This is a genomic window from Citrobacter sp. wls711, assembly GCF_005281055.1.
Lineage (GTDB): Bacteria > Pseudomonadota > Gammaproteobacteria > Enterobacterales > Enterobacteriaceae > Citrobacter > Citrobacter gillenii.
In genome coordinates this window covers 1-56,975 of sequence record NZ_SZXC01000022.1, presented here as the reverse complement: position 1 = coordinate 56,975, position 56,975 = coordinate 1, and the positions used below count along the sequence as shown (strand labels likewise).

Annotated in this window: 60 protein-coding genes and 1 pseudogene (1 of these 61 running past the window's edge); 13 read left to right on the top strand and 48 right to left on the bottom strand. The window is 51.3% G+C overall.

Annotation, left to right across the window (positions count from 1 at the left end; genetic code table 11):
• From FDW98_RS07845 to dapA, 5 genes are all read right to left on the bottom strand, one after another.
• A protein-coding gene (locus FDW98_RS07845) for a tRNA(Met) cytidine acetyltransferase TmcA (protein ID WP_096756204.1) crosses the window boundary here: on the bottom strand, positions 1–693 show its start. The gene continues 1,323 nt to the left of window position 1, outside the view; 693 of the gene's 2,016 nt are visible here — the first part of the coding sequence; its start codon is at positions 691–693; its stop codon lies beyond the left edge, outside the window.
• 15 nt (positions 694–708) lie between these two features.
• Positions 709–1,575 (bottom strand): neutral zinc metallopeptidase, encoded by an 867-nt coding sequence (locus FDW98_RS07840; RefSeq protein ID WP_096756203.1) that lies wholly within the window; start codon positions 1,573–1,575, stop codon positions 709–711.
• A gap of 129 nt (positions 1,576–1,704) precedes the next feature.
• Positions 1,705–2,418 (bottom strand): phosphoribosylaminoimidazolesuccinocarboxamide synthase, encoded by a 714-nt coding sequence (gene purC / locus FDW98_RS07835; protein ID WP_096756202.1) that lies wholly within the window; start codon positions 2,416–2,418, stop codon positions 1,705–1,707.
• 110 nt (positions 2,419–2,528) lie between these two features.
• Complete coding sequence (gene bamC, locus FDW98_RS07830) at positions 2,529–3,563, bottom strand: outer membrane protein assembly factor BamC (protein ID WP_096756201.1); 1,035 nt, start codon at positions 3,561–3,563, stop codon at positions 2,529–2,531.
• Positions 3,564–3,579: 16 nt separating this feature from the next.
• Positions 3,580–4,458, bottom strand: coding sequence for a 4-hydroxy-tetrahydrodipicolinate synthase (gene dapA, locus FDW98_RS07825; RefSeq protein ID WP_096756200.1), 879 nt, complete (start codon positions 4,456–4,458; stop codon positions 3,580–3,582).
• 145 nt (positions 4,459–4,603) lie between these two features.
• On the opposite strand from dapA, the gene FDW98_RS07820 reads away from it, so the two are divergent.
• Both FDW98_RS07820 and bcp read left to right on the top strand, forming a co-directional pair.
• The gene (locus tag FDW98_RS07820; protein ID WP_019077363.1) at positions 4,604–5,176 is read left to right on the top strand and encodes a glycine cleavage system transcriptional repressor; all 573 of its coding nucleotides are present in this window, start codon (positions 4,604–4,606) and stop codon (positions 5,174–5,176) included.
• A complete protein-coding gene (bcp, locus tag FDW98_RS07815; protein WP_096756198.1) occupies positions 5,176–5,646 on the top strand; it encodes a thioredoxin-dependent thiol peroxidase in 471 nt (156 codons plus the stop codon). The genes FDW98_RS07820 and bcp overlap by 1 nt, the downstream gene beginning before the upstream one ends.
• A 115-nt stretch (positions 5,647–5,761) precedes the next feature.
• Here bcp and iadA read toward each other — a convergent pair whose 3' ends face one another.
• From iadA to FDW98_RS07795, 4 genes are all read right to left on the bottom strand, one after another.
• Complete coding sequence (iadA, locus tag FDW98_RS07810; protein WP_096756197.1) at positions 5,762–6,925, bottom strand: beta-aspartyl-peptidase; 1,164 nt, start codon at positions 6,923–6,925, stop codon at positions 5,762–5,764.
• Positions 6,926–6,936: 11 nt separating this feature from the next.
• Positions 6,937–7,398 carry a YjiG family protein gene (locus FDW98_RS07805; RefSeq protein WP_096756196.1) on the bottom strand — a complete coding sequence of 154 codons (462 nt, stop codon included), beginning with the start codon at positions 7,396–7,398 and terminating at the stop codon, positions 6,937–6,939.
• Between the two features lies 1 nt (position 7,399).
• Positions 7,400–8,059: a nucleoside recognition domain-containing protein gene (locus FDW98_RS07800; RefSeq protein WP_096756195.1), complete on the bottom strand. Its 660-nt coding sequence runs from the start codon at positions 8,057–8,059 to the stop codon at positions 7,400–7,402.
• 166 nt (positions 8,060–8,225) lie between these two features.
• A complete protein-coding gene (locus tag FDW98_RS07795) occupies positions 8,226–9,290 on the bottom strand; it encodes an AI-2E family transporter (RefSeq protein WP_096756194.1) in 1,065 nt (354 codons plus the stop codon).
• Positions 9,291–9,517: 227 nt separating this feature from the next.
• On the opposite strand from FDW98_RS07795, the gene bepA reads away from it, so the two are divergent.
• A complete protein-coding gene (bepA, locus tag FDW98_RS07790; RefSeq protein WP_096756193.1) occupies positions 9,518–10,981 on the top strand; it encodes a beta-barrel assembly-enhancing protease in 1,464 nt (487 codons plus the stop codon).
• 77 nt (positions 10,982–11,058) lie between these two features.
• Positions 11,059–11,418, top strand: a complete 360-nt coding sequence (gene arsC, locus FDW98_RS07785) for an arsenate reductase (glutaredoxin) (protein ID WP_096756192.1) — start codon at positions 11,059–11,061, stop codon at positions 11,416–11,418.
• Between the two features lie 33 nt (positions 11,419–11,451).
• Here arsC and FDW98_RS07780 read toward each other — a convergent pair whose 3' ends face one another.
• The 5 genes from FDW98_RS07780 to bglK all read right to left on the bottom strand — a co-directional run bounded on the left by FDW98_RS07780 (position 11,452) and on the right by bglK (position 16,761).
• The gene (locus FDW98_RS07780; protein WP_212726261.1) at positions 11,452–12,153 is read right to left on the bottom strand and encodes a DnaA inactivator Hda; all 702 of its coding nucleotides are present in this window, start codon (positions 12,151–12,153) and stop codon (positions 11,452–11,454) included.
• A 95-nt stretch (positions 12,154–12,248) separates the two neighbouring features.
• On the bottom strand, positions 12,249–13,538 hold the full coding sequence (uraA, locus tag FDW98_RS07775) for a uracil permease (RefSeq protein WP_096756190.1): 1,290 nt from the start codon (positions 13,536–13,538) through the stop codon (positions 12,249–12,251).
• 95 nt (positions 13,539–13,633) lie between these two features.
• Positions 13,634–14,260 (bottom strand): uracil phosphoribosyltransferase, encoded by a 627-nt coding sequence (gene upp, locus FDW98_RS07770; protein WP_096756189.1) that lies wholly within the window; start codon positions 14,258–14,260, stop codon positions 13,634–13,636.
• A gap of 183 nt (positions 14,261–14,443) precedes the next feature.
• Positions 14,444–15,874 carry a 6-phospho-beta-glucosidase gene (locus FDW98_RS07765; RefSeq protein ID WP_096756188.1) on the bottom strand — a complete coding sequence of 477 codons (1,431 nt, stop codon included), beginning with the start codon at positions 15,872–15,874 and terminating at the stop codon, positions 14,444–14,446.
• 8 nt (positions 15,875–15,882) lie between these two features.
• On the bottom strand, positions 15,883–16,761 hold the full coding sequence (gene bglK, locus FDW98_RS07760; protein WP_096756187.1) for a beta-glucoside kinase BglK: 879 nt from the start codon (positions 16,759–16,761) through the stop codon (positions 15,883–15,885).
• A gap of 291 nt (positions 16,762–17,052) precedes the next feature.
• On the opposite strand from bglK, the gene purM reads away from it, so the two are divergent.
• From purM to ppx, 4 genes and pseudogenes are all read left to right on the top strand, one after another.
• Positions 17,053–18,090 carry a phosphoribosylformylglycinamidine cyclo-ligase gene (gene purM, locus FDW98_RS07755; RefSeq protein WP_096759359.1) on the top strand — a complete coding sequence of 346 codons (1,038 nt, stop codon included), beginning with the start codon at positions 17,053–17,055 and terminating at the stop codon, positions 18,088–18,090.
• A complete protein-coding gene (gene purN, locus FDW98_RS07750; RefSeq protein WP_096756186.1) occupies positions 18,087–18,731 on the top strand; it encodes a phosphoribosylglycinamide formyltransferase in 645 nt (214 codons plus the stop codon). The genes purM and purN overlap by 4 nt, the downstream gene beginning before the upstream one ends.
• A 203-nt stretch (positions 18,732–18,934) precedes the next feature.
• Positions 18,935–20,998, top strand: a pseudogene (gene ppk1 / locus FDW98_RS07745) (polyphosphate kinase 1); the annotation flags it as partial.
• Between the two features lie 131 nt (positions 20,999–21,129).
• Positions 21,130–22,671 carry an exopolyphosphatase gene (ppx, locus tag FDW98_RS07740; RefSeq protein WP_096756185.1) on the top strand — a complete coding sequence of 514 codons (1,542 nt, stop codon included), beginning with the start codon at positions 21,130–21,132 and terminating at the stop codon, positions 22,669–22,671.
• Here the strand turns inward: ppx and FDW98_RS07735 are convergent.
• Positions 22,651–24,921: a sensor domain-containing phosphodiesterase gene (locus tag FDW98_RS07735; RefSeq protein WP_096756184.1), complete on the bottom strand. Its 2,271-nt coding sequence runs from the start codon at positions 24,919–24,921 to the stop codon at positions 22,651–22,653. The genes ppx and FDW98_RS07735 overlap by 21 nt on opposite strands.
• A gap of 349 nt (positions 24,922–25,270) precedes the next feature.
• Here FDW98_RS07735 and FDW98_RS07730 point away from each other — a divergent pair, with 349 nt between their 5' ends.
• Positions 25,271–25,474, top strand: a complete 204-nt coding sequence (locus FDW98_RS07730; RefSeq protein WP_096756183.1) for a YfgG family protein — start codon at positions 25,271–25,273, stop codon at positions 25,472–25,474.
• A gap of 367 nt (positions 25,475–25,841) precedes the next feature.
• Entirely contained in the window at positions 25,842–26,720 is an 879-nt protein-coding gene (gene mscS, locus FDW98_RS07725) for a small-conductance mechanosensitive channel MscS (protein ID WP_096756182.1), read from the top strand.
• Positions 26,721–26,927: 207 nt separating this feature from the next.
• Here the strand turns inward: mscS and FDW98_RS07720 are convergent, their stop codons facing one another.
• The 4 genes from FDW98_RS07720 to FDW98_RS07705 are packed head-to-tail and all read right to left on the bottom strand — an operon-like array spanning position 26,928 to position 28,722.
• A complete protein-coding gene (locus FDW98_RS07720) occupies positions 26,928–27,410 on the bottom strand; it encodes a DUF2514 domain-containing protein (protein WP_137398829.1) in 483 nt (160 codons plus the stop codon).
• Positions 27,407–28,033 (bottom strand): glycoside hydrolase family 19 protein, encoded by a 627-nt coding sequence (locus FDW98_RS07715; protein ID WP_137398828.1) that lies wholly within the window; start codon positions 28,031–28,033, stop codon positions 27,407–27,409. The genes FDW98_RS07720 and FDW98_RS07715 overlap by 4 nt, the downstream gene beginning before the upstream one ends.
• Positions 28,023–28,331 (bottom strand): phage holin family protein, encoded by a 309-nt coding sequence (locus FDW98_RS07710; RefSeq protein WP_106486913.1) that lies wholly within the window; start codon positions 28,329–28,331, stop codon positions 28,023–28,025. The genes FDW98_RS07715 and FDW98_RS07710 overlap by 11 nt, the downstream gene beginning before the upstream one ends.
• Positions 28,318–28,722, bottom strand: a complete 405-nt coding sequence (locus FDW98_RS07705; RefSeq protein ID WP_001275998.1) for a putative holin — start codon at positions 28,720–28,722, stop codon at positions 28,318–28,320. The genes FDW98_RS07710 and FDW98_RS07705 overlap by 14 nt, the downstream gene beginning before the upstream one ends.
• Positions 28,723–28,881: 159 nt before the next feature.
• On the opposite strand from FDW98_RS07705, the gene FDW98_RS07700 reads away from it, so the two are divergent.
• Positions 28,882–29,931, top strand: coding sequence for an acyltransferase (locus FDW98_RS07700; RefSeq protein ID WP_137398827.1), 1,050 nt, complete (start codon positions 28,882–28,884; stop codon positions 29,929–29,931).
• Positions 29,932–29,969: 38 nt separating this feature from the next.
• Here the strand turns inward: FDW98_RS07700 and FDW98_RS07695 are convergent, their stop codons facing one another.
• Entirely contained in the window at positions 29,970–32,738 is a 2,769-nt protein-coding gene (locus FDW98_RS07695; RefSeq protein WP_137398826.1) for a right-handed parallel beta-helix repeat-containing protein, read from the bottom strand.
• Between the two features lie 197 nt (positions 32,739–32,935).
• Here FDW98_RS07695 and FDW98_RS07690 point away from each other — a divergent pair, with 197 nt between their 5' ends.
• Positions 32,936–33,196: a hypothetical protein gene (locus FDW98_RS07690; RefSeq protein WP_003847193.1), complete on the top strand. Its 261-nt coding sequence runs from the start codon at positions 32,936–32,938 to the stop codon at positions 33,194–33,196.
• Positions 33,197–33,245: 49 nt separating this feature from the next.
• Here the strand turns inward: FDW98_RS07690 and FDW98_RS23380 are convergent, their stop codons facing one another.
• From FDW98_RS23380 to FDW98_RS07615, 16 genes are read right to left on the bottom strand one after another with little or no spacing between them, the layout of a single operon-like run.
• A complete protein-coding gene (locus FDW98_RS23380) occupies positions 33,246–33,386 on the bottom strand; it encodes a hypothetical protein (protein WP_170975199.1) in 141 nt (46 codons plus the stop codon).
• A gap of 10 nt (positions 33,387–33,396) precedes the next feature.
• On the bottom strand, positions 33,397–35,871 hold the full coding sequence (locus FDW98_RS07685; protein ID WP_137398825.1) for a hypothetical protein: 2,475 nt from the start codon (positions 35,869–35,871) through the stop codon (positions 33,397–33,399).
• Between the two features lie 4 nt (positions 35,872–35,875).
• Positions 35,876–37,678 (bottom strand): hypothetical protein, encoded by a 1,803-nt coding sequence (locus FDW98_RS07680; RefSeq protein WP_137398824.1) that lies wholly within the window; start codon positions 37,676–37,678, stop codon positions 35,876–35,878.
• Positions 37,675–40,185 (bottom strand): hypothetical protein, encoded by a 2,511-nt coding sequence (locus FDW98_RS07675; protein ID WP_137398823.1) that lies wholly within the window; start codon positions 40,183–40,185, stop codon positions 37,675–37,677. The genes FDW98_RS07680 and FDW98_RS07675 overlap by 4 nt, the downstream gene beginning before the upstream one ends.
• A 12-nt stretch (positions 40,186–40,197) precedes the next feature.
• Complete coding sequence (locus FDW98_RS07670) at positions 40,198–40,740, bottom strand: hypothetical protein (RefSeq protein ID WP_137398822.1); 543 nt, start codon at positions 40,738–40,740, stop codon at positions 40,198–40,200.
• A complete protein-coding gene (locus FDW98_RS07665) occupies positions 40,740–41,204 on the bottom strand; it encodes a hypothetical protein (RefSeq protein ID WP_137398821.1) in 465 nt (154 codons plus the stop codon). The genes FDW98_RS07670 and FDW98_RS07665 overlap by 1 nt, the downstream gene beginning before the upstream one ends.
• Positions 41,204–43,681, bottom strand: a complete 2,478-nt coding sequence (locus FDW98_RS07660) for a hypothetical protein (protein WP_137398820.1) — start codon at positions 43,679–43,681, stop codon at positions 41,204–41,206. Before FDW98_RS07660 ends, FDW98_RS07665 begins: the two co-directional genes overlap by 1 nt.
• Positions 43,681–44,286, bottom strand: coding sequence for a hypothetical protein (locus tag FDW98_RS07655; RefSeq protein ID WP_000179045.1), 606 nt, complete (start codon positions 44,284–44,286; stop codon positions 43,681–43,683). The genes FDW98_RS07660 and FDW98_RS07655 overlap by 1 nt, the downstream gene beginning before the upstream one ends.
• Positions 44,286–44,609, bottom strand: coding sequence for a capsid staple protein (gene gp10, locus FDW98_RS07650; protein ID WP_003037867.1), 324 nt, complete (start codon positions 44,607–44,609; stop codon positions 44,286–44,288). The genes FDW98_RS07655 and gp10 overlap by 1 nt, the downstream gene beginning before the upstream one ends.
• Before the next feature lie 51 nt (positions 44,610–44,660).
• Positions 44,661–45,041 carry a hypothetical protein gene (locus tag FDW98_RS07645; RefSeq protein ID WP_137398819.1) on the bottom strand — a complete coding sequence of 127 codons (381 nt, stop codon included), beginning with the start codon at positions 45,039–45,041 and terminating at the stop codon, positions 44,661–44,663.
• 10 nt (positions 45,042–45,051) lie between these two features.
• A complete protein-coding gene (locus FDW98_RS07640) occupies positions 45,052–45,492 on the bottom strand; it encodes a Bbp16 family capsid cement protein (RefSeq protein WP_137398818.1) in 441 nt (146 codons plus the stop codon).
• A gap of 51 nt (positions 45,493–45,543) precedes the next feature.
• Positions 45,544–46,530 carry a major capsid protein gene (locus FDW98_RS07635; protein ID WP_137398817.1) on the bottom strand — a complete coding sequence of 329 codons (987 nt, stop codon included), beginning with the start codon at positions 46,528–46,530 and terminating at the stop codon, positions 45,544–45,546.
• Between the two features lie 17 nt (positions 46,531–46,547).
• Positions 46,548–47,267: a peptidase gene (locus FDW98_RS07630; protein WP_137398816.1), complete on the bottom strand. Its 720-nt coding sequence runs from the start codon at positions 47,265–47,267 to the stop codon at positions 46,548–46,550.
• 2 nt (positions 47,268–47,269) lie between these two features.
• Positions 47,270–47,566, bottom strand: a complete 297-nt coding sequence (locus FDW98_RS07625) for a hypothetical protein (protein WP_137398815.1) — start codon at positions 47,564–47,566, stop codon at positions 47,270–47,272.
• Complete coding sequence (locus FDW98_RS07620; protein WP_137398814.1) at positions 47,563–49,233, bottom strand: portal protein; 1,671 nt, start codon at positions 49,231–49,233, stop codon at positions 47,563–47,565. The genes FDW98_RS07625 and FDW98_RS07620 overlap by 4 nt, the downstream gene beginning before the upstream one ends.
• A 14-nt stretch (positions 49,234–49,247) precedes the next feature.
• Positions 49,248–49,454, bottom strand: coding sequence for a hypothetical protein (locus tag FDW98_RS07615; RefSeq protein WP_000334867.1), 207 nt, complete (start codon positions 49,452–49,454; stop codon positions 49,248–49,250).
• 534 nt (positions 49,455–49,988) lie between these two features.
• On the opposite strand from FDW98_RS07615, the gene FDW98_RS07610 reads away from it, so the two are divergent.
• The gene (locus FDW98_RS07610) at positions 49,989–50,396 is read left to right on the top strand and encodes a hypothetical protein (RefSeq protein WP_137398813.1); all 408 of its coding nucleotides are present in this window, start codon (positions 49,989–49,991) and stop codon (positions 50,394–50,396) included.
• A 35-nt stretch (positions 50,397–50,431) separates the two neighbouring features.
• On the opposite strand, the gene FDW98_RS07605 is transcribed toward FDW98_RS07610, so the two are convergent.
• The 12 genes from FDW98_RS07605 to FDW98_RS07555 all read right to left on the bottom strand — a co-directional run.
• Complete coding sequence (locus FDW98_RS07605; protein ID WP_137398812.1) at positions 50,432–51,913, bottom strand: terminase; 1,482 nt, start codon at positions 51,911–51,913, stop codon at positions 50,432–50,434.
• Entirely contained in the window at positions 51,910–52,590 is a 681-nt protein-coding gene (locus tag FDW98_RS07600; protein WP_170975201.1) for a terminase small subunit, read from the bottom strand. The genes FDW98_RS07605 and FDW98_RS07600 overlap by 4 nt, the downstream gene beginning before the upstream one ends.
• A gap of 22 nt (positions 52,591–52,612) precedes the next feature.
• Positions 52,613–52,951, bottom strand: a complete 339-nt coding sequence (locus FDW98_RS07595; protein WP_137398810.1) for a hypothetical protein — start codon at positions 52,949–52,951, stop codon at positions 52,613–52,615.
• Complete coding sequence (locus FDW98_RS23375) at positions 52,951–53,091, bottom strand: hypothetical protein (protein ID WP_170975198.1); 141 nt, start codon at positions 53,089–53,091, stop codon at positions 52,951–52,953. The genes FDW98_RS07595 and FDW98_RS23375 overlap by 1 nt, the downstream gene beginning before the upstream one ends.
• Entirely contained in the window at positions 53,084–53,779 is a 696-nt protein-coding gene (locus FDW98_RS07590; RefSeq protein ID WP_137398809.1) for a hypothetical protein, read from the bottom strand. The genes FDW98_RS23375 and FDW98_RS07590 overlap by 8 nt, the downstream gene beginning before the upstream one ends.
• 3 nt (positions 53,780–53,782) lie before the next feature.
• Entirely contained in the window at positions 53,783–54,046 is a 264-nt protein-coding gene (locus FDW98_RS07585) for a hypothetical protein (protein ID WP_137398808.1), read from the bottom strand.
• Between the two features lies 1 nt (position 54,047).
• A complete protein-coding gene (locus FDW98_RS07580; protein ID WP_249935698.1) occupies positions 54,048–54,476 on the bottom strand; it encodes a hypothetical protein in 429 nt (142 codons plus the stop codon).
• Positions 54,473–55,120: a hypothetical protein gene (locus FDW98_RS07575; protein WP_137398807.1), complete on the bottom strand. Its 648-nt coding sequence runs from the start codon at positions 55,118–55,120 to the stop codon at positions 54,473–54,475. Before FDW98_RS07575 ends, FDW98_RS07580 begins: the two co-directional genes overlap by 4 nt.
• Positions 55,117–55,482 carry a hypothetical protein gene (locus tag FDW98_RS07570; protein WP_249935700.1) on the bottom strand — a complete coding sequence of 122 codons (366 nt, stop codon included), beginning with the start codon at positions 55,480–55,482 and terminating at the stop codon, positions 55,117–55,119. Before FDW98_RS07570 ends, FDW98_RS07575 begins: the two co-directional genes overlap by 4 nt.
• 31 nt (positions 55,483–55,513) lie before the next feature.
• Complete coding sequence (locus FDW98_RS07565; protein WP_137398806.1) at positions 55,514–56,008, bottom strand: hypothetical protein; 495 nt, start codon at positions 56,006–56,008, stop codon at positions 55,514–55,516.
• A gap of 61 nt (positions 56,009–56,069) precedes the next feature.
• Positions 56,070–56,414: a DUF1064 domain-containing protein gene (locus FDW98_RS07560; protein ID WP_137398805.1), complete on the bottom strand. Its 345-nt coding sequence runs from the start codon at positions 56,412–56,414 to the stop codon at positions 56,070–56,072.
• 120 nt (positions 56,415–56,534) lie between these two features.
• A partial coding sequence (locus FDW98_RS07555) for a DnaT-like ssDNA-binding domain-containing protein (protein WP_249935697.1) occupies positions 56,535–56,975 on the bottom strand: 441 nt, incomplete at its 5' end.

The following is a 56,975-nucleotide window of genomic DNA, read 5'->3' as shown; positions in this document are numbered from 1 at the left end:
ATCCGTCGCCGCTTTTGCCGGGGCGGTAACAATGGCGCTTGCATTCATGCGTGATATCAACTGCCCGGCCAGCGCGGATTTACCCCGACCTCGCGCGGCGGTTACCGCTGCCACGCCGGGCGGCATATCCAGCAGTTGCTGTAAAATGACCGCCTGCTCTGGCTGAGGCTCGCCGTTAGCTGGCTGCCAGCGAGCGCGTGCGGGAAAATGTCCAGGCGCAAACGGCTGATGCTGTTGCCAGTGCAGGGTTTGTCCGTCACGGGTCATCACCCGTTGAAAGTGTTCGACAAAGTGCGGCGTAGGGATAGGTTCGGCGCAATCGCTCCAGCGCAATGAATCCACATCAGGATGCGTTTGCCAGGTCAGCCAGGGGGGCGTCAGCAGCACCAGCCAGCTTCCGGCACGCAGCGTGCCGCTTAGGGCGGCAAACGCCGCAGCGTCAAATCCCTGACGGGCATCAAAAACCGCATGGCGAAACTCACGCCCCAGTAACGTTTGTAGCGCTTGCGGCGTGCAGTACGGTTCAGTGGGAGCCGTTGCCCCCACCCAAAGCCAGTCGCCGGGTAATGTGTTGCGTAGCGCGAGCGCCCGCTCCTGAGGCCACAGACCCTCGCCGCTAATAATCAGCAGGCGACGGATGCCTTCCCGGGCCATGTGTTCAGTTAACGCATTCAGTGCGGTGTTATCGGACATCCCTGCCTCAGGATCTTAAATGCCTTTGCCAAAAGTATTGCATTGCGCCGGGTCGCCGCTATCAAAACCGCGTTTGAACCAGCTATAGCGCTGTTCAGAGGTACCATGCGTAAAGCTGTCCGGTACCACGCGTCCCTGCCCCTGCTGCTGCAGGCGATCGTCACCAATTGCCTGGGCGGCGTTCAGCGCTTCTTCCAGATCGCCCGTTTCCAGCACGCCCTGCTGCTGCATACTGTTGCCCCAGACGCCAGCAAAGCAGTCAGCCTGCAGCTCCATACGCACGGAAAGACGATTCACTTCCGCCTGCGAGGCATTCTGCTGCGTCTGGCGAACTTTCGGTTCTATGCCTAGAAGTTTCTGCACGTGGTGGCCAACCTCATGCGCAATGACATAGCCCTGAGCAAAATCACCGTCAGCGCCGAGCTTACTTTTCATGTCGTCATAGAAGGAGAGATCGATATAGACCGTACCGTCAGCCGGGCAATAAAATGGCCCCATCACCGACTGGCCCTCCCCGCATCCGGTTCGCGTCGCGCCACGGTACATCACCAGCTTAGGCTGCTGATAGGTGCGGCCCATTTTTTCAAACTGCTGGCCCCAGGTGTCTTCGGTCGTGGCGAGGATCACCGAGGTAAATTTGGCCGCTTCATCATCATTCGGACTGATGGAACGCGTGGATTGCTGCTGCGAAACAGGTTGGCCGGTCATTAACCCGGTGAGATCGACGCCATAATAGCCGGCCACAAGGACCACAATCAGCAGGATGATGCCGCCTTTACCACGTGGCAAACGAAAACCCGGCCCGCCCATAGACGGTCCGCCGCCCGAACGGTTACGTCTGTCTTCTACATTGTCGCTTTCGCGACGCCCTTGCCAGCGCATAATCACCTCAACTTTTTATTCATTATGATGATGATCGTAGGCGGTTCGGAACAGGATTACCATAAGAAAGAGTAATCAAACCAGGGGGGAATTGATGAGCCGGAGAGCGATCGCCGGCTCAGGAAGGGATCAGTCTAACTTCACACCCAGGCGATGTGCGACAGCTTCATAGGCTTCGATCAGGCCGCCCAGACTCTGGCGGAAACGGTCTTTGTCCATTTTATCCAGCGTTTCTTTGTCCCACAGACGGCTACCGTCCGGAGAGAATTCGTCGCCCAGAACCACTTCACCTTTATACAAACCAAACTCGAGTTTGAAGTCGACCAGGATCAGACCCGCGTCATCAAACATTTTCTTCAGCACGTCGTTGGCTTTGTAGGTCAGCTCTTTCATTCGTGCCAGATTCTCTTTGCTCACCCAACCAAACGTTTCGCAATAGGACTCGTTAATCATTGGATCGTGCATAGCATCGTTTTTCAGGAACAGATCAAACAGCGGCGGATTCAGTTCAATACCTTCCTCAACGCCTAAACGCTTCACCAGGGAACCTGCCGCGCGGTTACGCACCACGCACTCGACCGGGACCATCTCCAGTTTTTTCACCAGACATTCGGTATCGGATAGCAGTCGCTCCATTTGGGTCGGAATGCCCGCTTCTTGCAGCTTGGTCATAATGAAATGGTTGAACTTATTGTTCACCATGCCTTTACGATCGAACTGTTCGATGCGCGCGCCATCCCCTGCTGACGTATCATTGCGGAATTCGAGCACCAACAGGTCCGGGTTTTCCGTGCTGTATACGGTCTTCGCTTTACCACGATACAGCTCAGCTTGCTTTTGCATCTTTATTACTCCTGGGTGTGAAATAACGATAAATATTGCGTTTTTCTGCTGACGCACACGTTTGCGTATCATACCAGAAAAAAGGGCTGGAGTTATCCAGCCCTTGATTTTTACTTACTGAATGCTGCCTGGAAGACGGCGACCAGCGCGTCGTTCTGGCTTTGCGTCAGGGTATGTCCCTTCGGATCGATAAACTGCAAGCTGCTGCGGTTGTCTAAATCACCGACCTGCAGTTTGTAGTCGCCGGATACGAGACCCGGATCGCTCGCGCCCAGTTCCTGCCAGTTGCTATCGGACAGCGGTTTGTAGGTTACGGCGATGCTGCCCTGAGAACGAGTACTGTCGGTCACTTTCATGCCCACTTTCTCAAGTGCTGCTGGCAGACGCTGCCACACCACGTTGAACGGTCCGCGTACCACCAGCATCGGCAAGCCGGTGTCATCGGCGGCGCTCTGAACATCCATAGTGGCGGCAGAGCGGCTCTGCGCGGCATTCGCGGCGTCGGTGGCGGTCTTATCCAGACCCGCAGAGATAACGTTCATCATCTCAGCGCTGTAGCGCTGCATTGATGCAGCATCTGCCACCGGCTTACCGGCCTGCTCGAGGTTAACCAGTTTCACCGTTACCGCCTGCTGATAGCCCTGCGGTTTAACCGAGATTTGATAACGTCCGCGATACTGCTCGTCTTCATCAAGACGGTTCCAGTCAACCCAATCGGTCGTCAGCGTCTGACTGGTATCATCACGTTTGGTAATGGTGTAGTTTTTCGCCTGAATCACGCTAACGACCTGCGGCCACAGCGTGTTACTACGACCTTTCTCCACCAGCAACGTTGCCGTATCACCTGCGATCTGGGTACGTGCACCGCTAACCAATGCCAGCGGTTGAGCCGGTGGACGAATATCCAGCGCTTTACCAACAGCACCGCTGCCGTTGGTTACCGGGATGGTATAATCACCGGTTGTTACCGGCAGAATCATCCCAGCTGGCGCATGAAGCTCAGCAAGCGGTGCGGCCTCCAGATAGGATTCATCACCGCTCACCTGGCGCTTATAGCGCGAGTCAGAACTACAGGCCGCGAGCAACATAACTAGCGAAACACCCGCAACCTTGGCCAGGCGCGATTTTTGTACTGAGTAAGCCATCAAATCTCCCTAAACTTTACAGCAAACCGGCATGCTTAAGCGCCGCTTTGACGATATCACGAGCATTGTCCGTGATTGGCGTCATCGGCAGACGCAGCGTATCGGTTGCCACAAGACCCAATTCCTTACATGCCCATTTCACCGGGATAGGATTGGGTTCGACAAATAGTTTGTTGTGTAACGGCATCAAACGCTGGTTAATCACCCGCGCCTCGGCAAAACGCCCTTCTGCCGCCAGTTTGCACATTTCAGCCATTTCACGTGCCGCTACGTTAGTGGTAACGGAAATCACGCCATGACCACCGAGCTGCATAAAGTCCAGCCCGGTCGCGTCATCACCGCTGAGCAGAATAAAATCGTCTGAAACCAGCTCTTTGATCTGGTGAACACGACTTAAGTTCCCTGTGGCCTCTTTGATAGCGACAATATTTTTTACTTTCGCCAGACGACCCACGGTCTCCGGCAGCATATCGCAGCCAGTACGGGACGGCACATTATACAGAATTTGTGGCAAGTCAGTATGTTCAGCGATGGCTTTGAAATGCTGGAACAAACCTTCCTGCGTCGGGCGGTTGTAGTAAGGCGTCACCGTCAGGCAGCCGACAATACCGCTGTCGTTGAAACGCTGCGTCAGACTAATGGCTTCTGCGGTCGCATTGGCGCCGGTTCCGGCAATCACCGGAATACGCCCGTCGGCCAGTTCCAGCGTCATCATCACCACATCGCCATGTTCATCATGACTCAGCGTGGCGGACTCACCGGTAGTGCCAACCGAAACGATCGCCGAGGTGCCGCTGGCGACATGATAATCAATCAGTTTTTTCAGGCTCGACCGGCAGACTTTACCTTTCTCATCCATCGGCGTAATAAGCGCGACAATACTTCCCGTGAACATGGGCCATCCTCTGTGCAAACAAGTGTCTCAATGGTACGTTTGGTACGACAATAAAAGCAAGCGACCAGAGCCCTTCTGATTGTTGTATGCATGTTTTTTTTATGCTTTCCTTATAATTACCTCACCGCTCAAAGGAAGAACAGGTTTGACATCGTCATCGCAACACTATCTGGTCATTACTGCGCTGGGTGCCGACCGCCCAGGAATTGTGAACACCATCACTCGTCATGTCAGCAGTTGTGGCTGTAATATTGAAGACAGCCGACTGGCCATGCTGGGTGACGAGTTTACATTTATCATGCTGTTGTCTGGTACCTGGAATGCCATCACCCTGATTGAATCAACCTTGCCGTTGAAAGGCGCAGAGCTGGATTTATTGATTGTGATGAAGCGTACAACCGCACGCCCCCGCCCGGCGATGCCCGCCACGGTATGGGTTCAGGTTGATGTCCCTGACTCTCCCCATTTGATTGAGCGCTTTACCGCCCTTTTCGACAGTCATCAAATGAATATTGCCGAACTGGTTTCGCGCACCCAACCGGCGGAGAACGAAAAGGCTGCCCAGTTGTTTATTCAGATTACCGCACATAGCCCTGCGTCACACGATTCGGCAAATATTGAGGATGCGTTTAAAGCACTCTGTACAGAACTCAATGCGCAAGGCAGTATTAACGTCGTCAATTACTCACAGCATGATGAACAGGATGGAGTTAAGTAATGAACCCACTGAAAGCCGGTGATATCGCACCGAAATTTAGCTTGCCGGATCAAGACGGAGAACAAGTAAATTTAACCGACTTCCAGGGACAGCGTGTTCTGGTTTATTTCTACCCGAAAGCCATGACGCCCGGCTGTACCGTACAGGCCTGTGGCTTACGCGATAACATGGATCAGTTAAAAAAAGCCGGCGTGGAAGTGCTGGGTATCAGCACCGATAAACCGGAGAAGCTTTCCCGCTTCGTGGAGAAGGAAGTGCTTAACTTCACGCTCCTGTCCGATGAAGATCACCAGGTTTGCGAGCAGTTTGGCGTCTGGGGAGAAAAGTCATTTATGGGTAAAACCTATGATGGCATTCATCGCATCAGCTTCCTGGTGGATGCTGACGGCAAGATTGAACATGTGTTTGATGATTTCAAAACCAGTAATCACCACGACATCGTGCTGAAATGGGTGCAGGAAAACGCCTGATTTATTTTTGCCGGATTAAGCCTGATGGCGACGCTACGCGTCTTATCAGGCCTGGATCCGCGCAAGTCCGTAGGCCGGATAAGGCATTTACGCCGCTATCCGGCATCAACGTCGTTTACTCAAACGTCGCTTTAACACACGCTTTTTTCTCTTTCACCACCGCGTTGCCCTTCGCCCACAGGTGGTAAACCTCCAGCGCGTCGTTGAGCACCAGAATGTCCGCATCGCATCCAACCGCCAGACGTCCTTTATGCCCAAGTCCCAGAAACTCCGCCACCGTGCGCGTGAGCGGACATAATGCCTGCTCCAGAGGAATGGCATGAACCGTCACCAGTTGGCGCAGCGTGTGTGCCAGTGATTCAAATCCGGCCACACCAATCCCCGTCAGATTGCCCTGTTCATCAAACTCCGGCTGGCTGCCGTTACCGTCTGAACTCAAGGTAATCCGCGACAGTGGTACGTCGCTGCGCAGCGCGGTCGCGATGGCCGTTGCCGGATCCACGGGCTCATCGATACTGCTGGTAATGTCGATATACCCCCCTTTGCGGGCATAGGCTAAGGCGGCCTCAAACAGCGGTTCCGCGCGGTTAACATGCGTTGGCAGCAGTTTGGTGATCGGCACATCTGAATGCGCGAGGACGTCATACAGCGGCTCCAGCATGCGCGGGCTGTCACCCATATGGAAGACGCTAATCCCCGGCTTCTGCCCTAATAATCCGCCAACGCGCGACTGCGCCGCCATGTTCGCCAGCACCGCGGTATTCGGGGCTGATGAGCGATGGTCTGAAATCGCACATTTCACCCCTATCACCTTGTCGATCAGCGCTACATCGCGCTCAATACTGCCGGTAATGGTCGGGGAAGGTAACGAATACGCGCCGGTGAGCATCCAGGCACTGATGCCTTCATATTCCAGTGCTCGGGTTTTCGCCAACAGCGACTCCGGATGACGGGTAATTCCGTCGGTACCCAGCAATCCCACCACTGAGGTGATACCCGCTTCAACCAGACGTGACAGACGCACTTCCGGTGTGCGGGTGTGGGGGCCGGCCTCCCCGCCACCGCCAATCAAATGAACGTGCTGATCGATAAACCCCGGACAAACAATGGCACCCTCGAGATTGATACACTGACAGCCGGGAAAATCGTCTGCCAGGATAGACGGCGCGATGGCGACAATTTTTCCGCCCACGACCAGAATATCTTGTTGCCCCAAATCGTCAGGCGCGTAAACGTGTCCGCGCTGGAACAGCGTCAGACCAAGAATTGAACAGTTCATAACCTTCCTTGTCAGGTAATTACCTGCATAACCCAAATAGAGAGCAGCGCATTAATCACGCATACCGCAATAATAAGCGGATAATAGCGAGGATGAACCCCCGCAGTCCCCAGACAGCGTCCGACATTTTGCACTGGATTCCCCATCAGGTAGATGGCCGGTAGCAATACCGTCGCATCATGTCCCGAAAGGGTTCCGGCGACAACCAGACTGGCGCAAACGCCAACGCCGCCGCCCATACTCATCACCGCCGCCAACAGCACGGTGGCAGATTCCCCCGGCAATCCCCACAGCGCCATAACCGGTTCGCACACCCGGCCGACGACGTCGAGCAACCCCGTTACCTTTAGCGCCTGAATAATCACAAACGCCATCACCACGTTCGGTAACAGGCTGGTGGTGGCAATGGTAAACCCGCGCCTTGCGCCATCGATGAACATATCCATGACATTTTTACGTACGTGTGTTGCCATCTCAGGCCTCCTGCTGCGTACGGCGATTTTCAAGCTGCGCGATCCACAGCCGTAGCAGGTTCGCGCCGACAAATTTGAAGACCAGGATCACCGCCAGTGGCGTTATCACCGGAACGGTAACCATCGTAAACAGCGCCGCGCCTGAGGAAAAATAGTTGGTGATACACGCGCTACCGCTGGTTTGCCAGCAGGCAAAAATAGCGCGTTCCTGCTCGGTGATAATCCCCTCTTCCGCCAGCTCTTTGGTCATTCCGGCTGCGGCATCGGTATTTTGCACATTCGCAATCAGCGCCAACGAGCAAATACCCGGAACGCCGAGTAAGGGGCGCAGGACCGGCGTCATTAGCTGCTGCGCCGCGCGCAACCCTCCCAAGCCTTCGGTAATGGAGATGATGCCAAGTGACAGAATGACGGAGGGCGCCAGTTCCAGCGCAAATAAAAAGCCATCTTTTGCGCCCATCCCGCCGGCACCGCGAAACGAGACCGCCGTCTCGCCTGCCACGTTTATCTGCCCAAATGCGCCGTTGAGAACGGTGAAATCGAACACCCGCCACCAGTCGGTACTTTTCGAAAACATGCCGGAAAAAAGGATAATAGTGACGAAAAAGGCGAGATAGCCAACCCATCCCGCTTTTTGTTGCGTGTGCGTGTTGTGACCCATTTTTTTCTCCTGTTGGTCTTATTCCTTGTGTGACAAAAAGACATCACATTGGTCAAGTTAAAGGCTAATACGGAGAAAAACGACACCCAGGAAGATTATTCAGAAAGTGTGTATAGAGGTCAGACAAGTTCTGGCCCGGCGGCATTGCACCGCCGGGCGCCAGGGTCTATGACTCGTCAATCGTCTGACCATCCGGCCAGGCATGGACGACTGCTTTGATTAACGTCGCCAGCGGAATAGCAAAGAATACGCCCCAGAATCCCCACAGCCCGCCAAAAATCACCACCGACAGAATAATCACCAGTGGATGCAGGTTTACGGCTTCGGAGAACAGTACTGGGACCAACAGATTGCCATCCAGCGCCTGAATGATCAGGTACACGGCAAAGCAGCTCCAGAACTCGGTCCCGAGACCAAACTGGAACAGCGCCACGCCCACCACCGGGATGGTCACCACGAAGGCACCGATATACGGGATCAGGACTGAAAAACCGACCAGTACAGCCAGCAGCAAGGAGTAGTTGAGGCCAAACAGCAGGAAGCCCAGCCAGGTGGCGACGCCTACCACCACCATTTCCAGCACTTTGCCGCGAATATAGTTGGTGATTTGCTGGTTCATCTCTTTCCAGACCTGCCCGGCCAGTCCACGATTACGCGGAAGTACCCGACGTACGGCATTCAGCATCTGGCTTTTGTCTTTCACCAGGAAGAACACCATTAGCGGAACGAGAACCAGATATACCGCCAGCGTCAGCAATCCGACCAGCGAAGCCAGCGAATATTTCACCACGGAATCGCCCATATTGAGCATTCGCGCGCGCATATTCTCTGCCATCGCATCAATGATGCCGGCATCCATCAGCGCCGGATACCGTCGCGGCAAGGTGGCGGCAAAATCAGACAGCTTGTTAAGCATGCCGGGCATATCACGAATCAGGTAGATCCCCTGCTGCCACGCGACCGGCATTACCACAAACGCCATCAGCAGCAGAATACCGACGAACACCACCAGTACAATGGATGTCGCCCAACGCCTTGAACAGCCGATATTTTCCAGCCGCACGGTGGGCCATTCCAGCAGATAAGCCAGCACAATGGCAACCAGCAGCGGTGCTAACAGCCCACTAAAGAAGAAAAGGATGCCAAAACCGGCAACCAGAATAATCAGCAAGGCAATAGCCTCAGGGTCGCTAAAGCGGCGGCGATACCATTGCATCAACATTTCGAGCATAAAACCCTTCCATGAACCTCAATAGCGGGATTGCGATCCCGAATTGTATCGAAATGTCACAAAAAAGACTTCGCTTTTTATAGCGGTTTACGCAAAGTGAAAAGACATTTTTCCTGGGTGTTCATCGTCGAATTTCGCAGTTACACTCCCAAAGCTGTCTGAGGGTGAACGATACTTCACAGCATGGGTCAAATGGCTATCTCAAAAAAGAATACAGGACAGAGGTTATGTTCAGGCAGTTGAAAAAAAACCTGGTTGCTACCCTCATTGCTGCACTGACCATCGGTCAGGTCGCGCCCGCATTTGCTGACACTGCGGACACCCTACCGGATATGGGAACCTCAGCAGGGAGCACGCTTTCCATCGGGCAGGAAATGCAGATGGGCGACTATTACGTACGTCAGCTGCGCGGCAGTGCGCCGTTAATTAACGACCCTTTGCTGACCCAATACATTAATTCTCTGGGGATGCGTCTGGTCTCACACGCGGACTCCGTCAAAACCCCCTTCCATTTCTTTTTGATTAATAACGATGAAATAAACGCCTTTGCCTTCTTTGGCGGCAACGTTGTGCTGCACTCTGCGCTTTTCCGCTATTCCGATAACGAAAGCCAGCTGGCGTCGGTCATGGCGCACGAAATTTCTCACGTCACGCAGCGCCACCTGGCACGCGCCATGGAAGACCAAAAGCGCTCGGCCCCGCTGACCTGGGTGGGGGCTCTGGGTTCTATTCTGTTGGCGATGGCCAGTCCGCAGGCGGGGATGGCAGCACTGACCGGTACGCTGGCCGGCACCCGTCAGGGGATGATCAGCTTTACGCAGCAAAATGAACAGGAAGCGGACCGTATCGGTATTCAGGTCCTGCAACGCTCAGGATTTGATCCGCAGGCTATGCCGACGTTTCTGGAAAAACTGCTCGACCAGGCGCGCTATTCCACGCGCCCGCCTGAAATTCTGCTGACACACCCCCTGCCAGAAAGCCGTCTGGCGGATGCGCGTAACCGTGCTAACCAGATGCGACCGACGGTGGTGCAATCCTCGGAAGATTTTTACCTGGCAAAAGCGCGAACCCTCGGCATGTATAATTCGGGTCGCAACCAGTTGAGCAGCGACCTGCTGGATAACTGGGCAAAAGGCAACGTCCGCGAGCAACGGGCGGCGCAATATGGCCGCGCGTTACAAGCAATGGAAGACAGTAAATACGACGAGGCGCGTAAAGCGCTACAGCCGCTGCTGTCTGCCGATCCGAACAATGCCTGGTATCTCGACCTGGCGACCGATATCGATCTCGGTCAGAAGAAAACCGGCGATGCAATTAATCGCCTGAAAAACGCCCGCGACCTGCGCGTTAATCCGGTATTGCAGCTTAACCTGGCGAATGCCTATTTACAGGCCGGTCAGGCCAAAGAGGCCGCTACCATCCTGAATCGTTATACGTTTAATCATAAGGATGACGGCAACGGCTGGGATCTGTTAGCACAAACGGAAGCAACGCTGAATAACCGCGATCAGGAACTGGCGGCGCGCGCAGAAGGCTATGCGCTGGCGGGACGTCTTGACCAGGCCATTTCTATGCTCAGCAGCGCAAGTTCACAGGTGAAGCTGGGAAGCCAGCAGCAGGCAAGGTACGATGCCCGTATTGACCAGCTACGCCAGCTGCAAGAGCGCTTTAAACCGTACACGAAGATGTAACTATTGAATACTTGCCGGATGGTGACGCTGTTGCGTCTTATCCGCCATCCGGCAGTTTTGCTATGCAAGGAGAAGTCATGTCAGACGCGATTAAAATCTACCATAACCCACGTTGCTCAAAGAGCCGTGAGACACTGGAACTACTGAAGTCCAACGGCGTGGAGCCGGAAGTAGTGCTGTATCTCGACACTCCCGCAGACGCAGCCACTTTGCGTAATCTGCTGCAGATGCTGGGCATGTCCAGCGCGCGTGAGCTGATGCGCCAGAAAGAAGATCTCTATAAATCGCTCAACCTGGCGGACGAGACTCTGAGTGAAGAGGCGCTGATTCAGGCGATGGTGGAAAACCCGAAACTGATGGAACGTCCGATTGTGGTGGCCAACGGTCAAGCGCGAATTGGGCGTCCGCCGGAGCAGGTGCTGGATATCGTCGGCTAATGTGATGCACCGCAGTCTTTCCGGCTGCGGTGCTTACAGCTTCAGAATCTCTTTGACGAACGGAATGGTCAGCTTGCGCTGAGCGGTGATCGACGCATGATCCAGCTCATCCAGGGTCATAAACAACGTGCGCATTTCGCGATCCAGACGCTTTAGCAGGAAGCGGCCCACATCCTCCGGCAGTTCGAATCCGCGCAATCTGGCGCGTAATTGCAATGCCTGAAGCTTATCTTCATCCGAGAGCGGCTGAAGTTTGTAGATTTGCCCCCAGTCCAGACGAGAAGCCAGATCCGGCAGTCCGAGATTAAGCTGTCTTGGTGGACGATCGCCAGTGATCAGCAGGCGCGTTTTCCCTGATTCCAGAATGCGGTTGTAGAGATCGAAGATCGCCATTTCCCACAGGGAATCCCCGGCCACGCATTCGATGTTATCAATGCACACCAGCGAGAGATGTTCCATGCCATCAAGCACTTCCGGTACGAACCACGTACGCTTATCCAGCGGGACATAGCCGACGGCATCCCCGCGCTGAGAAAGCTCGGCACAGGCTGCGTGCAGCAAATGACTACGGCCCGCGCCTTCACGCGACCAGAGATAGATATACCCGCTATGTTCCTGACGCAGCACGTTTTGCAGCGCGGCCAGTAAAGAGGAGTTATCCCCCGGCCAGAAACTTGCGAAGGTTTCATCGTCAGGAAGATAAAGTGGCAAAGAGAGCTGTGCCGGTGTGTTCAGAGATACCTCAACCCAGGATTTCATAAAATCGCGTTGAGTTTACCACAGAAATACGTCGCGATAGAACCGGGCAGCGATGCCGCCCGGTCAGAGACTTAGTGTTGCGGTCTGTCAGCATCTTCAGCGTCAAGGACAACTTCTTCCGGACGCAGCAAGCTAATCACTTTGAAGATCAGGCTCAGGGCAACGCCGACAATGGTCGCCAGCGCCATGCCTTTCAGCTCAGCCGCACCAATGTGAACCTTCGCACCGCTCACGCCGATGATCAGAATCACCGAGGTCAGGATCAGGTTTTGTGCTTTGTTGTAATCAACTTTTGATTCGATCAACACGCGGATACCGGACGCACCAATCACCCCGTACAACAGCAGTGAGACACCGCCCATAACCGGCAGCGGGATTATCTGAATCGCGGCGGCCAGTTTGCCCACACATGAAAGCAGAATAGCAAAAATTGCCGCCCCGCCAATGACCCAGGTACTGTACACGCGGGTAATAGCCATGACGCCGATGTTCTCACCATAAGTGGTGTTAGGCGTGGAACCAAAGAAGCCGGAGATCACCGTCGACAGGCCGTTGGCGAACATCGAGCGGTGCAAGCCGGGATCGCGAATTAAATCTTTCTTCACGATATTGGCGGTCACCACCAGGTGTCCTACGTGTTCGGCAATCACCACCAGCGCCGCAGGCAGGATGGTCAGAATAGCCACCCATTCAAAACGCGGCGTGTAGAAGGTCGGCAGAGCAAACCAGTGGGCTTCGGCAATGGGTGTGGTATCCACAACGCCCATCACGAACGAGAGCGCATAACCCGCCAGCACACCAATCAGAATCGGGATAATCGCCATAAAGCCGCGGAACAGTACCGAACCAAATACCGTTACGCCCAGCGTCACCATCGAAATGATAATGGTTTTAGAATCCGGCATTTGTCCTTCAGCTGGCAGCAAGCCTGCCATCCCCGCCGCAACACCGGCCAGCTCAAGGCCGATGACGGCAACGATTGCGCCCATAGCCGCAGGCGGGAACATCACATCCAGCCAACCGGTACCTGCTTTCTTCACGATGAAAGAAACCAGACAGAACAGCACGCCACACATGATAAAACCGCCGAGCGCCACTTCATACCCTAACGGCAGTAGCAGCAGTACCGGAGAGATAAAGGCAAAGCTGGACCCCAGATACGCTGGGATTTTCCCCTTACAGATAAAGAGATACAGCAGCGTACCAATGCCGTTAAACAGCAGGACGGTGGCTGGGTTGATATGAAACAGGACTGGCACCAGTACCGTGGCGCCAAACATGGCGAACAGGTGCTGCAAACTAAGCGGGATTGTCTGTAAAAGCGGCGGTCTTTCACTCACCCCGATAGCACGGCGCGTCATAGTGTTTTCCTCTGAGTATTGTGTTTGAGTAGCGATGGGTTGTTTTATTCAAAAAAAAGCCGACTCTTAAAGTCGGCTTCTTTTTATTTATTCATTTACTTGGTACCAAAAATCTTATCGCCGGCATCGCCGAGTCCCGGAATAATGTATCCGTGCTCGTTCAGCCCCTGGTCGATAGATGCGGTATACAGCTCAACATCCGGGTGCGCTTTTTCCAGCGCAGCGATACCTTCTGGCGCAGCAACCAGCACCAGCACTTTAATGCTGCTGCAACCCGCGTTTTTCAGCAGGTCGATGGTAGCAATAACGGAACCACCGGTGGCCAGCATCGGGTCAACGATCAGCGCCATGCGCTCGTCAATGTTAGACACCAGTTTCTGGAAGTACGGTACCGGCTCCAGCGTCTCTTCGTTACGGTACATGCCCACCACGCTGATACGCGCGCTCGGGACGTTTTCCAGTACGCCTTCCATCATACCCAGGCCCGCACGCAGGATTGGTACAACGGTGATTTTTTTACCTTTGATTTGGTCGACTTCAACCGGACCATTCCAGCCTTCAATGGTCACCTTTTCGGTTTCCAGACCAGCGGTTGCTTCATAAGTCAGCAGGCTGCCAACTTCCGAGGCGAGTTCACGAAAGCGTTTAGTGCTGATGTCGTTTTCACGCATCAATCCCAGCTTGTGTTTGACGAGTGGGTGTTTGACTTCCACGATCTTCATACTCTTCTCCTTTCCTCAGACGAGTGGCAACCACAAAAAAAATCGCCGGATTATACCGCTTTTCCTCTCTGGCGCAACACTGCATACGCTTGATATGGATCAACCAAAGTCATTTACGTCTGAAAAATGAGTATAAGACACGCCCCGCACGCTGGACGGGGCTGAGCATCAATCCATTGAATTCTATAAAAATTCAGCATTGGTCTGAATGACGTGCTGATACCATGAAAAAGATTTCTTAGGCGAGCGTGCTAATGTCCCACTACCGTCATTATTTTTATCGACGTAGATAAAACCATAGCGTTTTTTCATTTCGCCCGTCCCGGCGGACACTAAATCAATACACCCCCACGGCGTATAGCCCATTAAATCGACGCCATCTTCCACCACGGCTTTTTTCATCTCACTGATGTGGGCCGCCAGGTAGTCAATGCGGTACTGATCGTTCACCGTCCCATCGCTTTCCAGCATATCGATGGCACCAAACCCATTTTCTACGATAAACAGCGGGAGTTGATAATGATCCCAGAACCAGTTTAGCGAGTAGCGCAGGCCGACCGGATCAATCTGCCAGCCCCAGTCCGATTTTTGCACATAGGGGTTGGAGACCAGGCTTTTCGTTTCGTCATACTCCAGTTGCGGATTCTCCGCTGAAGCCTGCGTGGCAAAGGACATGTAATAACTGAAACCAATATAGTCAACACAGCCCTGAGTCAGCGCCTGACGGTCCTCCTCGGTAATATCCAGCTCAAATCCCCGACGTTCAAAGTAGTTGAGAATATGCTGCGGATATTTGCCACGCACATGGACATCGGTAAACCAGTAACGGCGATGCATGACGTTCATCGCCATCATTATATCGTCAGGCGCACAGGTCAGCGGGTAAATCGGGCACATGGCAATCATGCAGCCAATTTGCAGCGTGGGATTAATCTCACGCGCCGCTTTTACCGCCAGAGCACTCGCTACCAGTTCGTAGTGTGCAGCCTGATACATTACCGGCTCACGGTCTTCGCCTGGCTGGTACTTCAAGCCGGAGTTGGTAAACGGTGCAAAATCTTCGTGGAAATTAGCCTGGTTATTGATCTCATTGAACGTCATCCAGTACTTCACTTTATGCTGGAAGCGGGTGAAGACCACCTCGGCAAAACGGACAAAGAAATCAATCAACTTACGATTACGCCAGCCGCCATATTCCTTCACCAGATGGTACGGCATCTCAAAATGCGACAGCGTAACCACCGGCTCAATACCGTATTTCAGGCATTCATCGAACAGATCGTCATAGAATTGCAGGCCCGCTTCATTTGGCTGCGTTTCATCACCCTGTGGGAAAATACGGGTCCAGGCAATTGACGTGCGAAAGCAGGTAAACCCCATTTCGGCAAACAGCTTAATGTCGTCCTGGTAGCGATGGTAAAAATCAATAGCCTCATGGTTGGGGTAATATTTCCCTGGTAGCACGCCATCGGTAATTTCGCGAGCGACACCATTTGCCCCCGCCGTCATCACATCAGCAACGCTAATCCCCTTTCCCCCTTCCTGCCAGCCGCCTTCCAGTTGGTGAGCAGCAACCGCGCCCCCCCACATGAAATTTGCTTTAAATCCAGACATGTTAGCTCCTATACCGTTCTGTTTTGCTGATTGAAATGGTAAACGGCACCGTACAACCCGGCGTCGTTGCCGTGGCTGACGATATCGATATATTGCGCAATACCGAACCAGGCCAAATGATGACGCAACAGCGACAGGAATCCAGGGCGTTCAACAATGCCGCCACCGATTAATATCACCTGCGGATCGAACACATTAACGAGGTTATAAAGACCCGTGCCGAGGTCGTTAAAAAACTCAGTGACTAAACGCTGGCAGACAGGGTCTCCGTCGTCGTAGCGATCAAAAACATCTTCGCCCGAGACGTCTTCCAGTGCGCTCCCGATATGTTCCGCATAGCGATGACGTAAAACGCGCAGGGTGCAATTTTCATTCATCGAATAGCGTCTGACATCACGTGTTCCGGGTCGGGCGGTTTGCATATAACCAAATTCACCAGCACGAAAACGCGCGCCATGCACCAGTTGGTTGTTGCAGAAAATCGCCCCGCCGATCCCCGTCCCGATGGTCAGAACAAGGAAATTGTCGATACCGGCTACTTTCCCCTGCCAACGCTCAGCAAGCGCGACACAGTTCGCATCATTTTCAACCGTCACCGGCACCCCGGTACGCTCTTCCAGCCATGCTTTGAGTGCAAAATGGTCAAACTGGCGAATCGCTCCGCCCATTTCGATATAGCCGGTAGTCGGATTGACATAACCCGGAGCGCTAATGGCGATGCCCTCGCAGTCAGGATGGGCTGCAACCCAGTCCAGCATGCCCTGCAAAATTTTGTCTCCATCGCAGTCAGGCACTGACAGCTTGCCCTTTTCCCGCAATTCGCCCTGTTCGCTAATCACGCCCATTTTTAATGCCGTACCACCAATATCGAATGCTGCGATATTCATTAATGATCCTTCCTTTTGACGTGTGGTCACCGTTAATTTCATCACTGCTGATGAAAACAGAAACCGGTTTCATTAAGATACTGTGCATTACGTCATCCGGTTTCAAGCACCAGGCTGAACCCGGTTTCTTTTTCGTGGTTTAGGTCAAATAAAGACGTATGTGAATGTAAATCGCTGAAAAAAACGGCAGAAAAAAGCCGATGCAGAGCAGACTCGCAAACGTTTGCTTTCCCTGTTAGAATTGCGCCGAATTTAACTTTTACTGCAAGTAAACACGTGGGGAACCAGGCAGTGACCGATAAAACCTCTCTTAGCTACAAAGATGCCGGTGTTGATATTGACGCAGGGAATGCTCTGGTCGATCGAATCAAAGGCGTAGTAAAGAAAACCCGTCGCCCGGAAGTTATGGGTGGTTTGGGTGGCTTCGGTGCGCTGTGCGCATTGCCGCAAAAATATCGTGAACCGGTACTGGTTTCCGGCACTGACGGCGTAGGTACAAAACTGCGTCTGGCGATGGATCTGAAGCGCCACGACACCATCGGTATTGACCTGGTGGCGATGTGCGTCAACGACCTCGTGGTGCAGGGCGCTGAACCGCTGTTTTTCCTCGACTACTATGCCACGGGTAAGCTGGACGTCGATACCGCTGCCAGCGTGATCGCCGGTATTGCCGAAGGTTGCCTGCAGTCCGGCTGTGCGCTGGTTGGGGGTGAAACCGCTGAAATGCCGGGGATGTATCACGGTGAAGATTACGATGTGGCCGGTTTCTGCGTAGGCGTGGTTGAGAAATCAGAAATCATCGACGGCTCAAAAGTGGCTGATGGCGATGTGCTGATTGCGCTTGGCTCCAGCGGCCCGCATTCCAATGGTTATTCCCTGGTGCGTAAAATTGTCGAAGTCAGCGGCTGTGACCCGGAAACAACCGAACTGGAAGGCAAATCACTGGCCGATCATCTGCTGGCGCCTACCCGCATTTATGTGAAATCCATTCTGGAGCTGATTGAGAAGGTTGACGTGCACGCAATTGCCCACCTGACCGGCGGCGGTTTCTGGGAAAATATCCCACGCGTCTTGCCTGACAACACCCAGGCCGTAATCGATGAATCCTCCTGGCAATGGCCAGCCGTCTTTAACTGGCTGCAAACAGCGGGTAACGTCAGTCAGCACGAGATGTATCGCACCTTCAACTGCGGCGTAGGCATGGTTATCGCTCTGCCAGAAGCTGAAGTGGACAATGCTCTTGCGCTGCTGAATGAAAAAGGTGAAAACGCGTGGAGAATCGGTATCATCAAAGCGTCTGATTCCGAACAGCGTGTGGTCATTGAATGAAAAATATAGTGGTGCTCATTTCCGGTAACGGAAGCAATTTGCAGGCGATCATTGACGCCTGCAAACAGAAAAAAATCAAGGGCACCCTACGTGCAGTATTCAGTAATAAGGCCGACGCGTTCGGCCTTGAACGTGCACGCGAAGCAGGCATTCCGGCTCATTCGTTGGAGGCAAGCCAGTTTGCCAGCCGTGAAGCCTTTGATCGCCAGCTAATACAAGAGATCGATGCCTATGCGCCGGACGTCGTGGTACTGGCCGGGTATATGCGTATCCTCAGCCCGGCGTTTGTCGCCCACTATGCCGAACGCTTGCTGAATATCCACCCTTCTCTGTTGCCCAAATATCCCGGCCTGCATACACATCGTCAGGTGCTGGAAAACGGTGATGAAGAACACGGAACCTCCGTTCATTTTGTCACTGACGAACTGGACGGTGGGCCGGTTATTCTGCAGGCGAAAGTGCCGGTGTTTGACGGCGACAGCGAAGATGACGTGACGGCACGCGTTCAGGCCCAGGAACATGCCATCTATCCGCTGGTGGTCGGTTGGTTTGTCGATGGTCGTCTGCAAATGCGCGATAACGCAGCCTGGCTGGACGGCATTCGCCTTCCACCACAAGGCTACGCAGCCGACGAAGCATAAAATAACCTCCCAGCCTCGTAGGTCGGATAAGGCATTCACACCACCATCCGGCACTCATGTGGGCTTTTATGCCGGATGGTGACGCTAAAGCGTCTTATCCGGCCTACATCCTGCAATTCCCCTCATTTTTTCTGGCACATGCCAGTCGTGCTCGCCATAATGATCACGTAGTGTCCCGTGAATGAAACGGAGTAAAAGTATTAATGGGTCAGGAAAAGCTATACATCGAGAAAGAGCTTAGTTGGTTAGCGTTCAACGAACGCGTCCTGCAGGAAGCTGCTGATAAGTCAAACCCGTTGATTGAACGGATGCGTTTTCTGGGCATCTATTCCAATAACCTCGACGAGTTTTATAAAGTTCGTTTTGCCGAACTAAAACGCCGCATCATTATTAGCGAAGAGCAGGGTTCTAACTCTCACTCCCGCCATCTGTTAGGCAAAATCCAGGCCCGCGTACTGAAAGCCGATCAGGAGTTCGATGGCCTGTACAATGAATTACTGCTGGAGATGGCGCGCAATCAGATATTCTTAATCAATGAGCGCCAACTGTCGGCCAATCAGCAGAGCTGGTTGCGTCATTACTTCAAGCAATATCTTCGCCAGCACATTACGCCGATCCTGATTAACCGCGAGACAGATTTAGTCCAGTTTCTGAAGGACGACTATACCTATCTGGCCGTAGAGATCATCCGTGGTGATACCATTCGCTATGCGCTACTGGAAATTCCGTCTGACAAGGTTCCCCGCTTTGTAAATCTGCCGCCGGAAACGCCGCGACGTCGCAAGCCCATGATCCTGCTAGACAACATCCTGCGTTATTGCCTTGATGACATTTTCAAAGGGTTCTTTGATTACGATACGCTGAATGCCTATTCGATGAAAATGACCCGCGACGCCGAATACGATTTGGTGCACGAGATGGAATCCAGCCTGATGGAGCTGATGTCGTCCAGCCTGAAGCAGCGTCTGACCGCAGAGCCTGTGCGCTTTGTCTATCAGCGTGATATGCCCAATGCGCTGGTCGAAATCCTGCGTGAAAAACTGACGATCTCTCGCTACGATTCGATCGTCCCCGGCGGGCGTTACCATAACTTTAAAGACTTTATTAATTTCCCCAACGTTGGCAAAGCCAACCTGGTGAACAAGCCGCTGCCTCGCCTGCGCCATATCTGGTTTGATAACGAAAAGTTCCGTAACGGATTTGATGCCATCCGCGAACGCGATGTGCTGCTCTATTATCCGTATCATACTTTTGAGCACGTCCTTGAACTGCTGCGCCAGGCCTCGTTTGACCCGAGCGTGCTGGCTATAAAGATCAATATCTACCGCGTGGCAAAAGACTCCCGCATCATCGACGCAATGATCCATGCGGCCCACAACAGTAAAAAAGTGACCGTGGTCGTCGAGTTACAGGCGCGCTTTGATGAAGAAGCCAACATTCATTGGGCCAAGCGTCTGACCGAAGCCGGCGTGCACGTCATCTTCTCCGCACCGGGTCTGAAAATTCACGCCAAGCTGTTCCTTATCTCACGTAAAGAAGGCGACGAGGTGGTGCGCTACGCCCATATCGGGACCGGGAACTTCAACGAAAAAACGGCGCGACTGTATACCGACTATTCTTTGCTTACCGCCGATTCGCGCATTACCAACGAAGTGCGTCGGGTGTTCAACTTTATCGAAAACCCGTATCGTCCGGTGACCTTTGATTATCTGTTGGTTTCCCCGCAGAACTCGCGACGTCTGCTGTACGCGATGATCGACAAAGAGATCGCCAATGCACAGCAGGGGCGCTCTTCCGGCATTACGCTAAAACTGAACAACCTGGTCGATAAGGGCCTCGTTGATCGACTCTATGCGGCGTCCAGTTCGGGCGTACCGGTTAATTTGCTGATCCGCGGAATGTGCTCCCTGATCCCGAATCTGGAAGGCATCAGTGATAATATTCGCGTGATCAGCATCGTTGACCGCTATCTTGAACATGACCGGGTCTATATCTTCGAGAATGGCGGCGATAAACAGGTATACCTGTCCTCGGCGGACTGGATGACAAGAAACATCGATTATCGTATCGAAGTCGCCACACCGCTGCTGGATCCACACCTCAAGCAGCGCGTGCTGGATATTATCGAGATCCTGTTCAGCGATACGGTAAAAGCCCGTTACATTGATAAAGAACTGAGTAATCGCTACGTGCCACGTGGAAACCGCCGTAAGGTTCAGTCGCAGTTAGCGATTTATGACTACATCAAATCACTCGAGCAACCTGACACTAGCCTAAATAATTCAAGTTGTGGGAAGGCGGAAAATGAGAGAATCCCCGGGAACTTACGCCAGTAAGTGACTGGGGTGAACGAATGCAGCCAACACATACACAACTTGAAGTATGACGGATAAACGCTATGCCAATACACGACAAGTCACCACGACCGCAGGAATTTGCTGCGGTCGACCTGGGTTCAAACAGTTTCCATATGGTTATTGCCCGCGTAGTTGACGGAGCGATGCAAATTATAGGGCGACTAAAACAACGCGTACATCTGGCGGATGGACTCGGCGAAGACAATAAGCTGAGCGAAGAAGCCATGGAGCGTGGATTAAGCTGTTTGTCATTGTTCGCGGAACGACTGCAGGGCTTCCCCCCATCAAGCGTCTGTATTGTGGGGACCCATACGCTGCGTCAGGCGCTAAATGCCCCTGATTTTCTCAAGCGCGCAGAAAAGGTCATCCCCTACCCGATCGAAATTATTTCCGGTAACGAAGAAGCCCGACTGATTTTTATGGGCGTGGAACATACGCAGCCGGAGAAAGGCCGTAAGCTGGTGATAGATATCGGCGGCGGGTCTACCGAACTGGTGATCGGTGAAGATTTCGAGCCTAAACTAGTCGAGAGCCGTCGGATGGGCTGCGTCAGCTTTGCCCAGATGTATTTCCCGGGCGGCATTATCACTCGGGAAAACTTCCAGCGCGCCCGCATGGCGGCAGCGCAAAAACTGGAAACCTTAACCTGGCAGTTTCGAATTCAGGGCTGGAATGTGGCGATGGGCGCCTCAGGCACCATTAAAGCGGCGCACGAGGTGCTGCTGGAGATGGGTGAAAAAGACGGTTTTATTACCCCTGAACGCCTGGAGATGTTGACCAGCGAAGTCCTGAAGTACACCTCTTTTTCAGCACTCAGCATGCCGGGGCTGTCCGAGGAGCGGAAAGCGGTTTTTGTCCCCGGACTGGCTATCCTGTGCGGTGTTTTTGATGCGCTGGCAATACGTGAGCTGCGCCTTTCTGATGGTGCACTTCGGGAAGGTGTACTGTATGAAATGGAAGGTCGCTTCCGCCATCAGGATGTACGCAGCCGTACCGCCAGCAGCCTGGCAAACCAGTACAACATCGACAGCGAACAGGCGCGCCGCGTGCTGGAAACCACTATGCAAATGTATGAGCAGTGGCATGCGCAGCAGCCTAAGCTGGCGAACCCGCAGCTGGAAGCATTACTCAGATGGGCCGCCATGCTGCATGAGGTGGGATTGAACATCAACCACAGTGGCCTGCACCGCCACTCGGCTTACATTCTGCAAAACAGTGACCTCCCGGGTTTTAACCAGGAACAGCAGTTGATGATGGCGACATTGGTTCGCTACCATCGCAAAGCCGTTAAGCTCGACGATCTGCCACGCTTTGCGTTATTTAAGAAGAAACAGTTCCTGCCGCTTATCCAGCTGCTACGTCTGGGTGTCTTGCTGAACAACCAGCGCCAGGCGACGACCACGCCGCCGACGCTGACGCTTATCACCGACGAGAACCACTGGACATTGCGCTTCCCGCATGACTGGTTCAGCCAGAACGCGCTGGTTTTGCTCGATCTGGAAAAAGAGCAGCAATACTGGGAAGCCGTAACGGGCTGGCGGCTTAAAATTGAAGAAGAACGCTCACCCGATATCGCCGCATAACGCTTCTACAGGTGCCAGAATTTCTGGCACCTGTTCTTGCAAAATCTCATGCAGCGGCTGCGGCTTACCGATCAGATAGCCCTGCATATAATCAATTCCTAAAGAAACCACCGCGCTGCGTATTTCTTCGCTTTCGACATACTCCGCCACCACCATCATTTTTTTCATTCGCGCCAGGTGACAAATCGATGCCACAATTTGGTAGTCGAGGCTATTCGAAACAATATTGCGAATAAAGCTGCCGTCAATTTTCAGGATATCGGCGCTCACATTTTTCAGTCGCGCATAGCTGGCATAGCCGGTGCCAAAATCATCAATCGCTATCTGACAGCCAAGTAACTGCAATTGCAGCAGCGTTGCCTGCGCTTGCTCGGCATTGGTTAAGGCATTGCTTTCCGTTACCTCAAAGACCAGTTGCCAGGCTTCAATCTTATATTTCGCCAGCAATTGCGCGATGTCGGTCGGCAGTCGGGCGCGACACACCGAGGTAGGCGATAAATTAATAGCAAAGCGACGGGCTGGCATTCTCTCCCGATTCTGAGCCATAAATTTCAACGTATTCTCGATGACCCACAGATCGATGCTGGAGGACAAACCGAACTCATGCGCGACGGGTAAGAAACAATCCGGCGTAACGATTTCATCGTCATCCCCTTTCAGACGCAGCAGGATTTCATGGTACACATCGCCACGCACACCATAAATGGGCTGTGCCATCAGGAAAAAGCGATTGTGCTCCAGCGCCTGCTGTAGCCGATTCATCATCACCACTTTATCTTTCAGGTCCCGCTGCAGGTGCATGGCACCACGACGTTGCAAATTTTCAGGCGTATTGGTGGCAAGGGAAAGTTCGGCAATGGTGCTAAGTTCGCCCAATAACAGGTAGATATGATTAACCGGAGAGCGAACATAGCAATAACTGATCCCCACCTGTGGCTGTAAAGGCATACCATCCCAGACAAAGCGGAATTGCTTGATGTGCTGATCCAATGCCTCAATGCGCTGCTGGTGGGACTCGGTGTTAAACCGCAGGACAAGGTCATTACCCGATAGCTGAAAGACGTACTCATCCTGTTCCAGAAAGGGCGCTATCCAGTGAGCGATTCTTTGCTTGTACTGGATACGTAACATGATCCCATAATTTTTGACCAGTGGTTCCATGCCAGGGATCCGCAAGAAACAGAGCACGGACCAGGGCGACTTATTCAGCTCCCGGTTCAACGCGCGCAGATTTGGAAGATGCACCATAGGATCAAAATACGCCAGACGATATGTACGTCGGGTAACGGCTCTCTGACGCGTTGCCAGCACGGCGATGTAATTTACGATAAAGGAGAAAACAAGATAGCTCGACGAGGTGATCGCCAGCTGCGTATCGTAACCTGAGTACCAGGGCATGTAGCTCTGATAATGATGTATTCCCGTAATGAGTATGACCGCCCACATCAGTGAAATAAGTCGATAGCCGTAACGCATTGCCCCCCACAGCATGACGGGCAATAACAGGGATAAGGTATAATTCGTACTGAATATCGAGCTATTTTCATTTAACGGCATACACAACAGCGTCATCAACGTCGTCAATACTGTCAACCACGCTGCAAACTCCGTCTTCGAGACTTTATTATCAAACTGCTGTTTTAACTGAGAAAAATAGCCGCGCAGGTGAAAAGGGTTCCGTATTGCCCGAATGATAAAATAACATAGCGGAATACCCACAAGGTTTCCCGTCAGTAAGGCCTGATAATTGATCAATGTGGTGGTATTAAAAGGCATGACGCCCATCATGCCGGATTTGCTCGTATACACGCCAACAAACGCGGCAAACTGAAAGAGTACCAGGAACAGCGTTGCCGGACAGAAAACCTGCCAAAATATACGCTGAAACATCAGATGCGAGTCACCGTGAGCCACGTTGTTCCGTCGGGGGGCAAACACCCGATATCCACCCCAACTGAGAACAATCGTTACGACAAAGTGTGCAATGATTGACACTGTTTCAAACACGCCAACCTGGGGGAGTTTATACCAGCCGATCGCAATGATAATTCCCGGTAATGCGGCCCAGCCAAAAAAGAGCATCAGGCTAATCATCAGCGCTAAAGGTAGATAAAAAAGAACGACGTTCCCCGTACTAATATGCGCGTAGGTGTTCACACAACTCAGTAAAGGCAACAACAGGGAGGGTAAGATGAGAGGTAATGCCCACCATTGGTCTCTAATAACAATATACTTTTTATTGATTTTCATAGATGCTCAGTAGAGTCCCTCACCTCCTTATGGGGTATTCAGACAGGTATCCCACCTGACTTTAAAGCAATGATGTACAACACATCATAATGATTCATTAATTTTAGTTATCACCTGAATAGGGCGTTTGACATATATCAAGAAAAATAGGACCCATTAATCATTTATTACCTTTTTCCTCTTTTGTTATCGTTAATTCATTATTAATGCAAATAATAAAATTATCTTTCATAACATAAGAAGATAAAACAACTGATGCATTTTTACATAATGATGAATTGACCATTCCCTCACAGTGTGCCTTAATGTAAGCATCGCCCATTGTTGGGTACACTTTAAGGAACCCTTTGTGAGCCAGGTTACCAGCCTACGAAAACGACACCGATTTAACAGTCGCATGATCCGGATCGTACTGCTTATCAGCTTCCTCTTCTTCTTTGGACGCTTCGTCTACTCTGCTATCGGTGCGTGGCACCACCATCAGGACAAGAAAGAATCCCAACAGAGCAGCCTGTCACAACAGACTTCCCCTGTTCAAATCGATAAACATTAATCGCTTGAAGACCGCTGTAAAGCTCTACGCTTCAAGATTCCTTACCGGATGGCTAATTGTCTGACAGTTAACCATCCGGTAAGGGATTTGTGTTCCCTCCTGTCACTATTTTTATAACGCCACACGTCACCCCAGCCAATCAATTTTGATTTCCGCACAATTACACTATCTTTTCGCTCCTCATCACCCCACTATTCACGCTGATTTTCTATGTTTCTGTTTATTGGACATAATAAACGCAAATACAGCTCAAATAGCCACTAACCAATAGCGTTAATTAATATAACTGGTGCGCACATTTATATATCAAATGTAATTGAATATTTATATGAGCCTTTTATTTTTATACATTCGACAGGGTAATACGATGCAGGGTTTTACATTATTTCCGAAAATACGAAGCGGTCTAGAGTGGATCACTGGGCACAGCGATGCAGTAATTCAATTTGGATGGAACATTGTTGCCGCCGTGATTTTACTGTTTATCGGTAAGTTCGTCTCACGGTTGCTTTCTCGCGGACTGGAGAAACTGCTGTTAAAGCGTAAAGTTGATATCACCATTATCCAGTTCTTCACTGCGTTAGTCCGCTACATCATCCTCGCATTTTTTGTCGTTGCGGCTCTGGGCCGCATCGGCATTGAAACGTCATCCATTATTGCCATCATTGGTGCCGCCGGGCTGGCCGTCGGTCTAGCGCTACAGGGATCGCTGTCCAACTTTGCGGCTGGCGTGCTGCTGGTCTCCCTGCGTCCATTTCGCGCTGGCGAGATCGTACAAATTGGTGCAGTCACCGGGACAGTCGAAAAAGTGCATCTTTTCTCAACTACCCTACTCACCGCTGATAGCAAAGAGGTGGTGATCCCTAACGGTAAAATCATCTCTGACAATATTATTAACTACTCTCGCCACCCGTTTCGTCGTATCGACCTGGTGATTGGCGTTGGCTATCAGAGTCGGATTGCAGAAGTGAAACGCGTCATTACTCATATCATCGAGCAGGATAAACGCGTTGATCAGAGTCGCGGCGTAACCGTGCGTCTGGGCGAACTTGCCGCCTCATCGCTTAACTTCTACGTTCGCGTTTGGGTGCGTAACGGCGAATACTGGAACACGTATTACGATCTACTGGAAAACATCAAAGAAGCGATGGATGCCAACCATATCGACTTGCCCTATCCGCAGATGGATATCCGTGTTCAGAACGTCCCATCACAATCACAGCCGCAGCTACAACTGGTCGATTGACTGCAAAAATAAAAAACCCTCTGTAAAGACAGAGGGTTTTTGTGCGAATAGCCAGAGTAAAATCAGGCAAAGGGGAAGGTTATTATTCCCATTCAATTATTTACGGACAACATAAGTAATTGACTGACAACAACTTTTAAAGAAAAATAATTTTTCATACCGTTTTATATACCGTCATTGGAAATCAGTACCATGAAAAACGCCATGTCACCTGATCAGCGAATCATACTGCTTTTCACAGACTCTTCCGGCTTCGGCTGCCCGATCAGCATACTCTGCCAGTTGTCGGTTTCGCTCGAGAGATTTGCTGAGCACGTCGGCAAGCAAAACTCCGGTGTCTGCGGCTGACGTCCCAGCGCCGACAGTGGCGTTATACTGCCTGAGCTGCTCACGGATGGCAACGAGCTGTTGCTGCAACCTGCCAGCGCGAGCGGCAGCATCAAGAGCATCATTGCGCGCCCTGTCGAGTGCACGCTGCGCTTCACGTTCATTGGTCGCTTTCTCCTGTTCGTCGTGCTGACGGGATTTATCATCTTCGGCTTTACGGTCTGCTTTTGCCTGCGCATATCCAGCTTCGTACTGCATTTCACCATGGTTAACCCAGGCTAAACGCCCGCCGACGACCAGAGCAGCAAGCATCACCACGATAAGCAACTGTTTCCAGTATGCTTTGATGAATGCCCAGATCATAATAGCGCCTTACGGGCAGCACCGTAACGCGCGCGCCGGTCGTCGATTCCGTTCTGTCCACCGTTGATAATCTGCGTGACGCGCACCAGGTCACCTGTGTACTTCATGCAACCTTTACTGGCGAAGAACCACGCCGCGCTGCGGGCCGCGTATTCATCCTGCACCAGCAGTTCAGGCTGAGCGACCAGATCAACCTTCAGGCCATTACCGCAATCACGGTAGTTGTTCAGACCGGTGATCTGAATAAGCCCGCGCCCGCGGTAATTCCATCCATCGCCCGGGCCGTTGTTTCCCATACGCTTGCTGTACACCAGATTGGCGATCGCGCGCTGGCGTTCCAGCGGAAGAGACTTCTCATACGTTTTACGGCCCAACGCGTTGGCCTGGTCTGGCGTGATACGTCCGGCGCGGATGAAACCAGACAGTCCTGATACGCTGTAGTTGAAGTTTTCCTGTAACCGGGCAAACCCTCCTGACTCATGCCCGACCTGTGCAATAAACATCGCCTGGTCATCTGGCTTGGTAATGCCAAATTCATTCATGGCAGCGGTGATATGTGGGTACCAGCGCGCGGCCAGTTGCTCAGTAATACCGGCAGCGCGCCGGAACTGGTTAATGTCCATGTTGAGACCTCGATATTTTGAATATCTGCACGACGTTACCGCGCGTCTTCAGAACGGCGGCAAGCATGACAGCATTGATGATGACCTCTGATAAATCAGCGGCCATTGGTGTGTGATACCAGATTGCATATGCGGCGCGGACGGGGATGCTGGCTGATGCCACGATAAGGAAGTAGGCTATCCACCCTCCCCACCGGCGATGTTGCGATCCATTACGCTGGAAGGTTCCGACGCGGATTGCTATCGCAGAACAGATAACCGCATTGGCAATCAGTAAAAGCAGCTCATGAGTTGTCATCGTCTTTTCTCCCCGGGATTAAATCGCGTGGATTGTCTGAACGGTGATAGAGCCAGATACCAATACGTACTGCGACGATTGCCGACACGAACGCGCCAGCAGAGAAGACGATCCCTTTCTCAAATGAATCCTGTGTGATAGTTGGGATCAGGCTGGCTACGCCGATAAGAATTGATGCAGTTGGTTTGTAGAAGAGAAGCCCGCAGAGGAAGCTGAGCATCGACAGGAGAACCCGGCGGCGTATTGGATACTCAACGGCAGAGGTAATAAATATTACCGCACCTGATAAAGCACCAAGAGCCACCTCGGGAGGAACTCCGGCGATAACCGCAGCCAGAGAGCCCATACTAAGCCACTGATTTAAAGACTCACTGGTTAGCTGAGCTGACATAGCAACCACCGTTTACTGTGCATAATGAACCCCCTTAGTTGGTGATCACATCATACACAATAAACCATATATGGTTTTAATTACCTAATAGAATACTTAACACTTTTACCTTAAAGGTGATAGAATCATTCAAACTCTCAATCAATTACAAGATAAACCATGAACTCGAATAGATTCTATCTACTTGATTTACTTCGTTTTTTCTTTGCATTTGCGGTATGCGTTGCTCACACAAAGATCGCATATTCAGTCCATCATGACATTGCTGCATATATGTCAGTTGATTTTTTCTTTATATTATCTGGATACGTCCTAACGCATCAGATAAAAAAAACAAATATACAATATAAAGCCTTTGTCATATCAAGGATCGCAAGGATATTTCCATTATATTTATTATCAATAATTGCAATATTTGCCACATTACAAATAAATCCACTTTCTCAGGAATTTATCTGGACAACTGTGTCAGAATCATTTCTTTTACATCAGATAGGTTTTACTGGTTCTCCAGGATTGAATGGTGTTTCATGGTCATTGAGTGCTGAGTTCTGGCTAAACATTCTTGTTCTTTATTTCATAGCATCATGCACTGTTAAAAACAAAGCGCTATACCATGCAATTCTTTTCTCTGCACTACTAGTTTCGTTTGTTATGATGGAAAGGACAGGCGCAGCATTTGGTGTTGCAACTTTTGATACAAATATCCAACCTGTATCAATTTTCACAAACATAGGATTAATAAGATCGTTCTTTGGACTGACAATAGGATACCTTTTGTATTGTACAACGGATAGTAACTTCGTTAGAAATATAAAGGGAATGAAGGTAATTAGTTCTGTATTTGAAATTGCGCTTACGGCAATTGTCTTTATTTGTATATTTTTTAACGGCTCTACTGGTTTTGGTTTCCTGTCAATAATAGCATTTTCAATGTTAATTATTTTTAATTATAATGGCGATGGAGTTCTAAGCAAATTATCAGGATATCCAGTAATTAGAGAGCTTGGCAATCTAAGTTATGCCATATACCTGCTGCACATACCAACAAGATTATTTCTTAATAAGTACGTATTCCCATATTATGATATTATTAACAAATGGGAAGTTGTTGTTTTTGTTACAGTTATAATCTCTGTTCCAATTTACTATGCATTTGAAGTACCAGCCAAGAAAATAACACGAAAAGCTTTAAGTAGAATATTTTAAATATAAAAGGGCCAGAAACGGCCCTTTTCATTAAGATTTTAAAGTCCCGTACCACCACCTGAAAGCCTTGAACTTCCAGTTCCTGTAAGCAATACTAACCCCACCGTTCCTGTATCACCAAACAACGGTCCAACCTGAGTATTGTTAGGCAGGCCATAATTTGTTGATACTTCTTTAACTATGTAATCTACGTTAGGCCGACTAAACGAATTGTGATTACTTATATATGTGTTATGTACATGAGAACCCTCGATGTAAATATCAGGGGTTTCTGGTTGGTTGTTCTGGTTTGCTCCAAAAACGGTGTTACCCTTAATTATCGTGTAAGATATATTTGGATTAACTCCACCAAATTCACAAACAGCTATAGCTGAAGTACCGCACTGATAAATATAGTTGTAAGATATCTCATTACCATACATTACAACATTAGGCCTGTCATCATTTGATATGGAAATAGCATAATCCATGCATAATTCCCCACCAAACATCTTATTTCTTGTTATGGTATTACCAGAGCACGACCCTGATAAGTGGTAAGACTCAGCCCAAGAATTGAAAGATTTATTTAATTCAATTGTATTTTGATTGCCAGCCTCAATCTTTATTGAATATACATGTTTACCTAGCGTTTCATTATTCTGGTAAACGCACGAGTTTACATTAAAACCATGAATAGCCGCTGCATTTTGCGGTATTGCATCACATCCTGGCTTAATAAAATTATTTTCGATGATATTATTATCACCGTTATAGTCAAATATTGCAGAGTCTATCCAGTTGTCTACTGTATTTTTTTCTACAGATGAAAATGAACAACCACTAAGAAACAAAGAACAGTTACCAGACAGATTGCATTTTGTTACTGATGGATGCTTGCAGTTATAAAGAAGAATCCCGATCTGATTGTGCCATGCAGTAGGTGATATTTTTATTTCTCTTATATAAAAATAATCATTCATATTCTTACATGAAAGTATAGCGTCAAGAGCTCCCCACCCTATTAATTTTGAATGACTGAAATCTCCTGTGAGAGATAAAATATTATCAGGAACTGAAATTGATGATACATTATAATTACCAGATGGGATGTAAAGATGCGTTGAAGACCGCATTGCCTTCATTATTGCATCAGTATCATCATGCCTTAATTTCATTGTAGAATTCGAAGTGGATGGTGCCTCTGCGATTGTTATGCTATTTGTTCCGCCACCATATATAATCGTTGTTACTAATCTCTTGTTTAAAGGATTGGAAGGAGGCTGAGATGGAACCCACGGAATTGATATCTCAGGAAGTCCAGCATCCATAACACCATTTGCAATGGAGTCTGATTGCCCCATGCCGAACACGCCGATAAGTTGATAAGGTCCACCGCTTTTACTTCTCCATACGGCAGCCTTGTTTATAGTTGAGTCCCATCTAACAACATTAAAAGCCAGACCTCTGATAAGTGGTGATATCTTTCCAAGCGTATCGTTTCCATCTGTAATTGTTACAGCGTCGCTTGCCGCACTGACAGATCCATCTTCATCAACAGATGAAACCTTGTAAGAGTACACAGTGCTTCCAGTGGGGCCCTGTCTGTTAAGGCCTGATGCAGAAACAGTAATAGAAGTAGGTGGCGTTAGTAAACTAGGAGATCCTGCATGCTCAATGGATATGCTCTGACCATTTTCGAAGTCTTCCGCATTGGACAGAACCACCTCATGACTACCAGATGAAACAGAACAAGTAGTTTCTTTTTTAGAACCGGTGGCACCAAACCAGAATATAGTTGATTTTTTATACTCTGAAGAAAATGCAAGTGATGGATTAAATAAAATCGCCCCATCTCCATGAAATATCTTATAGTTACCTGCATTTACATTTCCATTTATGGTTACTGTTTCACCATTATTTACTGATATACCAGAACCTGGTTCAATCTCAATAGGTACATTAATGGTAAGGGTATTTACATTATAAATACCACCCCTTATGACAATTCCATCAGGTGAGGCATTAGTTGCCTGAATGAATGCCATAGTATTGTCTGTTGCGCCTGCTAATGCACCATATCCGCGGGGATCATTCGGAAGATAAAGGCGGTCTATTACCTGCTGAACAGTTTCACCTGATGACGTACCAATATGGCCTGCACCGGTCGGTTTAGCCAGTTCTATCATAACGTCAGAAGCGGAGCCAGATGGAGGAATAACAACAATTGCATTACCAGCATTGTCAAATGCTGGCATTTTGTTTTTACGTTCTTCAACCCCTGGGAGTTGATTAATAGTCTCAGGAACGCGAAGTGTTCGTAAAAGATTTTCGCTTCCAAGCGTATCGACGTAGTTCTTAGTTGCAGCGTCCTGAGGACGTGACGGATCATGAATATTGCGGATGTAGTTATTCATGGCGTCGTAGTAGTTTGCCACAAATGATGGCTTGCGCAGGGCAAGCGAAAACCAACTGCGCACCTGCTGAATCAGCATCGTCAGTTTATCAAATGCATCCTCATGAACCTCAGCAAAAAACTTTCCCTGGTTCCGGAGATCGGTTTCCTGCGTTACCGGCAACTCACGCGAAATGGATATTTGGTATCCACTTGTAAGTGCAGTCATCAGTATTACATTACCACCAGAATATCCGCCAGCACCTGTCACTGTATAATCAGTGTCCAGTGTTAATTCAGTGATGTTTTCGCTCAGGTCAACAACCTGCACCACCAGATCAGACTTATGAAAAATTCGGAAGGTATAGGGGAATGATGTCGTGACCCCGTTACCCGTGTAGTCATTGTGGTCAACTTCGGTTGAAACCGTCATGTCATTTTCTCCAGATTGCTCTTGCGCCAGTCGCGCATGCACTCTGGATCATTCTATTACCCAACAAACCTTATATGAATCGTTTGGGTATTAATCAGTCACTTTATTACCTTACAGGTAATTTGCATTTCATGCTGGATAGTCCTGATATCTTCTGCTACTGTATGTTTATACAGTGATTGCATGGAGAAGAAGAGATGCAACGGCAGTATCACCATCCGCTGGAAGAAGGATTTGAAGAAAGAATACACACGCCGGTAGGCGTTAGATCCCTGGTGGAGGACTCGCACCTGATGAAGTTGCTGCGGGAACTCGATAAAGACGGCTTCAACGTTGACGGACCGTTAGCTGAACTGGTTGCGCTTGTGAATTACGTCACAAGCTCTCAAATGACCATGCAGGATCTGCAAACGCATCTCGATTACTGTGCCGAACAGTTACGAAAGCAAACCACATAATGAAAAAGAAAAGGCCGCAATGTCGGCCTTGTGACATGTCACAGTCATGCTATGACAAACCTATGTACCCTGCTATACCAGATAATATTAAAACAACTGCGACGGCAAATTCCCCATCTTCAATGATGCCTTTACGGTTCATTACTCCAAGTGCGACGAGTGCCAACACAACAAGAATAAAAGAAATCATTTTCACATCCTTATTGCGGAGTAACATCCTGAGGTCGCCACCAGTATGTTTGATTGAATTCTTTCTTCGAACGCTGTTCCATCTTACGCAGATAGCCAGGGGAAAAATACTCCTGCATCTGGTTAAAGATCATATGATCAAGCGCCGCCTTCAGGTACCAGATATTAGCACCAGGCGTCAGGCCTTTGCCAAGCTTAACCAGATCACCGCCAGTCTGCTCGCTCTTACCCTCAACCGCATTCAGTGGAATACCCTGGCCTATTTTGATAACGTCATCGACCAGGCCAGCCACCGGTCCGAGCATTGAAGCCAGTGCGCCGCTTCCGTACCGGGTGTGATCAGACAACAGGAAATCACCGTACAGCCCAAGACCACCGCCTTTCAGCAGCGCACCAAGCCAGAATTTAGCAGCATCTTCACCAGTCATATCTCGCGGATTCCGGCCTGATGCCATGTCGTTTAGTTGCTGAGAAAGTGCACCAAGAATTGTCGTGCTGGCGATAAACGTCGCGATGTATGCCGCACGGCCACCGGCAGACGGCATACCCATAGCACGCGACCAGTGACGCATAACAACAGAGATCGGGAATGACTTGAACAGGAATACGCTGCGGGTTAATTCCCCTTTCCAGGTTCCGCGCTGGATACCTGATCCGGTAATCATCTGTTCTCGTGCGCCTGGCGTAATAACCGCCATATCAACTTCCTCGGTGACGGCACCGAGAAGCTTACGCATAGCCTCGAATTTTACACGCTCAGGTGCACCAAGGTGCTGTACAGAAGAATCAGGAATGCGCATGATACTTTCAGGAGTCAGCATCGTGGTATTGCCTTTACCCCAGTCTTCTTGCTGAGCCAGTTTCCACACACTCCAGTCAGTGTCGGTGATCCCTTTACTTTTCAGAATGCGGAAATCGTCATTTGAGAGACTTTTCAGATCTGGCGTTCTGGTAACAACGTCACCAAGACTACCCATCATTGTCACGCCATATGCGCGCTTATGGGCGTCTGACCACGCAGTTAACCCACTGGCTCGCATCACCGCCGTTGCAGCCCACCGGGATACAGACGGCCCCATATTATCCATCGCCCAGCGGTTAACGCTGCCGAGTAGTGATTCCATAGCCAGACCAGCACGACGGGCCCTGGCAAGCTCGGTGCGGTTCGTTGGGTCCATAGCCTCAAGCTGATTACGGAAAAGCTGATTCATTGGGAGATTGGTAACCTTGGCTGACAAGTACATGGTGCCAAGGTCTGAGAAAGACGCCAGCAACGCAGAGCCAAGACGGCTGGCAACCATCCAGTTGCGGATGTTATCCGACCAGCGTGCAATGTGCGGGTTGGCAACAGGCTGAGTTTTACCTGAGATGAAGTTATACAGGTTCTCAGTATTGTTTGCCTGGCGCTCTATGCGACCGGTATTCTGCGGGTTAGCCGTAGCAGTCTCTGACTTCGTCTGGTCAAGCAGTGATCTGAACACGTGATCCGGGTTTGGACCGTATGTCTCCACCAGTGCGATATCTTTACTTATCCCTTCCAGATGTCCGACCATGATTTCCCAGAGCGATCGGTCGCCGTAGAGTTGCTGGTATTGTAAATAGGAATCAGCGTCTTTGAAGTGTATCTGGCGGGATGCGTTTCCACGGTTGCCGCGGGCACCAGAAACACGCATACCGGTATCAGTAAGTTTATTCAGACCACCAGTGGCGATGGTGTTATATGCTTCGACAAGAAAGGCAGTAAGCTCGGAATCGCTCATCAACTGACCGTCTGCGCGGGTGTAATATTTTCGGTCAAGTTTACCGATCACGTCACTGACCCATTTATCCTTTGTTACTGCTCCAACCTTTTCCATCGAGTGATGTTGTGGAATACCCCAGCTTTCCAGATATCCGATATCGCCACCGGCATCATTGAACCGGCGACGCAGCAGTTCAGTAACCTCGCCCCACGCTTTCGCCCCTTTTCTGGCTTTGGCGTTACCGGTATTCTGCCCGCGTATTTCAAATACCAGATCGCGCACGCCCGCTTCATCTTCGAACAAGCCAAAAAATCGTGGATCAACAGCCTCGAAAGCCTCCTGCAACTGGCTCAGGGCATAATCGCGTGTGGCCTTGGTCCTGGACTCAACCGAGAGGAAGTTTGACTTACCGTCAGCACTGAAAGCTATAGTGCGGTTGAGTGCACCCAGTTTGCCGTCTGCCCCCTGGTAGCTGTTGATAAATTTATCGAGTCTCTGGCGTGCAGCAATCGTCAAAGCGACACGTCGTTTTTTGAGAGAGGCCTCTCTCTGAAGCTCATCGGAAGCAAGTTGCCCGGCGCGGCGTAATCTCTCAGCATCAGTAAGTTGACGCCATGACATAGGATCGTCTCTGGCAAGCGTTCGCATATTGCGGTAGATACGATCTTCAATATCCTGAATCTCGCGTGCTGTCAGTGTGCGCTTAGCTGCCTGCTGTACTGCCTGAATACATTCCTGTCTCATCAAATTACCCTCTCAAGAAACACGAGACAGCCACATCAAAGAGGCTGGAATCCTGTATCGCCTGTTCGTTATCTCTGTTTGCTTCGTCCAGCACTTCCCGAGCGCTTCGCGACTGCGGGTTTCCTTCATCATCAAGGACGGTGATCATCATGTCCGGAGACTCAACCAATGAGTCTTCAGCGATACGCAGATCCATATCTCCAGCCTGTTCCACTGTTGGCCTTTGCTCTGCCTGCCGCAATAAGGCACCGGGTTCAAAAGGTGCAGCCTCGTCAGGAGTACGGACCTCTGCTGTTTTGTAGAATGAAACCGCCTGATCATTGAGATCACTTTCTGCCTGCTGACGTCTGGCTAATTCAGCACGCGCCTCAAAGTTAACCCCACCCTCAACATTCGCTGCCAGATTATCCTTTGCCGCCTGAAGTCTGACCGACTCGTCATTGATACGCTGTTCAATATCACGAAGCCTTTCCTGACGCGCTGCGCGTGCTCTGGACAACTCACGCCCACTGCCGGATGGTTGTTCGTTCAGCACTCCAGAGCGTTCCTGATTGAGACTTTCAATGGATCTCTCGATGCCAGTGATATCCGTCTGCAACTGATTAACCTGCTCAACGTCTAAAGCCTGCGCCGCTTGCTGCTCAAGCGCCCTGGTATCAACTGCAACCTGAGTACTGCCTTCATCTGTACGATACAGCGTTTCATCAATCGCCTGAGAAATAAGGTTTCTCCGCCCTGGGATATCACTAAATGATGCAGGTTCGGCAATGCTGGCCACATCAACTGCACGGCCCTGGCTTACGTCATTCATCGCCTTCTGTAGTGCCTGTATATGCGCATCACGTGACAGGACATTAACCGGTACACCAGGAGCAACATCAATCTCAGCGTGATGTGAGGCATTGGATGCCAGTGCTGCATCCACCTCAGCCGGGGAAAATTCAGGAATTGCAACGCTCTCACCGCGGGCGTTAAGGAACCGACCTACACCACCAAACGCCACACCAAGAACAGCATCAATGGCGATAGACTGGCGATCAAATACATCATATTGATTCGCCATTTCGTTATAACCGCCATCACGCAGTGTCTTTGCTGTTAGACCACGCTGCGCCATGCCAAAGGCAATGTTAGTTCCGGCTGCGTATGCGATGTCTGGAGCGGCGCGAACAGCAGTAGCTGCAACATTACGCACAGCACTTTCACCTGTTCTCGCCAGTTGTGCGCCAACACTTTCTGCCAGCGCACCACCAGCTCGTAGACCGAGGCTCATAGGGATCAATGTACCAGCGCCAGCTGTGACACCCTGCACCAGACCAGCTTCCTGAGCAGTCCTGAAATCTACTCCCTGAGCAGTCAAGCGTTCAAACTCAGAGAAACCCTGCAACGCAGTGACGGCGGCAGCCCCGCCGGCAGGACCAGAAAGCAGTGTACCAACGACCGCCTGCCCGCCCATGTCGAACAGACCATGAAGAACCTGACCAGCGGTGCCTGTTGTTGCTGCGTCAGGCGTCAGGCGTTTAACCTGTTGCTCTGCGAGCTTACGCTGTTCCGCAATGTACTCGGCAGAAGTGTCGTTAATGGAAGTATTTTCGTTAACGAATTTCGCGATGGGCGAGACGATCTTATCCATTCCAGCCCATAGAAGCTGGTCAGGTTTGGCAACCAGTCCAGAATACAGACCTGATACCGCAGCGGTACCTGAGTTATCGAAGAAGCCGACATCGGTGTTAAATCCTGCTTGGTTAGACGCTGCTTCATCCAGTTGCTGATTCTGGTTAACAGCGTTAAGACCAAAGTAACTCATTGCGGGATCCCCTCTGAGAACCTCTGGCGCTGTTGTGTGAGATCGATAACGACAGGAGTTCCATCATCTTTCAGCAAATACCCGGTGCCGAGCTTCACCAGATACTGGCTATCTCCATAGCTTTGCAGCCCATACTGCCCTGGCGGGGCTTTTATTCCTGCATCAGTCACCTGTGTTTTCCAGGCCTGATCAACTTGTTTATCAAATTGCTCGGCAGACATACCCCACGGTAACAGCACGCTTCCCATGCCGTTATAGTCATGTACGCCGCCAGTAGCTACGTTAACAGCCTGCTTCCATGTGTCACTGTCAATCTCACCTGATACAACACCCTTCTTCGCCATCACGCCAGCGTAATAGTCCTTCGCTATTTCGTAGGCCATTGATGCGCCATGCGCGTCACCGGCAAACGCATCCTTCACCATGTCAGAGAACTCAAGACGAAGATCGTTATCTTTCGGCATTGGTATGCCTTTCACATCATCTGTACCTTTGCGAGCGGCTGCACCAGAAAGGATGGTTTGTGCTGCAGATTCAGGTGATACAGAAACATCAGGGTTAAACCAGTTTTTCTCAGCCACAACACCGCCTGGCTTATCCATAAGGATCCCGGCGACAGCTGCCGATGGGGCATTGGTGCTGATCTGCTGAAGCGCCGACATATATACCTGACCGCCTCCGGTGCTCTGCCGGATGGTGTCGAGATATGCAGACTGTTGAGAAACTGGTGCATCGCGGAAGAAAGCCCCGATTTGATTAGCTTCATCTTTGGAAAAGAACGTCAGCGGCGTGCCGTATGATTTAGCCAGATCTACAGCCTGAGACGCCCGAAGGGCAATCGTCTGGCTGAAATTGTTCTGGTTGGTCATATCGATAGGCTTTGTTTGCCCGGAAGAAAGTGAAAACTGAATTGGGTCTGCTTTACGTTGCGCGAGAACAGTACTGGCAGCAGAGACAACGGCGTCATAGGTTTGGGCACGCGCTGCATATCCTTCACCAGTTTCACCGGTATCTGGCTTCAAGTTTTCTACTGCCGCCTGAATGCTGCTAGTAGGCATGTTGCGGAACGAGCCGATGTACTGTCCGGCAATCTGCGTGTTGCGAAACTCGGTATAGCGTAGATTTCCCTCCCGCACGCCGTAGGCGGCGAGGAAGTCGTTCTGCGTAGGAGCATCAGGGAAGTCAACGCCGCGCATGTATGCTGCACTGGCATCACGCACACGGCTGTCGATATTGGTGCGATACTCCGCCTGCTGCTGCTTACGGATTTGGTCAGCCTGGCGAAGGAATGTCGCCTGGGCCTCCGGAGATGCAGCGTCAAATGCCGCGTTGCCCGTGTAGCGTTTGGTGCTGGTAGGAAGTTGTGACAGACCGATGGCCGCACTAACACCGGTAGCAAGTTGCTGATCACTGTACGGCTGGCTGCCGTTCTCATGTTGGATAATGGAAGCACACAAAGCCTTTAACGTATCAGGGTTTGATGCGTCAAGCGGCTGGTCAGGAGTCACGCCGAGTTGAGCACATACTGCCTGAATGTAGGCGTCAGTGTCGTTATTGTCAGACGGCGGGGCCCAGCGGTTAATGATGTCGCTGACAGTATCAATACCCTGTCTCTGGTATGACAGCAAGTTGCGACCAAGCGCCCGAATACCGTGCTCTGGCGTTTCGAATTTCGCAAATCGACCATCATCACCGGTTTGTCCCACCCACGGATTGGTTTTGCTGTACTCGAGGTTGCCGGGGTTGTTGTTGCGAATACCACGGGCGCTATCACCAGAACCACCTTCTGATACAGCACGGCGGGAACCGGTAACCGTATCGCTTAACTCGCCATTACTCTGGATGAACTCGATAGAATTATTTGCCGACCATTGAGAAAGGGAAGCATCGGCGACCTTCTCTTTGAACTCAATCTTTTTGGCCTGAATCTGTTCAGAACTCCAGCCATGAGCGGCGCCGTAATCTTCGATCTGCTGGAAAGTTTGCTTGTTGTAGAGAACATAATTTGCATTATCACCATAGGCGGCAGCAGCCAGTTTACCGTTATTCGCCAGAGTCGCCTGGAACTGACCTTCTTCATAGGCATTGAGTTGGCTTATCTCATGCCTGCCAGCCTGGGTGGTGAACTGAATACGCTGCTGCTGAGCCTGCTGCATAAAACCAGTCCGGGCACCTTCCGGCAATGTCATCGCGATCTGCTCTGCCTGAGCATCGAATTGCTGGGTATAAACCTGCCCCTTGCCAAGAGCGTTCTTTCCCTGCATGTTAAGAAGCCCAGTATCCGGGTTAGTCAGCAGATCACTGGAAATCTGGCTGAGTTGTAATGAGGCATCCTGAGCCTGAGCAACATCAGCGCGCTGCTTTGCCTGTGCAAAAACATCGACATATTGATCAGCAACCCCACTTAAAACATCGCCCATCTGTGGAGTATTAAATGTTTGTAGCCCTGGAGACTGAAACCCGCGACTTTCAACCTGACGACCAGTGACTGTTGGTACTGTTGGCATTTCTTTATCCCCTTATCGACCGGTTGGCGTGCCTATCGCTGCAGTGATAGGAGCGGCTTTACTTTGCGTAAAAGGATTCCACGTTCCTCCCCCCATCTGATAAGCCCCGTATGCCTTCAGTGGCGCGGTTAGTAATGTCTGAGTCAGTCCTGAACTTCCTGCACTGCGTGCTGAATCTGCCTGAGACTGATAATTTGCCCCCTGAACACGAAAACCATACGCCTCTCTCTGGGCATTATTCACCGTAGTCAACGCATCAAGCGCACCGAACTGCGCAGTATCACCGAAGATATCCAGTGATGAACCGCTACCTAATTCGGCACCGGTTGCTGCCATGGTTGCCGCCTGAGTCCCCTGTCGTTGGCGCATTTCTCTACGTCGCTGATCTGCTTCTGCGTTACCTCTGTTTATGGAATCCTGAGCCTGAGCCTCTGCCACATCGGCATTTTTCTCTGCTACCGCAGAAGTGTATTTTGCCTGCTGGTTTTGGCTGTACATTGATGCGGCAGTTGATGCCACTGTGACTGCAACCATTGCTATAGCCGGGCTACACATTATTTTCTCTCCATGTGGAATCGGTGAAACGGTAGGTTTTTAATGCCGTATGGCTGAGGTTCATCGATGGTGAATCCCAGCCAGTGAAGCCAGATGCGCGCTGTGTGGTTACGCGCGTCAACATAATTTTCAAGATACGGGTAAACAGTCAGCATTGCATTGACCACTTTTTCGCACCGGCGCAGGAAAGTACGCTGGTATTTCTCCAGCGCGTCAGTGCCCACCAGCCACGGAATGCCGCTGCCTCCTATCATTGATGCCGGAGCCACGCCAAAGACAGTAACCACTTCGCCGTTAATCAATCCGGCGCAGCAGAATGTTGACGTGCGCAGACCGGTTTCCAGCACGCGGCGCGGACTCCATCCATTGGTTGCCAGAAATTCATCGATATCAGCCTGACGAACAAGCGGAATAATGGCTTCGATATGCTCTGCGGTGGCCGGTACGATCTGAGCTTTAATCATCAGAAGTCTCCGACGGTAAGGCGAGGCAATACAGCAAGAACAGAAAGCGGAAGTGGGTCAAGCTGGCGAACCTTAACGCGTCCGTTTTTATCCCAGTTGCTGTCAAGTTTTACTTCGACCTTGCCGGTAGCGTCATCAACAGGATCGTCGTAGAACTCAAATTCACGCTGAGGATATTCATACCAGGTTCCGCCAGGAGTTGTTGCCCAGATTCCACGACTTGCGTTGACCACCATCGTGACAGTAGGGATGACCTGCTTTTTATCCAGCAGCGTTTCCTGCCCGTTGATATTGATGTCCAGCGTTTCGAATTCAGCGGTGATAGGCAGTCCGATATGCACAACTGCACCTGGTGACTCCAGAGTGACTGAACCACCAGTGACAACCTTCTGAGTCTCAACGCTGGCATCTGACAGGATGTTTACTGTCTGACCTTCGAGGTGCGACAGGCCACCGAACGTCTGGCGCGCCATCTGCCAGTTAGTTGTGGCCACATTGCGAAGTACCGACGGGACGTTACGGTTGAAGCGCACGACTACCGCGGTATTACTGGTCACTGAAATTATGTCGCCACGCAGTTCTTTAACCACCGGCTCGTTGGTGTCTGGATCCGTTCCGGTATATGGGAACTGAATCTGAGCGCCAACATCCGTACTGACGAAGTAAGCCCCACCACTCACAGTAACCGGATAATCGACCTGATAGCTCCAGTCATCTGTGCCACCGCTGATGGTCATTGTACGTGATGACGTATTTCGCCCGTCGTAGCTCAGACCACAATCGACAAAGAACGCATCTTCATCATTGGTAAACAGGCGACTGGACAGGCGCTCTATATAACGTACGATCTGCCCATTGATGGTACGGTTAACCACGAAGTAAACAGCATCCTCGCTGCCTTCACTGATGGAGCAGGTGCTTTCGTACTTTCCGTCGCTCGATTGTGGTGCCCAGGCGAATACCTGCTGATCGCGCAGATAGGTCAGTACCAGCAGCTTTCCGTCGTCTCGGATGCAGAACGCGCTGCTATATGGCACGATGCAGAAGGACCAGTCAACAATGCTATGCTTCTGGAAAAGGTGGTTTGCCAGTATGGTCAGGTCAGTACCCTGGTACCCATCGACATCGAAGGAGTAGGCCAGATCACGCACAACGCTGCCTTTCTCCTGGATAAATAGCGCAATGTTCGCTACGGCAATAGGTGGAACGTTGCTGGAACCGTTGTTCCCCTGGGAGCTGAACGAGAACGCCGCCGGAGTGAGGACCTTATTCTGGTCTCCGGATATCGTATATTCCCCGCCAGATGTCAGAGCAACCAGATTACCAACGTCAATAAGATGGCGGATCTCATTTACCTGTCGCCCTGCGTAGGTGTAAATGATCCGATCATCATCCTGAATCGGGTTGTTCTTACCAAAATCTTTATAGTCGCCAGTGCGGCTTGCCCAGATGGTTTGTGGGTACGCGGTAGACGCTGCAAAGTACAGGCGCTGCTGGTAGTAAACAACGGTGCTAGGGTAGCCGTTAACACTGTTCCATGCGTATTTCGCCCACTTATAACTGGCTTTAGTAGAACCAACCACCTGAGACGGAATGAATGAAACCACATCTGCAGTTGCTGTCAGACCATCGCCAGCTACTGCTGAGATTCTGGCAATGCCGAAACCGCTATGCAGATACTCCCACTGTATTCCGGTATCACCGTCGCCAGTTCCTCCCCAGCCATCCCACGACATTCCCTCGGTATGCGAAGGGCGAAGTGTTCCGGTCTTGCCAGCAGTATTGGCGCGGTAGTAGTTGCTGTCTGCACGGCGAACATCGTTGATTGCTGTGGTCTTACTGGTCTCCCATACTGGTACGGAATCAATAGCAGGCTGCTCGAGATAGAACAGTTTTCCGACCTGCTCAGCACCGAAGATGGCAGAACTTGCCGTCAACGTAATGGTTCCGGTGCTGGCGCTGGCGTATACCTTCACTGTCTCGTCAACGTTGATATCTTCGAACGGTCCGTTTTTGGTGGTGACGTCGACGATCTGCCAGTTGTCGTGTGCGTAGCGGCGCAGTTCTTTCGGCGGGTATGCAGGATGCACCAGCGTCAGAACGTCAGCGCTCTGCGTGAATTTTATGCGGAAAAGGTCGGTATCAGCATACGGCATCGCCAGCTCATAAATCACATTACTGGTCGTCAGAACATAAGCTCCGTCTTTAATGACGCGCATATAGTTATGCCCGAACTCAAGCGCGTAGGTCTGGACGGTCGAGAACTGAAACGGGATTAACCGGCACTTGCGATCAGGATATTTAGCTGGGCCAACAAAGCGTGTACCTGGTCGGTTCTCGACGCCGCCATACTGACGAACAATGAAGTTATCGCACTTGCGAAGCGCCACCTGATACTTTGACATATCAATGCGGCCATACAGTGACGGACCAATTTCACCACCGGCAAAGCTCGGTTGAATCCAGCTAAAAGCCATTATGACAACCTCGCTGCTGTGAACTCATCTACCGGCGGTTGTGGCTCCTGTGATTCGTTCTGGCTGTGTGAGCCAGCACTCAGGATCACGCGGTTGTACATCGTCAGTGCGTTGTTACCGAGATCTGCGCTACCGGTCAGCGCCATATTGATGGCTGCAGCCAGACGCCAGGAAAGCGCCTCCATGAAAATGGCGTCATACATATTTACGTCAGTAACCCGCGCCACGTATTTCAACCACGCTTTCGGCTGATCGGTGTAAATGAGCTTACCTGTCAGATCCTCATTTGAACCGACAACATATTCAATGCGCTGCGCAGCCGTAGGATTGCGTATGCCTGTCGGCATGATCTCGGTTATGCGAACACAATCAGATGGGTACTGGTAAGCGTATTGCCAGTCAGGAGGCGGATTATTGGTATCAGCCAGCGCCACGCGCTTGGTAGCAAAGTTCCAGTCAAAGTCAGCCAAAGCAGCATCGCGGCAAGCATCAAAATGCAGAGAGCACTGTCCGGCCTCTTTACTGGCTTCATTCAGACTGTTAATGCTGCGGCTGTTGCCGATATTGCTCAGCGCGCGGTTGCAGATCTCGATAACGGAGGCCATTAATCATCCTCCCCACCGTAGAGAGTTTGCGCTGCTGACTTCGGTTGCTCGCCGGATACTGGGCTGAGTGCCATATCAGTGATCTGCAGACTGGCGTTATGCTGCATTCCATCTTCCGTTTCGCGGGTAGAAGTTGAGCGAATAGTTGCCTTTGCGGTGATCATTACTTCAGTGCCAGCAGATTGAGGCGTTGCCTTGAGCTTGGCGAGCGTCTCGTTGTTCAACTCAATGCAAAGGCCCCACGGATAATCATCACGAGTCTGGGTTTTACCATCCTCATCCTGATAGGTGTCTGTGCCGGTTTTGAGGTTTACCAGATCCATAACGGACTCCTGCAAGAAGGGGGCCGAAGCCCCCTGTTTGATTAGCGAGGCTTAGACGCCCAGTTCTTTACGCTTTTCAGCGATCTCTTTTGCCAACGTTTCAGCCGTTTTATTACCCGGCTTCTTGCCTAGCAAATCTTCATACTGCTGTCGAAGCAGAACAAGGTCTTCGCTTACCGCGCCAGTACCATCAGATTTCACTTCTTCCACTACCTGCTGAGAAACGGCGGAAACTGGGCCGTTGACAGCTACAGATACCGCTTTTCCTTTACGCTTTTCAGCGATCTCTTTTGCCAATTTCGCAGCATCGTTCAGCGGCTCCAGCGCCGTACCTGGTTCACCGTCATACTCAACTTCAGAACCTTCAGGCCAGAGGTTGTTATGAATGTGGGATAAACGCAGGACGCGGTATTTTGCTTTTTCACCTGACATCGCTATCCCCTTAGCCAGTCACTTTTGAACGAATCGGGTAGTAAGGGCTGTTGTTATCAACATCCAGGCTAATTCCCGAGGTAAACGCGCCAGCCGTCAGCGGACCGGTGCCAACTGAATAGTTCACGCGCAGATAACGCTGAACACCAGCAGGAACCTTCGCAGAGAACAGACGCTTGCCAACGGTAAGTGCCGAGAGTGCCAGCGCACCACTGTCGTAGATAGTTGTCCAGGTTGAGTTGTCCGGGCTGGTCTGTAACTGAACGTTCAGGGTCGCAGCACCTGCAGCAGTTGCTGTTGTGTCAACGGTTGCCCAGAACTCCTGCGGATAACCAACGCCGATATCGCGGCGGGTACCGTCGATAGGACCAAGGTCAATCACGTCCGTAGAAGCAGCAGAAGCTGTTACCGCCTGCTTCTCGGAGAACATCAACAGTTTGTCGAGGATCATTTTCTTTCTCCATTCATGGGCCAGTTAAGGCCCATTAGTTAATGACAGGCGTTAAACAACGCGCGCTTCTGTTTCCAGAATTGCGTCAGTTTCACGGATTGGGATGCCACGGAAAGTGGTCCACCATTCGCCCTCAGTCTCTTTGACGGACAGAGCCAGAGAAGCTTTATCCAGAGACTGAAGGTCGAGAGCCTGGGCAACGGTGCGGTTCATATAGAAAGCCGCGCGGCCCATCTTCAGGTTAGGTACGCGGTGCAGCGCTTTAACCATCATCGTGACGATGTTTGCAGCAGAAGCCGGAACAGACAGATCGCTCACATCGATATTGGCGATGCGAACAACGTAGCGCCAGTCGCGCAGGGCCAGACCGTTATCCCACTTGTAGTGGGTCCGGTACCCCTGGTATTTACCACCAGCGGCATCGGTAAGAGTCTGCTCGCCAAGGTTCTGAGTCTGCAATCCTGCCTTCTGGCCTTTAGGGAAGATGCCGTGAACGGTGTTTTCACCCCACACCACCAGCCAGATGGAGGTATTATCTGTACCGGTACCACCAGCATCAATAATGTTCTGACCGTTACCTGCTGATTTGATTGAGTAACGCGAAGACAGCCCCATGAACTGCTGAGGGTTAACGCTGGTATCACCATAGAACAGCGTCTGAGCCATCTGCTGGTTCATGCCTTCGATGAATGCACGGTCTTCAGACAGACGGAATTCAGCGGTGTTGCCGTTCAAATCTGCCAGTGACTTGTCAACTTCGGCATAAGTTTCCAGCATCCCACAGGAGTCGGTTACCTGTACTGTAGTTGATTTGCTTGGCTGCACGCCGTAGTTAAGCAAACGCCAGGTAGCAGATGGCAAACCAGAGCGCACGGTAGTACGGTGGCCGGTTGGCAGGTTACCCTCAACGAACATCATGTCCGTCAGGATTTCGTTGGTTTGGGAAAGGAGTTCGACTATCTTATCGACCTTCCCGTTTGGATCAGTACGCTTAGCCCAGTCAGCCAGCGTCAGCGCATTTACGCCTTTAACAGCCATGGTTATATCCTCTCTTATTAGCCATAAAGCACTTCGGCCGCACTACGCTGGCCTTGATTACTGCCATCGACCATGCCGTCTTCCGACATAGCTTTACCGATTTTCACGAACGCCTTGACCAGTTCAGGGTGGTTACCCAGGCCAGTGCCTTCCAGATATTCTTTCAGCTCAGGCGTACCGAACTGAGCAAGAGCACGCTGTGCAGCGCTCAGGTTACCGGTCAGCTTATCGCCGCCGATCTCCTTGTCTGCTTTAACATCAGCAGCCCACTGCTCGGTGGTTTTCTGCCATGCTTCAACCTGTTGCTGCTGGACCATTGGCATGATCTTGGTGCCGTACAGGTCGACCATCTTCTGCGCCTGCTCGTTTGTCAGATTCAGTTCACGGGCGATAGGCTCAAACTGTTCCAAAGCAGCAACATCAAGCTCCTGGCCTTCAGTTGGTTTGAACTCATATTTCTCTGGAGCGCCTTCTGGCTTCTTGTCCTTTTCTGCTTCTTCGGTTTTGGCTTTTTCAGCAGCAAGTTCTTCCTCAGTTTTCTGAGCTTCAGAACCTTTCTCAGAATCAGCGACCTCCGAATTATCCTGCGTCTTGGATTGCTCCTGAGTTTGCTGCTGAGTTTCGCCAGCACCTTGAGTTGCTTCAGTGCTGACCGTTGATGCTGTATCTGCCTGACCACCTTCAGTGGATTGCTCATTGCAAAGACGGCGATGCAGCAAACGTTCAAATAAATTCATGGTCACTCCTGTTCACTGGCCTCTGCGGCCATCTTCAGATACTGATCGGGGCAGTGCGTCATGACGCGCTGAAACAGAACCAGAGCCAGGTTGCGCTGCCCTTCGTTGAATGCTGTGATTTGCGGATCTACGTTGAAGCAAGCTCCAAACACCTGGCCTTTCTCAAGCAGTGACCAGATCACGCGGCGGCCCTGCTCGCTTCCCATAACGAACTGGATGTCGTCGATATCGCGCTGTTCCAGATCGTGCTTCTTGCGTTCGTTCTGAATGCGCAGCTCCTCTTCGTCGAAATCCGTCATTGCTGCTGCGCCCCCACTGCGTTAGTGATTGCGGTCAACGCGCTTGGGTCAGTGGTCTGCGTTTCGCTGAGAGTCTTGGCCCCCTGCGCTGCGGCCTGCCCCATTGCCATTGCCTGTGCGGCTTGTGCCTGCTTGGCGCGCTCTTCACGAATACCATGCACCTGCTCCTGAGGAACGATGACGGTAGGCGATACGCCTGACATTTCGGAGAACGCGTCGATAGCCTCATCCACATCGAGCTTGTCGAGTGCTTCAGGCTTGAACTGTGCGAGCTGACCGATGAAGCCAACGGTCTGCGACAGGCTGGTAAGGCCGATAGATTTCTGCGCCTGCGCCATCACGGAGATATATTCGATGCGCAGCGGCATACCCTGCATAACGTCAGGCGGTTGCGGCAGCATGTTCTTGCGCGCCATGATGGAGAAAACGCGGTCGATAAGCGGGTTAAGAGCCTCATCGTTCAGTCGCTCCAGCACCGGCCCAAGCATCAGCAGTTTCTCTTCTTTCATCTCGATCACCGCTTCCACCGGCATAGAACGGGTGTTGATGTTTTGCAGCATCATGAAGAGGTCAACGAAGTAGGCGCTGTTGATGGTCTGTCGGGTATCCTGAATATCAGCCAACAGATCTGCAGTATTCGGGTTTACCAGGTATGCAGGTTTGAAACCGTCCTGGCCGCTCAACACGTCGAGGTACGTCACATCGCCAGGCAACAGGGAAACACGCTGTGTTTTTAGCGAGGTAGGAGCAACCATCGGCGGGTTAGTAGCTTTATCGATGAGCTGAGCTTTACGCTTCTGCTCAACCTGAAGGGCTTTTACCTGACCGAGGGCCAGCATGCCAGGGCAAGATGAAGCGTAAACATCCTCGCCGTTAACTTCCCAGCGCGGAGCCAGGATCGGGAATTCATCAAAACCGGATTCACGCAGCAGCTTGTCGGAGTCGCCGCCAGTCTCGAAGTACACGGAGCGGAACGGCTTGTTCTTGCTGTCCATCTTCCCGGTGTCGCGGTTAACGTTTGGCATGATGCAGTGGTTAACTTCGATCCACGTTTCATACGTGCCGTTTTCCCACATTCCTTTCACTGATGCGCTGACGTTATCCAGACCGAACTCCTGCACCAACTGGCGCACGGTCATGGAAAACTGGCGGAAGGATGTGTCAACGCTGCCACGCGGGCTGTTAGCAAGGTAGTAGCTGCCAATAGGGAAAGGCATTGTGCGGATCACATCCTGGTCATCTTCGAGCACAGCCATTGCAGCGGTACCGAAAGTACCCAGGCTGGCGTACATGACAGGCAATGACTGATACAGGTTCGACTTGTTGAACACTTCGTTCATACGGCGCTGCACGACTTCAAGCCACACCTTAACCGGACCATAATCCATCATGTCAGGGTCAGGCGTTGCCAGTTTGAACCATGGGCGGGCCGGACTGGTGATGCCGGACATCATGCCGCTGGACAGAATGCGCTGAGCCATTGAACCGGTAGGATCAATAATCTTAGTGTTACGACGATCATCACGGTTTACATCAGACGTCAGAAAGCGAGAGCCGCGCGGATTGATGAAGTCGCTCAGGTCACGCCAGTGTGACTCGAACGATGTGCGCTCATTCTTCAGCTGTGCGAGCTGCTTCAGCAGACGCTCTTTTTCGGTTTCCGCCATCTCTGCCTACTCCGTTACTGACCGAGCAGCGTTTTACCGCTGGTGTTTGCGGTTGAGGTGTCGCCCTGCGCACCAGTCAGCAGAGTGGAGCTGCGTCCAGCGGCTGCACGGCGGCGGCGCTCTTCGTCGTCACGAGAACTGACAACTGCTGCATCCTGCTCCTGTGGCGCGGCCTGTACTTCTGGTGCTGCTGGCACTGATGGCTTGCTGCCGATACACATAGCAATAGCTCCGTACGCAATTAAATTATTACCAATTTAACCACATATGATTTATTTAGCGTAGGCTATTGACACTTATAACATCAGATATTACCTTTTAGGTAATTGATATTGATGTGACGCGGTTGATGTACGGCATATGGCACATGTGCCGCAGCGGTCCGGATGGGTTCCCTTGATGCTACTTCCCCAGCCGGGTAGCCGGAATGTGCAAGCCAGTGTTAGGTAAGCACGGACATGACGACTCACCATCGTGGCGATACGGTGTGACACCTCGGAAGAGACGAGGATGCAACGATGAGAGCATTGGGGTGACCGGTTAATCCCGTGACGCTAACCGATACAGGCGCAGTGCTCTCAATGTTGTGGTGAATAAGGCATTAAACCGGCTACCACCGGTGATTGTTAGAATCATCTGCGCAGAGTTGCTATGCCGAATAGATTGCGTACCACAACCCAATCACGCCTTAGGACCGTGATGAAGCGCCCATAAGAACGATGCTGTGTAGCCTTTGGCGGTGGCAGACTCCCTTGATGCTGACCACCGTCACTTTTACACCAGAACGCCATTGCGATGACGTTGCGCTGCAAACCCGTAACTGCCATGGAAGGCGCCCTTGCTTCCAGTTCGCCCACTTCGGTGGGCATTTTTTTAAGGTGATAATCATGGTATCAACTGCATCTCCAGCACCATCCTTCATGGCTATCGAGCATGAAATTCAGGCCAAAGAATCATCAGCTATTGAGTACCTTGAGTCTTTAATTGCCCATGATACTTATGCGAGGATGGTTATTGCAGCACTCAGGAATGGTGCAATTACTGAACAACAGGCCATCGTTCAGTACATGAGTATTCAGAAACAAAGAGCAGATCATTACGAAAGTGAGATAATTAAAACTATCCAAAGAACGGCATCTATGCCGCCGGTTTTTAAGTCGTGACATGTCACAATCAGCCCGCCGATGCGCGGGATTTTTCATGCATAGGGATCGTACTCAGTCAACGCCTTACCCTGCTGGTTTTGCTGCTGCCCATAGTTGAACTGTTTTTTGGTAACAGGAGCGGCATAAGTCAGCACGTAGGCGTCAGCATTGTTCGGTGACCGGCCAAGCAATTCTTTAACCTCGTCCTTGTCCTGTAAAATCTTCCTGCTGTCCTTCAGCCTGACCTTGTATTCAGGAGCGCTCAGCTCGTCGGCTAAATCCTGGCTGTCAAGTTGGGCGCCAAGCTTCAGCGCGTCTCGGGCGGATTTATACATCTCTCCGCGCTTATTACCCATCTCAGGATCCGCCGTACCGCTGCCGAACATTATCAGCGTCCAGTTTCTCCCCCAGTTATCACCGACAGATTTAAGACCTGTGCCATAGCCGTAATCAATAAACACAGCATCAGCCTGGTACTGATCCTCGAAGTCTGCAATCACTTTCGCAAACAGCACATCGTCAGTGGTACGCTGCCACTCCCCTAGTTTCTTGCAGTGCAGCCCCTGTCGCAGGTAGATAACCGCAGGGTCTTTACCCTGGTGAGACGGGTCGACGCCAAGAACTACAGCAGCGTGCTGGACCTGTGCCGGAGTGATAACCCTTCCGACAGCTGGTTGCGTCAGGCCGGATGGAATGAACTGGTTTTCAGACGCATCAGGGAAGATTCCGCGTACACGGACTTTCACAAAGTCGCTGTCTTCGCCGTAGTCGTCCACCCATTTCTGCAACTGCTGCTTGTTTGTGCCTTCCACGGTGCGGGAATCAATCTGCGCGCACTTCCAGCGGTGTTTGTATTTGCGGAAGCACTCGCGAAATCTTCCGGTGTTACGCGTCGGGTTCCCGAACGCCACCCAGATGATTTCGGTGTCTTCGTCCGTCAGCGCACCCTCGGCAACTTCCCACACCAGATCGGCAATGTTGGACGCTTCGTCGAATACGACGATGATGCGCTTACGCTCGTTGTGCAGCCCGGCGAATGCCTCGGTGTTATGCTCAGACCACGGAATGGCATCAGCGCGCCAGCGTTTGTCGTGGCCCGGATCGTTGCTGTACATCGCCGTGGCGGTGCAGGTGAACCACTCTTTCGTAATAGCCAGGTTGGACCATTTGATGATTTCAGGCCATGTTTTGGTACGCAGCTGGTTGTCGGTGTTGGCGGTCACCACCACCTTGCAGTCTTCACAGGTAGACATGCCCCAGTTAATCAGCATCGAGATGAAGGCGGATTTACCGATACCGTGGCCGGATGCGCGGGCCAGCATCAGAGGCTGGTGACGAGTGGCAGGATTCTGAAGGTGATCGCGTATCTCGCGGAATGCGTCGGCCTGCCACTTACGCGGGCCGGTGGCGTGCGCCAGTTCTGTCCCCTCTTCGCCCCATGGGAACGCATACGTCGCATAGCCCAGTGGGTCATACGTGAACCCAGCGATATCCTCAACGAGCTGTTCTTCCGGCGACATGGCTGCGGCTGTCATTCTTCACCACCAGCCTGCTCTTTCACGCGACGACGGGCCTTCGCCATGCGGTCGGCAATGGTGACGGTGCCTGAAACTTCCAGGCGCTCTTTGAACGCGTTGACGTCGACGTGCTTACCGATAAGCTCGAGGTTCTTCACCTTGTCAGGCCATTTGATTTTTTGCAGCGTGGACTCGATATCTTCCTCGTCATCCTTCATCGCCATCCTGATGCGGTTTATATCCACTGCGCTGATCGACGTTCGCCAGACTTTAGGCCACTGGCTAATTGGCCTCAGTCCACCGTCATCGTCGAGGATGTCCAGCACATCCATCTGGTCTATTTCCACCAGGCGGAGCAGCACGTAATCAGCGCTGACGCGCAGGCGCTTGTTGCGCTCTTCCATCAACTCAGCGATCCGTTTCTGGATGCGCTCATCACGCATCATGGCGCTGGCTTTTACTGCTGCCGTCTTATGAGAAAATCCTGCGTTAATCGCTGCCTGCGTCTGATTCTCTGGGCATTTGGTATATTCCTGAGCGTAAGACTCCTGCATCGCTGTGAGTGGCTTATACTGCGTTGATTTGCGTTTTGGTGCTTTTGGTTCTGCGGGCATTGTTACCACCGAAGTAATAATTACCGTTTTGGTAATAGTAACACGCAAAACAAAGCCGCCATAGTCGGCGGCCATTGCAATTTATTGTCGCTATCGTGACATGTCACACTGATAATTTCGTTTCATGCCACCCGTGTGTCACCCAACATGCCGAATCACCATCGCACGGACACGACTCAACTGGCAGCGCATCGCCGCACTTCCCGCACTTGTTAGCACTGATTGACTTGATACGGCCACACACTCGCGCATCATCCTGGCGGATTAGCAACGCGATGTACTCGCTCATTTCATACGGCGCACGACCAGGGCGACGGGCGGCGCAATTACGCGCCAGCATCTCATGCTCCTGCTCGTCGAGCACTATCTCCATCTTGCGCTCACCGGCGGCTGACTGGCGGGCACGTTGAGCTGCTTTACGTTCTGCTGCGGATTTAGCCATTAGTCGCCATCCTCTTCTGGCTCCTCCAGTGCATCACGGAATGCTACAGACACGACCTTGCCACCGAACGCCTCCATATGAGCATGCACAGGAGGCTCTTTACCGTCTTCAAAATCAATGACGAAAGTTAGCTTAGCCACGTTTCACCTCCTGCTGCGGTGCTGCTGCGAAATGCTCGACACCTTTAGCCCAAATAGCTTTGATGGTCGTCCATGTGACAGGAACGGTGATTTCAATTCTGCCGCTGCCGTCGCAGGTTTCGCAATCATCATCACCAAAACACTCTGGGCAGTTTATAAATTTCGTTTCTGAAAACTCACCGGACAGCACACTCTTTGCGCCGTTCTCAGCGGTTAGCCTCTTAGGCACCAAATCCCAACCATCCGGAGTTACCGGAGAGTTGCCAGACTGAAGCATGGCGGCGCGGCAGGCGTTCCACATATCAGCTGCAACGCAACATGCGTAGAAGTCAGGATTTGCAGTTGGTAGGATAGCTTTTATCACCTCGTAATCAGGCTCAATTTTAGGCGGCACTACCGGTGCTGGCGGTGCGGTGTAGAGCGGAATTACCGCATCTCCCATTGGCTGAGACAGGCACTTAAGGTGAAGCTCACCCATCCTGGCATAAGCCAGAGTTTCCTCAGCGGCATAAAGCACAGGCTCAGCGCCAAACGCAGCTATCGCCCCATCAATAACCTTCACAGCATCAGCCATTGCGTAGCCGAGATTACCGCCGTCGCTTTGTGCTGCTGCTTTGCTGAGTATTTCGCTTATCTGGTGCAGGCGATCGAGTGATACAGGACCGTGCGCCGGGTGGTTAGTTGTCATGGGTTAGTCCTCAATTTCCCGGTTTCGGTTATATCCGAGTTCATTTTTCCCGGTTGGAGTAATGAGCATTTTTGCTTCCCAGTTCGGGCTTCGCGAACCATAATCAAAAATTAACCCTTTGCTCCTTAAGGCCCGTCCAGTCGGGGTGCATTTTTCTTTTGAGCCTTCCCACCGATACGTATCATCCAAGCTACGAAGCAAGGTTTCTCCAGCCTCCAGACGGCGCATAACTTTCAACTGTGCTATGGGCATCCACCAGTTAGCCATCTCACTCCCCCTTCACGCCAATGCCAGCGGCGCGGATTGCGTCGGCGCATTCTTCCAGTGCAAAGTTATATTTATCAGCAGCCAGCCCGTAACCTTTCTGGTACGGCGTTGGTAGCATCACCTCCCGTGCCTCCAGTTCTGCGATCCGATTCTCTGCGGCTTCCAGCTTGGCCTCGGCCTCTTTGAGCTTTTTAGCCATTCGGTTATGACCATCGACGATTTTGCAAACCTCGCGTTGAAGAGTCTCCTCGCATTGCTCAAGCGCTTCGCGGAATATGCGCATGCCAACTACTTTTTGAGGAAGCCCGCTGACATAATGCAGTGGTGTGAATAATTCGCGTCGAGCCATGCGGGCAGCAACGATGAGTAGGATGTTTCCTGATTCGCGTGCTGATTCAGTAGTCAGCGCCTGTTTGTTGAGTGCTGTCATTGGGGTCTCCATCCTTCGCATGAGTAGTCGCGGCAACCATCAAAATCATATGGGTTGTACTGCCAACTGATTTTTCCGCAGTGCGGGCAATTCCAGCGAACCTTTCCGCTTCGCGCCTTTTTCCTGCGGTTTTGTTTTTTCAACCATTCAGGCATAACCAGCCCTGCCGCATGCACCATGGTGCGGCGATTAAATTCATTGATGCTGAATGTGCGGCGCTTAGCCTTGTCAGCCAAGGCAAAAGGAATCCAGACAATTCCAGGCTCCGCTTTGTTAGCGGAAACAAAAATGAATGCCTTACTGAAGTCATCTGTTGGAAGTCCGCCATGTTGCAGCCAGTACACATCGTTGCCGTTCCAGCTTCCTTTTTTGTAGGCCACGTAGGACTCGCATCCGGGTTCAATAACACTATCAGCAGGAATGTACTGGCAGTCGACATGCCAGGTAGCCAAGGAATCAACGCTGTCTGCGCAAACTGGCTGATCAATCTCTCTACCTAAATCCCAGCTGTGTTGTGCCTCTTCGCGGGTATACACGTGAGCGCGGTCGATGTTTGAGCTATACCCGTTGCCGTTGTGGCAGTGGAATGACGCGTTGCTCCCGACAGTTTCTCGTGTACACAGCATGTAGAATCGGTTGCTCATAGCGCGGCTCCTTTGCGAAGCTGGGCGGCGATGTCTTCCAGCACACCATCAGCGAACGAACGGTCGAAATCACCTTGCGGCGCGTTAGGCATAAACTCAGTTGAGGTAAGAATCATCCGGGCAATATCAGCGGCGTTCTTTGCTGTATCTTCAATGAACCCTGCCTCCCATGCCGCCAGCATTCGGTTGGCAACAAAGTGAGCGCCTTCCTTGCGGGCCTGCGCCCGCACTTCAGCCAGGAAAGCATCGGTAGCTGGGGTTTTATTTTCGGCCTGAAGCCACTGGTTGTAGTGATAATCAAACATTCCAGTTGGGTGCCCGCATCCACCGTGGGTGTGGTTTTTCATGGCGTCACCACACATGCAGTAGTCAGCGCCTGTTTGTTGAGTGCTGTCATTGGGCTGCTCCAGTTCTAAGTTGAGCCATTCGCAAAGCTGATTCTGCAATGTTGTCTTCTTCGGTTTTCAACGGCTCCAAATCCACTTCACCTTCCCTGGCGTTAATTACCCACTGACCGAATGGAGTGATATTGCGGATTCCATGAGGACCTTTACCTGCCAGCCCTATTTCAACAAGTCGCGCCATCGCTTCTGCGCCAATGTCATACCCTTCCCCGTCTTCGCATGTTTCATTGAAACGCATCAAGGCGTTGATATCTTGCTCCTGCAAACGAGGCCAGTGACCCGCCGCCAGCTCCCTGCACTTGCTCTCGGCGTTAGCGAGCTGTACTGCCATGTTTGTTGAACGAACAAATTGCACTTCAAGCTGTGTAGCCAGATCGCTAATCAGTTGCGCCAGGCTGCGCACGTCGACAGCACCGCATGATGCTTTCAGTTCAGCAGTGCGCTCATGTCCTAACTTCGCTAACTCAATGATATTGCTTCCCATTATTACCCTCGCTTACCCGCATAAGTTATTGATTAGTTTGATAACTAAAAGGATCATCGATTTAGAACTCTTCGACGCTCCACCCGCCACCCGCTTTCTTTGGCTTAACCGTTACCCCGATGATGCGAAACGGGTACTGGTCTGCTGCAACTTTGGTTTTCACCCTGGCGTCGTCGGTCCAGAAACCTTTCACCTCGTGCAGTTCCATCTCACCGGTGGTGAGCATCACTGCGAAGTCAGGCGTGTAGAACGTGTTATCAGCCAGACGTAGCTTGATGCCTTCGAACCGATACCAGGCTATTTCCCCGGCATACTTGCGTAACTCAAGGTGCTGGCAGTAAGCCGATTCGGTTTTATTCATCTGGCCTGTCTTGAGCCTTCCGAGTGCCTGCAACTGCCTTTTCATGATTTACCTCTCAGGTAATTTAAAACCACAAATGAGTTAATTTCAATAGCTATGCGCATATTTTATTACCTTTTTGGTAATTCATTAGATGTAAAAAAATGCGCTACTGCGCTCCCGGTGTTAACCGCGAAAGCCTGGAGGGATCTCGCTGTCTGGTTCTGGTACTGCGTTAACGTCCCTCTGCTGCGTTCTCGCTGGCTTTGTCCTGGACAGTTGAACACTGCGCGCCAGTTTCTGCTGCCACTGGTCGTGATGAAATGCTTTTCCCTCGGCTTTCCAGTACGTGATGAAATCAGCCAATTCAAATGGCGTCACATCGGTTTTGAGGTTTACCCCCCATAGCGCAGCTCGTTTGGTGAAATCAGGATCCGGCGTCCAGCTATCAGGCATGGTGAATTTACCAAGCGCACCAGATCCACCCGATTGGACATATCCATCAATCACCGAATTTGTTGCATGGGGATCTGGTTTGCCACCTCCAGAGTTATCCACAGGCTGATTTTTCTCGTCGCCTATGTGTGGGGTTTTATCTTTTAGATCTTCTCTTCTCTTCTCTTCTCT

Excerpts from the sequence above, each read along its gene's own strand:
- FDW98_RS07840 (WP_096756203.1), bottom strand. The coding sequence starts at position 1,575 with ATGCGCTGGCAAGGGCGTCGCGAAAGCGACAATGTAGAAGACAGACGT.
- purC (WP_096756202.1), bottom strand. The coding sequence starts at position 2,418 with ATGCAAAAGCAAGCTGAGCTGTATCGTGGTAAAGCGAAGACCGTATAC.
- bamC (WP_096756201.1), bottom strand. The coding sequence starts at position 3,563 with ATGGCTTACTCAGTACAAAAATCGCGCCTGGCCAAGGTTGCGGGTGTT.
- dapA (WP_096756200.1), bottom strand. The coding sequence starts at position 4,458 with ATGTTCACGGGAAGTATTGTCGCGCTTATTACGCCGATGGATGAGAAA.
- bcp (WP_096756198.1), top strand. The coding sequence starts at position 5,176 with ATGAACCCACTGAAAGCCGGTGATATCGCACCGAAATTTAGCTTGCCG.
- iadA (WP_096756197.1), bottom strand. The coding sequence starts at position 6,925 with ATGAACTGTTCAATTCTTGGTCTGACGCTGTTCCAGCGCGGACACGTT.
- FDW98_RS07805 (WP_096756196.1), bottom strand. The coding sequence starts at position 7,398 with ATGGCAACACACGTACGTAAAAATGTCATGGATATGTTCATCGATGGC.
- FDW98_RS07800 (WP_096756195.1), bottom strand. The coding sequence starts at position 8,059 with ATGGGTCACAACACGCACACGCAACAAAAAGCGGGATGGGTTGGCTAT.
- FDW98_RS07795 (WP_096756194.1), bottom strand. The coding sequence starts at position 9,290 with ATGCTCGAAATGTTGATGCAATGGTATCGCCGCCGCTTTAGCGACCCT.
- bepA (WP_096756193.1), top strand. The coding sequence starts at position 9,518 with ATGTTCAGGCAGTTGAAAAAAAACCTGGTTGCTACCCTCATTGCTGCA.
- arsC (WP_096756192.1), top strand. The coding sequence starts at position 11,059 with ATGTCAGACGCGATTAAAATCTACCATAACCCACGTTGCTCAAAGAGC.
- uraA (WP_096756190.1), bottom strand. The coding sequence starts at position 13,538 with ATGACGCGCCGTGCTATCGGGGTGAGTGAAAGACCGCCGCTTTTACAG.
- upp (WP_096756189.1), bottom strand. The coding sequence starts at position 14,260 with ATGAAGATCGTGGAAGTCAAACACCCACTCGTCAAACACAAGCTGGGA.
- FDW98_RS07765 (WP_096756188.1), bottom strand. The coding sequence starts at position 15,874 with ATGTCTGGATTTAAAGCAAATTTCATGTGGGGGGGCGCGGTTGCTGCT.
- bglK (WP_096756187.1), bottom strand. The coding sequence starts at position 16,761 with ATGAATATCGCAGCATTCGATATTGGTGGTACGGCATTAAAAATGGGC.
- purN (WP_096756186.1), top strand. The coding sequence starts at position 18,087 with ATGAAAAATATAGTGGTGCTCATTTCCGGTAACGGAAGCAATTTGCAG.
- ppx (WP_096756185.1), top strand. The coding sequence starts at position 21,130 with ATGCCAATACACGACAAGTCACCACGACCGCAGGAATTTGCTGCGGTC.
- FDW98_RS07735 (WP_096756184.1), bottom strand. The coding sequence starts at position 24,921 with ATGAAAATCAATAAAAAGTATATTGTTATTAGAGACCAATGGTGGGCA.
- mscS (WP_096756182.1), top strand. The coding sequence starts at position 25,842 with ATGCAGGGTTTTACATTATTTCCGAAAATACGAAGCGGTCTAGAGTGG.
- FDW98_RS07720 (WP_137398829.1), bottom strand. The coding sequence starts at position 27,410 with ATGATCTGGGCATTCATCAAAGCATACTGGAAACAGTTGCTTATCGTG.
- FDW98_RS07715 (WP_137398828.1), bottom strand. The coding sequence starts at position 28,033 with ATGGACATTAACCAGTTCCGGCGCGCTGCCGGTATTACTGAGCAACTG.
- FDW98_RS07710 (WP_106486913.1), bottom strand. The coding sequence starts at position 28,331 with ATGACAACTCATGAGCTGCTTTTACTGATTGCCAATGCGGTTATCTGT.
- FDW98_RS07705 (WP_001275998.1), bottom strand. The coding sequence starts at position 28,722 with ATGTCAGCTCAGCTAACCAGTGAGTCTTTAAATCAGTGGCTTAGTATG.
- FDW98_RS07700 (WP_137398827.1), top strand. The coding sequence starts at position 28,882 with ATGAACTCGAATAGATTCTATCTACTTGATTTACTTCGTTTTTTCTTT.
- FDW98_RS07695 (WP_137398826.1), bottom strand. The coding sequence starts at position 32,738 with ATGACGGTTTCAACCGAAGTTGACCACAATGACTACACGGGTAACGGG.
- FDW98_RS07690 (WP_003847193.1), top strand. The coding sequence starts at position 32,936 with ATGCAACGGCAGTATCACCATCCGCTGGAAGAAGGATTTGAAGAAAGA.
- FDW98_RS23380 (WP_170975199.1), bottom strand. The coding sequence starts at position 33,386 with ATGATTTCTTTTATTCTTGTTGTGTTGGCACTCGTCGCACTTGGAGTA.
- FDW98_RS07685 (WP_137398825.1), bottom strand. The coding sequence starts at position 35,871 with ATGAGACAGGAATGTATTCAGGCAGTACAGCAGGCAGCTAAGCGCACA.
- FDW98_RS07680 (WP_137398824.1), bottom strand. The coding sequence starts at position 37,678 with ATGAGTTACTTTGGTCTTAACGCTGTTAACCAGAATCAGCAACTGGAT.
- FDW98_RS07675 (WP_137398823.1), bottom strand. The coding sequence starts at position 40,185 with ATGCCAACAGTACCAACAGTCACTGGTCGTCAGGTTGAAAGTCGCGGG.
- FDW98_RS07670 (WP_137398822.1), bottom strand. The coding sequence starts at position 40,740 with ATGTGTAGCCCGGCTATAGCAATGGTTGCAGTCACAGTGGCATCAACT.
- FDW98_RS07665 (WP_137398821.1), bottom strand. The coding sequence starts at position 41,204 with ATGATTAAAGCTCAGATCGTACCGGCCACCGCAGAGCATATCGAAGCC.
- FDW98_RS07660 (WP_137398820.1), bottom strand. The coding sequence starts at position 43,681 with ATGGCTTTTAGCTGGATTCAACCGAGCTTTGCCGGTGGTGAAATTGGT.
- FDW98_RS07655 (WP_000179045.1), bottom strand. The coding sequence starts at position 44,286 with ATGGCCTCCGTTATCGAGATCTGCAACCGCGCGCTGAGCAATATCGGC.
- gp10 (WP_003037867.1), bottom strand. The coding sequence starts at position 44,609 with ATGGATCTGGTAAACCTCAAAACCGGCACAGACACCTATCAGGATGAG.
- FDW98_RS07645 (WP_137398819.1), bottom strand. The coding sequence starts at position 45,041 with ATGTCAGGTGAAAAAGCAAAATACCGCGTCCTGCGTTTATCCCACATT.
- FDW98_RS07640 (WP_137398818.1), bottom strand. The coding sequence starts at position 45,492 with ATGATCCTCGACAAACTGTTGATGTTCTCCGAGAAGCAGGCGGTAACA.
- FDW98_RS07635 (WP_137398817.1), bottom strand. The coding sequence starts at position 46,530 with ATGGCTGTTAAAGGCGTAAATGCGCTGACGCTGGCTGACTGGGCTAAG.
- FDW98_RS07630 (WP_137398816.1), bottom strand. The coding sequence starts at position 47,267 with ATGAATTTATTTGAACGTTTGCTGCATCGCCGTCTTTGCAATGAGCAA.
- FDW98_RS07625 (WP_137398815.1), bottom strand. The coding sequence starts at position 47,566 with ATGACGGATTTCGACGAAGAGGAGCTGCGCATTCAGAACGAACGCAAG.
- FDW98_RS07620 (WP_137398814.1), bottom strand. The coding sequence starts at position 49,233 with ATGGCGGAAACCGAAAAAGAGCGTCTGCTGAAGCAGCTCGCACAGCTG.
- FDW98_RS07615 (WP_000334867.1), bottom strand. The coding sequence starts at position 49,454 with ATGTGTATCGGCAGCAAGCCATCAGTGCCAGCAGCACCAGAAGTACAG.
- FDW98_RS07610 (WP_137398813.1), top strand. The coding sequence starts at position 49,989 with ATGCTGACCACCGTCACTTTTACACCAGAACGCCATTGCGATGACGTT.
- FDW98_RS07605 (WP_137398812.1), bottom strand. The coding sequence starts at position 51,913 with ATGACAGCCGCAGCCATGTCGCCGGAAGAACAGCTCGTTGAGGATATC.
- FDW98_RS07595 (WP_137398810.1), bottom strand. The coding sequence starts at position 52,951 with ATGGCTAAATCCGCAGCAGAACGTAAAGCAGCTCAACGTGCCCGCCAG.
- FDW98_RS07590 (WP_137398809.1), bottom strand. The coding sequence starts at position 53,779 with ATGACAACTAACCACCCGGCGCACGGTCCTGTATCACTCGATCGCCTG.
- FDW98_RS07585 (WP_137398808.1), bottom strand. The coding sequence starts at position 54,046 with ATGGCTAACTGGTGGATGCCCATAGCACAGTTGAAAGTTATGCGCCGT.
- FDW98_RS07580 (WP_249935698.1), bottom strand. The coding sequence starts at position 54,476 with ATGACAGCACTCAACAAACAGGCGCTGACTACTGAATCAGCACGCGAA.
- FDW98_RS07575 (WP_137398807.1), bottom strand. The coding sequence starts at position 55,120 with ATGAGCAACCGATTCTACATGCTGTGTACACGAGAAACTGTCGGGAGC.
- FDW98_RS07570 (WP_249935700.1), bottom strand. The coding sequence starts at position 55,482 with ATGTGTGGTGACGCCATGAAAAACCACACCCACGGTGGATGCGGGCAC.
- FDW98_RS07565 (WP_137398806.1), bottom strand. The coding sequence starts at position 56,008 with ATGGGAAGCAATATCATTGAGTTAGCGAAGTTAGGACATGAGCGCACT.
- FDW98_RS07560 (WP_137398805.1), bottom strand. The coding sequence starts at position 56,414 with ATGAAAAGGCAGTTGCAGGCACTCGGAAGGCTCAAGACAGGCCAGATG.